The following is a 56,019-nucleotide window of genomic DNA, read 5'->3' on the forward strand; positions in this document are numbered from 1 at the left end:
CCGGTCACGTCGGTGTCGAGGTCCTTCAGGATCCGCACCACACCGGACGACTTCGTGCCGGAGCCGTAGGAGGACACCGCCATCCAGTCCATCTCGACGTGGCGGTTCAGGGCGCGCGCGAGGTCGGCCATGATCATCACCGCGCCACGCAGGACGCCGACGATCAGGAGCTCCTCGCCCTCGTAGTCCTTCTCGATCCGGCGGGCCAGCTCTTCGACCTTCGCCTGGATCTCGTCGTGGGTGAACAGGGTCTTCACGAGGTCGTCGCCGACGTACTCGGTGTCCATGAGCGCCACTCTAAATGCTCGTGGGGAAAGGGCCTGATTCGAAGACGATAGAAGAGTTCGTACGCCGCGCCCGAATGTGTCCCGGCAGGTCGATCCAGCGCTGGCCGCGCCAGCCGGTGACCAGCTCGTCGACGGCCTTCACGTGCTCGCGGGTGAGCTCCGCGGGCGGGCTGCCGGCGTCGAGGGCGGCGATCCGGAGGACTCGGGTGCGGACGGCGTCCGGATACTGCGCCAGGGTGTCGACCGGGAGGGTTCCGCCGAGCTCGCGGTGCATCGCCTCGGCGATGTCGTCGATGAAGTCGGCGTCCTCGCGGAGCTGCTCGGCGGTGCGGGCCAGCGCGTCGGCGACCCCAGGGCCGAGGTCCTCCTCGAGCGTGGGCAGGACCCGGTGGCGGATGCGCGCACGGGTGTAGGCGAAGTCGCGGTTGTGCGGGTCCTGCCAGACGTCGAGCCCCTCGACCTGGCAGGCGGTCTCGGTGTCGATGCGGGTGGTCCCGAGGAGGGGACGGCGATAGCGGTCGAAGGCGGCGCGCATCCCGGAGAGGCTGCGCGCCCCCGAGCCTCTGGTCAGCCCCAGCAGCACCGTCTCGGCCTGGTCGTCGCGGGTGTGGCCGAGCAGGATCACGCTCGCGCCGAGGCGCTCGGCGAGCTGGTCCAGAACCGTATAACGGGCCTGTCGCGCCGCGGCCTCGGGCCCTTCCCCGTCAGCCTTGACCTCGACGGTCGCCGTCACGGTCTCGTCGACGCCCATCGTCGCCAACTGCCCGATGACCTTCGCGGCCTGTGCCTCGCTGCCGTCCTGCAGCCCGTGGTCGACGGTCGCGCCGATCACGTGCAGCCCCAGCTTGTGGCCCTCGAAGACCGCCGCAGAGGCGAGCGCCAGCGAGTCCGCCCCGCCGGAGCAGGCCACGATCACCTTCTCCCCCGGCTCGAGCCGCTCGAGCGCGGCGCGGACGGGGCGACGTACCGCGGCGACCGAGGGGTGCAGGCTCACTCAGCCAGCGTAGCGGCGCGGATGTTCATCTAGGTATGCAGGGCAACCGTCACATCCCAGGTGGAGTTCCGCATGGGAAGTGGCGGATCGGCTACATACCTAGCTGAACATCCAGCGGCCTCACAGGACCCGGGTGACCCAGGCGTCCGGGTCGACGATCTCGGCCTTCGACGGGAGGTTCTCCGCACCGGCGAAGACGGCGTTGAACTCCTCCATGCCGACGCGGTCGACCACGTGGCGTACGAACTTCGCGCCGTCGCGGTACTGCGCCATCTTGGCCTCCAGCCCGAGCAGGCGGCGCAGCAGGCGGTCGAGCACGCCGATGCCTTGGCGGCGCTTGTTGAACGCCTTGCGGATCGCGGTGACGCTGGGGATCACGCCCGGGCCGACGTCGTCCATGACCACATCGGCATGGCCCTCGAGCAGCGACATCATCCCGGTGACCCGGTCGATGATCTCCTTCTGCTCGGGCTTGGCGAACGCGTCCACGATGCTGCCGTTGCCCTTGAGCGCCTCGGTGATGCGCTGCAGACCACCGTCGAAGATCGAGGCCGGGTCCATCGCCTCGGAGAGGCCCTCGATCTGGGCGAAGAGGTGGTCGCGCATCCACGGGCTCGCGGTGAACTGGACCCGGTGGGTCTCCTCGTGGAGACAGACCCACAGCCGGAAGTCGGCCGGGTCCAGGCCGAGCTCGCGCTCGACGTGGACGGCGTTGGGCGCGACCAGCAGCAGCCGGCCCGACGGCCCGAAGAACGGGTCGAACTGGCCGAGGATCTTCGAGGACATGAAGCCGAGCAGACCGCCGACCTCGGCGGCGCTGATCTTGGAGCCGACCGCCAGGGAGAGGGCTCCCGGGGTGCGCTTCGCGGTGATCCGGTCGACCACCGGCGAGATCACGTTGGCAAAGGTGTCGGCGTTGGCCTGGATCCAGCCTCTGCGGTCGACGACCAGGACCGGAGCGGTGTCGCGGGGCGCGTCGAGGCCGGTGAACGCGCGGACGAACTCGGTCGCCTTCGCGGCGTCCGCGCGCAGCTCCTCGACGGCGTGCTGGGCCTCGTTGCGCGAGACGATCGGGCCGTCTCCGGCGACCTTCGCGCCGAGGCGTACGGCCAGGTCCCAGTCGACCATGGTCGCTCCGGACGGCCTGGGATCCTCAGCACGATGGGTCATGCCTACGACCGTAGCCGACTCGACCTACGCAGACAGTCCTATGTCGAGCATCGACACGTCGCGACCGACGTCATCGCGTCGTCGAGGGCGTCGCGTACGTCCAGGGTCTCCTCGGGCTTGAACCCGTCGGCCATGAGCACGACGACGAACGGCGTGCCGCGGGAGTCGACCGCGATGCCGGAGAGCCCGGAGACGCCGGTGAGGGTGCCGGTCTTCGCCCGGACCCGGCCGCGCCCGGGCTCGGCGTCGAAGTTGAACCGGCGCGAGAGCGAGCCGACCCAGCCGGCGACCGGAAGGCCGGTCAGCGCGGGCGCGAGCTCGGGCCGGTTGGCGCTCGCGGCGGTCTGGAGCGTGCTCACCAGCAGCGTCGGCGGGATCCGGTCCTGCCGGGAGAGACCGGAGCCGTCACGCAGGACCAGCCCGGTGGTGTCGATGCCGAGCTCCTTCAGCGTGGCCGTGATCGCCGCGGTGGAGCCGTCGAACGTCGGTGCTCCTGCGGCGACGCCGACGTGGCGGGCGAGGATCTCGGCGAGCTGGTTGTCGCTGTGCTGCAGCGTGTATTCGACGATCTCGCGCAGGGTGTCGCCGTGGCGTACGGCGAGCTGGGTGCCGGCCTTCGTGCCGCGCACCGGCTTACCGGCGACTTTGATCCCGTGCTTGACCAGGGCCTTCCGGAACTGCTCGGCGGCCTGCTTTGAGGGGTCCCGGCTGTAGCCCGCCGCCTGGGAGCCGCCGTGGTCCACGGAGAGCGCGGTGATCCCACCGACCTCGCCGCCCAGATAGGTCCGTCGCCAGGCGGGGCTGATCGTCGGGCCTCCGAAGAGGCTGTCGTCGTAGGTGAGGGTCACCGTCTTGGTGGTGCCGAGCTCCCGGGCGGTCTCCGCGGCGAGGGTGTCGAGGTCGCTGGTGGTGAGAGATGCGTCACCTCCGCCGACGAGGGTGACCGTGCTCCCCTGGAGCGTGGTGCTGGTCTCGAACCGTCGCTCCGGGCCGTACGCCTCCAGCACCGCCACGCTGGTCAGCAGCTTCGTGACGCTCGCCGGAGTCGCGGACCCGGTGCCGTGGGTGACCAGCGGCGCGCCCTTGAGCGGCGCGATCGCCGCCTTGAGGTGCCTGCCGAGCCGCTTGTCGCCGACCATCCCCCGCATCACCTGCTCCAGCGCGGCCTGATCGGGTTTTCCGGGGGTCCTCGTCTGCTCGCCCGCGACCGCCGCGGGGCTGACCGCCGCGATGCTCAGCGGGGCCGGCGGAGGGGTCGGCGCGACGTTGCCCTGGGCGTAGCGCACCCACCCCAGGGCGTACGCCGCTGCCGCCGTCCCCACCAGGAGGGCGAGCACCAGGGGCAGCACGATCGCCAGCTTTCCGCGGGCCTCGTCCGGCTCCTCGGAAGGCCACTTCGGCGCGCTGTGGGGCTCCACGGATATCCTCCTCGATGCCGGATCTGACGCCGATCGGTGTCAGACTGTCCGGCATTCCGTTTTTGGGTTTGTCTGGAGGCAGAGAAGTGACGCAGGAGTTCGACGTACTGATCGAGGTCCCCAAGGGATCCCGCAACAAGTACGAGGTGGACCACGAGTCGAACCGGCTTCGACTCGACCGCGTGCTGTTCACCTCCATGATGTACCCCGCAGACTACGGCTACATCGAAGACACCCTCGGTGGGGATGGTGACCCGCTCGACGCGCTGGTCCTGACTCCCTACCCGCTCTTCCCGGGTGTGCTCGTCCAGGCCCGCCCGGTCGCGATGTACGTCATGGAGGACGAGAAGGGCCAGGACGAGAAGGTCCTCTGCGTCCCCTGCGACCCCCGCTTCGACCACATCCAGGACCTCGCGGACGTCGACGAGTGGACGCTCAACGAGATCAAGCACTTCTTCGAGCACTACAAGGACCTCGAGCCCGGCAAGACCGTCAAGGGCTCCGACTGGGTCGGCAAGGCCGCTGCGGAGTCGGAGATCGCCGCCTCCATCGACCGCTTCAAGAACACGGCTCACTGAGTCCGTCTCGCTGGGTCCGCGCCTGTTGACCGAGGTGACTCGGTCGGGGCGCGGATGTTCACCGAGGTAACTCGGTTGGGTCGCACTGCCTTCGTGGAACTCCACGAAGGCAGTGTCTGTTTACCGAGGTAACTCGGTCAGCGTTCACCCAACGCGGCGCAGAAGGATTCGTACGTCGCGTCCACCTCCCCCGCGACGCTCGGGACGACCTTCGTTGCGGGGCGTTGTTCCACCAGGTCGGCGAGCTCGGCTGCGTACGCCCGGAGGTGCTCGTCGCCACCGGACTCCGCCACGATCTCTCTCACGATCGGGTGCCAGGGATCGCTGCCGTCGTCGCGCGCGTGGAAACGGCGTAGCGCGTCGTCCTCGACCGCCTCGAGCATGACCTCCACGAACTCGGCGCCGGCGTCGTGCGCCGCTCTCTCGAAGCGCTGGAGCTCGCTGACTCTGGCGAACAGCTGCGGAAGCACCACGTCGCCGGACTCGCTCAGGTAGCCCCGGATCAGCCCCAGCGCCGCCGGCCTGATCCGTGCACCGGCGCCGATGAAGTCGTCCCGCCACCCACTGATGTGGGTGCGCAGCAGATCGATGTCACAGACCAGCGTGCCGGGATGGTCGGCCGCGAAACGCCTGGCGAGCGTCGACTTTCCCACCCCGGGCATTCCGTTGATGAGGATCAGCCTGGCCACATGGTCAGTCAACCACCAGCTGGGGTTCAGCTGGCGATCCGCATCCGGGATTGGAACCGACCCAGCGTCCGGCGCGGGCTGTCCAGGTCGTCCCAGATGACGCGTACGAAGCCGTAGTCGGTGATCTCCCGGATCTCGTCCTCGCGCCGCTTCTCCTCGAACACCGCGTCGCTGGGCGACTGACCGGGCCTGAGCAGCTTTCCGTATTTCACCTTGCCGTCGAACTCGCCGAACAACCGGAATTGCGGCCACGCCCAGTCGACGATGCCGACCAGCGAACCGTCGGCGCGATAGACAGGCACCTGAAGCTCCGGGCGAGGCAGGCCTCCGACGCGGAACAGCCACAGACACCGCGACTCCGCGATCGATCCCGACAGCGGATTCGCATGAGCGACAGCAGCTCCGAGCGGATGGCTGAAGGGCCACTGGTTCATCCGCTGGTATTCGGCGATCAACTCCTCCTTCGTGAATGCCTTCGCTCGGAGGCCGGCATCGAGGAGGCACTGAGTGACCTCGTCGTTGGCCTGAAGGCTCGTCTCCAGCGCACATCGAACGGCAGGCAACGTACGCAGCCCGTCGCGTGTCTCGACCTCGTCCTCCCGGACGGCACCGAGGTGATGGACGACGTCCCCCTCGAGCGGTCTTCCGGCACCGTCGAGCCTGGTCACATGCACCTTGGCGAGGTCGACACCCCACAGGTCGATCCCGTGAGCGGCCATGCCGGACACGTGGCTCAGAGCGATCTTGCCGCCCAGCGAACGCTGGACGGCTCGGGCGCGCACTCGGTGACGTCCGACCGCGTCGAGCGCCGCCCATTCGTCGGCGAACACGTAGGCACCGCGTCTGATCCGATGCCATGCGCCCTGACGGACGACCGCGGTGATCTGGCGGTCTGCGTAGCCGGCGTTCTTTGCTTCGCGGCGGGTGAAGAAGCCTTCGGTGGCAGTGATGATTCGTAGTGGGTCCATGCGTCCAGGCTTCGTCCCCGCGCCGACATTTCCGACCGGAAAACGGCCCGCTGTGGATAACCCGGTCCCGAACCTCACCTGTGGAGAGTCAGCGGCCCATGTTCCGTGCGACGGGCGGGTGGATGCTCACCGAGGTAACTCGGCCAGCGACCGCTGCCATCGCGGAACTCCACGAAGTCAGTGACACCCAACCGAGTTACCTCGGTGAGCATCCCGCCCCGCCCCGCCCGACCCTCAGCCGATCAGATCCTCCGCCCGCAGCAGTTCCTCGGGCACCCCGAAGCCGTCGACGAGCAGCCGCGCGGAGGGACGCAGCTCGCGGCAGAGGCGGTTGACCTCGGCGGTGATGGCCTTGGAGCGCTCGGAGGAGAGGCGGCCGTGCTCCATGAACCACGCCCGGTCGGCCTCGATGACCGAGAGGGCGCTGAGGTCGCAGACCGTGTCCATCAGATCCCGCACCTCCCCCGAGGGCAGCCCGCGGACCTTCTCCCGGAACGCCTCGTGGATCAGCCGCTCGACGTGAGCATGAGCGACGCCGATGACGTGGTCCTGGACGGTCGAGAAGACCGCACCGGGCTCGCGCCCGGCCTTCACACCCGACTGCAGGCGCCGGGCGACGCCCGCGAGCATGTGCTCCTCGCGGAAGCGCAGCATGGCCAGGTGGTAGTCGGCGTCGAGGATGTCCGGCTCCCGCTCGCCCGCGATCGGGACGACGTCGCGGACACGTTCGAGCAGCTTGTGCACGGCGGTCCGCTCCAGGACGGTCTCGACGGCGAGACCGGCGACGAAACGTACGAGGTCGAGCTGGTCCATCTCCTCGAACTCGCTCGAGTAGCCGGTGAGCAGCCCCTTGGCGACCAGCTGCAGCAGCACGGTGTTGTCGCCCTCGAAGGTCGTGAAGACGTCGGTGTCGGCCTTCAGGGCCGCGAACCGGTTGGCGGCCAGATAGCCTGCTCCGCCGCACGCCTCGCGGCACTCCTGGATCACCCGGGTCGCGTGCCAGGTCGCCAGTGCCTTGGTGCCGGCCGCTCGCGTCTCGAGCTCGCGCCGGGCGTGCTCCGAGGTCGAGACGCCGGAGAAGACGTCGTGCAGGTCGTCGCGTACGACCTCCTGCGCGAAGCGCAGCGCATAGGTCCGCGCGACCAGCGGGAGCAGCCGCCGCTGGTGCTGGCCGTAGTCCAGGAGCAGCGACTCCTCGGCGTCCGACGACGCCTCGAACTGGCGCCGGCGCAGCGCGTAGCGGACCGCGATCGTCAGCGCGACCTCCGAGGCCCGGATCCCGGCACCACCGACCGATACCCGGCCCTGCACAAGCGTGCCGAGCATGGTGAAGAAGCGCCGCCCGGCCGACTCGATCTCCGACACGTACTCGCCAGCGGCGGTGACGTCCGCGAAGCGGTTCAACAAGGACGTACGCGGCACCCGCACGCCCGAGAACCACAGCCGTCCGTTGTCGACGCCGTTGAGCCCCATCTTGGGCCCGTCATCGGCGATCCTGACCCCGGGCGCCGGCTCACCGGAGACGCGGATCGGCACGACGAAGGCATGCACCCCACGCTCCTCGCCACCGACCACGAGCTGCGCGAAGACGACGGCCAGCTCCCCGTGACAGGCGGCGTTGCCGATGTAGTCCTTGTACGCATCCTCGCGGGTCGTCTCGATGACGAACTCGTCCGTGGCGGGGTCGTAGGTGGCCACGGTCGCCACCGCGGCCACGTTGGAGCCGTGGCCGTGCTCGGTCATCGCGAAGCAGCCGAGCAAGCGCGCGGAGACGATGTCGGCGAGGTAGCGGTCGTGGTGGCGGGCGGTCCCGAGCTGGAGGATGGCACCGCCGAAGAGCCCGAACTGCACGCCCGACTTCACCAGCAGCGACAGGTCACCACCGGCCATCTCCTCGAAGGCGGCGATGGAGGCGCCGACGTCACCGCCCCCGCCGTACTCCTTCGGGAACCCGAGCCCGGTCAGACCGGTCGCGGAGACGTCGAGGAGCATCTTCCGCACGCGCTCGCGATACTCCGGCCGGGGCAGCTCCTCGACCTCGTCGAGGAAGCCGGCGCGCTCGGCGAGCGCCGTGCGTACGTCGTGGCGGACCCCGGCGTACCGCCCGTCGAGAAGTGAAGTCAGTGCTGCGGCATCGATGGCGTTCACGCCGCCACCTTATGTCGCAGCCGAGTCGGATCAGGTCAGCTCGTGGGCGACCTTGGCCTCGCGTCCGGCGATCTCGTCGGACTCGGCGACGAGACGGCGGACACCCTTGCGCCGGAACTTCTGGTTGGCCGCCAGCCCACCGAAGTAGTAGGCGACGAGCGCGATCATGCAGCCGGCGACGTCGTCGGCCAGGTAGTGCCAGCCGAAGTAGATGGTCGCGACGACGGTGATCCCGAAGTTGATCCAGCCGGCCCAGCGGGCGATCTTGTTGTTGATCGTCGCCTGGATCATCAGCGCCACCAGCAGGGTGATGCCGCAGTGCAGCGAGGCGAAGCCACCGACCGACTGCACCACGTTGGAGTCGACGTCGAAGAGCACGTGTTGTCGGGTGAAGACCAGCGACTGCATCAGGCTGCTCGCGGGGGTGTCCGGCAGGTCGGCGTAGAGGTAGGGGTAGTTCAGACCGGGGCCGACGGTCGGCAGGCAGTAGTAGGAGACCGTGCCGAGGATCCAGGCGATGCACTGCGAGCTCACGAACCAGTAGCCGTAGGCGAGGTTGCGCGACCACACCAGCCAGCCGGCGACGGCGAACGGCACCAGCGGCAGGAACCACATGTAGATGTAGGAGAGGAACCAGGCCACCCAGCCGGTGCCGAGGAGGTCGTGGAGCAGGATCGCCGGGTCGGCGCCGAAGAGCACCGCCTTGTCGATCAGGTGCAGCTCGTGGTCGAACTCATAGGTCTCCGGCACCACGAACGGCAGGAACGACTTGAGGTTCCGGTAGCAGACGTAGACCAGGTAGAAGCAGACGATGCCCATCGCCACGAGCGTCAGCCGCTCGCGGGTCCAGTGGGTGCGGACCCGCTCCTTGAAGATCGGCCCCATCTCCGCCCACTTGAACTTGGACTTCCACAGCGTGCGTGGCACGAGGTCGACGAGGAGGGCTGCTCCGACGAGGAGGGGAAGACGGAGCCAGGACGGTCCGAGGAACCCCTCCGGGTCGAGCATGCGCTTGTCGACGATCTGCGCGGTCACGACTGCGATCAGGCCGAAGATCAGCGCGCTGCTGACGAGGAAGATCTGAGCGCGTCGATACATAGCCGCTGATTCTAAGTGGCCGGTGGTTACTCCACCGATTTCCGGACGTACGCCCCGGGGATGGCCAGCCGGTTCGGCTCGACCCTCAGCCTGACCGACTCCCCTGGGGCCGGCGCCGAGTCGGCGACGGCGTCGACCTCGCCGACGTCCTCGAGACGTACGACGAGCCGGTGCTGCTCCGGCGTGGCCCTGGCCGAGACGACGGTGCCGGTGAGCGGGCCTGCCGGATCGGCGACGAAGGCGGAGCGGCGGAGGGCCACAGCGTCGGCGGGGTCCATCCCGGCGGCCTTCAGCACCGGGTACGCCGCAGGCCCCTCGAGCACGCGGGCATAGCCCAGGAACAGGGCTGCCCAGGCGTCCGTCGGATGTGCCCACACCTCGCGAAGGGTCCCCTCCTGCACCAGGTGGCCGTCGCGCAGGAGCGCGATCCGGTCGGCCACCGCGAACGCCTCCTCCTGGTCGTGGGTGACCATCAGCGCGGTGGTGCCCGCCTCGTGCAGGATGCGTCGCAGGTCGCCGGCGAGCCGTTCTCGCAGCCCCGCGTCGAGCGCGGAGAGCGGCTCGTCGAGGAGCAGCAGCCGCGGCTCGACAGCGAGCGCCCGCGCGAGCGCGACCCGCTGGCGCTCACCCCCGCTCAGGGTGGTCGGAAGACGGTCCTGGTAGCCGCCCAGGCCGACGAGCTCCAGCAGCTCGGCGACCTTCGTCGTGCGGTCGGCGGCCGGGATTCGGCGCAACCGCATCGGGTAGGCGACGTTGTCCCCGGCCCTGAGATGCGGGAACAGCTGACCGTCCTGGAACATCAGCGCGAACCCACGCTTGTGCGTCGGCACCCCTCGCAGCGACCGCCCGTCCCAGCTGATCTCCCCCGTCGCCGGCTCCAGCCCCGCCACGGCCCGCAACAGGGTCGACTTCCCCGACCCCGACGGTCCGAGCAGCGCCAGCACCTCCCCGTCCGCCAGCTCCAGGCTGACGTCCTCGACCGCGGCCTTCCCGTCGTACGCCACCGACACCTCACGCAGCGACAGCATCGCAACCTCGATCCTGCCGAAGCGTCAGCCCGGTCGGCCGAGGCGTCAGCCCGGTCGGCCGAGCCGGCACAACCGTGACGTCTCGCCCGACGTACGCGACGCCTCGCCCGACGTAGGCGACGCCTCGCCCGACGGGGGTGACTTCTCGGCGGTTCACAGTGCTCCGATCGACGGGACGCGGAGACGCTCGACGAGGAGCATGACCGCAGCAGTGGCAAGGGCGAGGACACAGGCGGCGGCGAGAGCCATGCCGTAGTTGTCGGATCCCGGACGGGACAGCAGCCGGAGGATGACGACGGGCAGCGTGGGGCGCTCCTCGCGGACGAGGAAGGAGGTCGCGCCGAACTCCCCCAACGAGGCCGCGAAGGCGAAGCCGGAGGAGGCGAGGAGCGGCTTCCAGATGGCAGGCAGGTCGACGGTCATGACCGCGCGCAGCGGCCCGGCCCCGAGCCCGGCGGCGGCCTGCCGGAGACGATCGTCGACGGATGCCAGGACGGGCACCAGCGTCCTCACCACCAGGGGCAACGCGACCAGCGCCTGGGCCAGCGGTACCAGCCACGGCTCGTCCCGGAAGTCGAACGGACCCGACCCGAGCGTCAGGTAGAGCCCGAGTCCGAGGGTGACGGCACTGACCCCGAGCGGCACCATGAACAGCCCGTCGAGGACCGCACGCACGCGACGCTCGGCGAGCGTCCGCGATCTCCGGGTCACCGCGAAGGCCACCAGCAGCCCGAGCACGAGCGCAACGACCGACGCCTGCACCGCGACCGCCAGCGACGTCATCAGCGCCGTGGTGACCGGCACCGGCAGCGGCGGGTCGAACCCGGGGGTCTGCAGGGCGACATAGTTCCCGAGGCTCCACCGGTCCTCGACCCGCAGCGACCCGAGCAGCAGCGCCAGCAGCGGTCCGGCCACCAGCAGGACGAGCACCGACGTCGACAACAGAGCGGGTAGGTCCCGCAGCGACACCCGCCGGCGGCGTACGACGACCCTGGACTGCGCAGGGTCGGGCACCGAACGCAGCCGGCCGGCCACGACCAGCAGCCCGATGACGACGATCAGCTGGAGCACCGACAGCACCGCGGCACCGGGCAGGTCGAACAGGGTGAAGGTCAGCTTGTAGATCTCGGTCTCGATGCTGTTGTAACGCACCCCGCCGAGGGTGAGGACGATCCCGAACGCGGTGGCGCAGAAGAGGAAGACGACCGACGCGGCCGAGACGATCGCCGGCCGCAGCGCCGGCAGGGTGATCGTCACCAGCACCCGGAAGGGCGACGCCCCCAGTGCCGCGGCGGCCTCACCGGGACGCGGGTCGAGCGACTCCCAGGCCGCCCCGACCGCCCGGATCACGACCGAGGCGTTGAAGAAGACCAGCCCGAGGATGATCGCGGTCGGTGTCCCGTCCAACCCGAGCGACGCCAGCAGCCCCGCCTCGCCGATCAGCTCACGGAAGGCGACCCCGACGACGACGGTGGGGAGCACGAACGGCACCAGCAGTCCCGCCCGGATCACACGCTGCAGCGGAAACGCCAGTCGATGGAGCGCGAACGCGGCCGGCAACCCCAACGCGACGCTCAGCACCGTCGCGAGCCCCGAGGACCACAGCGTGAACCAGAGCGCCCGCTGGATCCCCGGGCGCCCCACGACCCGGGACACGACCGACGGGTCGAAGGAACCGCCGAAGAACAGCCCGCGCTGCACCATCCCCGTGACCGGCAGGACGAAGAAGACCGCCAGCACGGCCACCGGGACGGCGGCGAGCGCGACCAGGGTCCCTACGCGACGGGTGGAGCTCACTGCGCGATCGTGTCACTCCAGGTCGCCAGCCACGCTTCCCGGTTCTCCTCGATCTCCTGCGGCTCGACGGAGAGCGGCGAGGTGGGCTGCTGGGCGAACTTCGCCCAGTCGGCGGGCAGCTTCACGTCGGATGCGACGGGGAACACGTACATGCTCTCCGGCAGTGCCCCCTGCACGCTGTCGGAGAGCATGAAGTCGATCAGCGCCTGGGCGCCCTCGGGGTGGTCGGCACCCTTCAGCACGCCGGCGTACTCGACCTGGCGGAAACAGGTGTCGAGCAGGGCTTTCGTCGTCGTCGCACCGTCCTTGACGGTGAAGGCCGGCGAGGAGTCGTAGGAGACGACGATCGGCCGCGTCCCCTTCCCGCCGCCCTGGGTGAAGTCGGAGTAGTAGGCCTGGTCCCAGCCGTCGACGACCTTGGCGCCGTTGTCCATCAGCTTGGCCCAGTAGTCCGCCCAGCCGTCCTCGCCGTACTCGGCCACGGTCGACAGCAGGAATGCCATCCCCGGCGTCGACGTCGCCGCACCCGGAGTCACGAGAAGATCCTTGTACGCAGGCTCGGCCAGGTCGTCGAGCGACTTCGGCGGCGTCAGCTTCTTCGCCGCGAACCACTCGGTGTCGACGTTGACGCACACGCTGCCGTTGTCGATCGGGGTGAGGAAGTGCTTCTCGTCGCCCGGGAGGTCGTAGTCGGAGACGCCCTGGGGGATCTCGGAAGGCGTGTAGGCCTCCAGCGCGCCCTGGTCGATCGCCCGGCTGGCGAAGGTGTTGTCGACGCCGAAGACCGCGTCGCCGTCGGGGTTCCCGGTGTCCATGGCGATCTTGGTGGTCAGCTCGCCACCGTCGCCCGCGTGCCGGATCTCGGCGGTGTAGCCGGTCTTCTCGGTGAACTCGGCCAACACCTCCTTCGGCAGCGTGAAGCTGTCGTGGGTCAGCAGCACGACCGTCTTGTCGCCGGCAGCCTCCGACTTCTTGGCGTCCGGCTCGGCGGGGGTGCTCCCGCAGGCGGACAGCAGCAGCGCCGAGACCGCAGTGATCGCAGTGGCAGTGATGGCAGGCGTACGCATGCGCATTTCTGACTCCCTTCGCCGGTATCAACCGGAGCAGGTTCGGAGGGTCTGCGGCGCTGTTCGCCGCACTCTCAGGCCTCCCGGCCTCCCCTGTCTGTTCCCGCAAACACTACTGCTTGCGAGAATCCACCCATGACCGACGTCGCCATCTCGTCCTTCGACGACCTCCCCCCGAAGACCGCGTACGCCCTGTGGCGGCTGCGCCAGGAGGTCTTCGTCGTCGAGCAGGACTGCCCCTACCTCGACCTGGACGGCCGCGACCTCGAGCCCGGGACGCGTCACGTGGTGCTGACCGATGGCGACCAGCTCGCCGGCACCGCCCGCATCCTCGACGACGGCGACGTGTGGCGGATCGGCCGCGTCGCCCTCGCCCCCTCCCACCGCGGCAAGGGCCTGGCCGACGTGATCATGAAGGCCGCCGTCGAGGCCGTCACCGACCGTGACATCGTCCTCGACGCTCAGTCGCCGCTGGCCGGCTGGTACGCCAAGCTCGGGTTCGTGAAGGACGGCGAGGAGTTCCTCGAGGACGGCATCCCGCACACCCCGATGCGGCTCACTCGCTGACGGGGGCGAACAGGACGCTCGCCTCGGTCTCCTCACGCGTGGCGAGCCCCCGAGCCACCAGCAGCTCCAAGTGGGCCTTGGTCTCCATGACCGCGAGACCGGCGTTGAAGTAGTCGAGCTCGGCGAAGGCGCGCTCGTGGCGGGTCCAGCCGAGGTCGTTGGCCACCTCCAGCGCCGAGCGCCGACCGGCCTTCAGCGAGGCCAGCGACTGGGCGAGCCGGGACTCGTGGTGGGCCAGGAGCTCGTCGACGCGGGTGTGGGACGACGGCGCGACCGGGCCGTGAGCAGGGAGAAGTCGCAGGTCAGGCAGGGAGCGGACCTTGGTCAGCGAGGCCATGAAGTCGCCCAGCGGGTCGATGACCGGCACCGGCTCGAAGCCGATCGACGGCGTGATCGTGGGCAGCACGTGGTCGCCGGCGAACAGGACCGAGCCGGCCAGGTCCGCATAGACGTAGTGACCCTGGGTGTGGCCGGGGGTGTGCACGGCGTCGACGTCGCGGCCGGCCACGTCCAGGCGTACGTCACCCTCGAGCCAGCGGTCGGGCATCCGCCAGTGCGAGGGTTCGGGCAGCGGAGGTGGGTTCGCGGCCCACTTCTCCGCCAGCTCCGGTGCGCCGGCATGGGCGAGCAGCCGGTCGGTCGAGACCCAGCCGTCGAGGTCGCCGTTGGTGAGCTCCAGGGTGGGCCGGTCACCGGCGCCGAGCAGCACGTCCGCGCCGAACTCCTCACCCAGCACCGAGGCGAGCGTGTAGTGGTCGCGATGGACGTGGGTGACCAGGAAACGCCGGATGTCGCCGAACTCGAAACCGAGCTTCTTCAGCCCCGACTCCAGCGCAGAGCGCCCCTCGGTGATCGCCCAGCCACCGTCGACCAGGGACAGCCCGTCCGAGCCCTCGAGGACGTAGATGTTGACCGCCTTGAGCCCGTCCATCGGCAGCGGCAGCGGGATCCGGTGCACGCCGTCGGCGACCGTCCAGGCGCCCGGAGCGGACCAGTGCTCCCCCGAGTCAGGCGAGACGGCAGTGGCGGTCGACTGGCTCATCGGCTGGCTCATCGGTCTCCTTCGGGTCGACCTCTCCAGAGCCAGAGCAGACCCAGGATCGGCAGCAGAGCAGGAACGAATCCGTATCCGCTCCCGAACTTCGACCATACCGATGCATCCGGGAACCAGGACGGAACGACCAGGGACAGGACACCGACGACGAGCACGCCGGCCAGCTCGACCCACAGCATGATCTTCGCGAAGCCCGCTGATCCGGCAGCCGCCCGGCGGATCGCGAACCAGCCGGCGACGTAGGTGGCCGCGGCGACCATCGAGAGGGAGTAGGCGATCGGGGCCTCGTCGAAGCGGGTGAAGACCTGCACCAGCGACCGGGCGCCCGCCGCGAGCACGAAGATCGCGTAGACGGTCAGCAGCACCAGGTGCGGACCGGAACGGGTCTTGGCGGGCGAGGTTGCGGTCATCGGACCATCATGACGCGTACGGCCACGACCCCCGTCGCCAGGGCCGCCGCCGCGATCACGCCCGAGGACCAGGTCGAACGGTCCTCGCGCATCGTCTGCAGGGCCAGCGGCATGAGGCACACCAGCGCACCGAGATAACCGAGGAAGGTCGAGAGCGACTCCGGCTTGCGCCCGGCCGACCAGCCGGCCAGCGCCCCGATCGCGAGCACGACCGCCAGGATCTCGAGCATCCACGCCAGCTGGTCGAGCCACTTCGGCCGCGGCGCCTTCAGCACCACTCCGACGACGGCCGCGATCGTCACGAACGCGGCGTATGCGGCCACGATTATTCCGATCGGAGTCAGGGCGTCCACGTGCCAATATTCTCTGATGACCTCCGTCGTTCCCGATCCGGGGCTCGTCGCCCGCCTCCGCGCCGCTGGCTGCGTCTTCGCCGAGGAGGAGGCAGCCCTCCTCGAAGCGGCACCGGTCCCGCCGCAGGAGCGAGAAGCGATGGTCGTACGCCGCGTGGCCGGCGAGCCGCTGGAGCTCATCCTGGGATGGGCCGAGTTCTGCGGGCTCCGGATCCGGGTCGCGCCCGGGGTGTTCGTGCCCCGGCAGCGCTCGGCGCTGATGGTCGAGCTCGCCTGCCGGACGACCGAGCGGGGTGCGGCCCGGAGGGTGCTCGATCTCGGCTGCGGCACCGGCGCGCTGGGCGCCGCCGTCGCGGCCCGCGTCCCGAACGTGGAGATCTGGGCAACCGACATCGACCCGGCCGCCGCCGAGTGCGCCCGCCTGAATCTGCCGCCGGAGCGGGTGCTCCTCGGCGACCTCTACGGCCCGCTCCCCCGCGACCTCGCGTTCGACGTGATCGTGGCCAACGCGCCGTACGTCCCGAGCTCCGAGATCGGCAACATGCCGCCCGAGGCGCGCGACCACGAGCACCATGTGGCGCTCGACGGCGGCACCGACGGGCTCGACGTCCAGCGCCGCGTGATCGAGCAGGCGCCGAAGCATCTGGCGCCCGGCGGCGTACTCGTCATCGAGGCCGGCCAGGAGCAGGCGCCCGTCACCGCGGCGCTGATGCGGGAGCAGGGGCTCGTCGCGGAGATCCATCACGACGAGGAGCTCTACGCGACCGTGGTCACCGGAACGGCCCGCTGAAACGCGCCAAAAGCGAGGCATCCCTCTGATTGCACACCACCCCCGCAGTGTGCATTCAGAGGGACCGCCATCGGGAGGGTCGTCCACCCCCCACCGGTGGACGACCTTCTCGCCGATGAAACGGACCACCCGCGGATCCATGACGCGGGTTGAGAAGAATTTCTTCGAGATTCGCGTCAGACTTCCGACATGGAGGCGTTGGGGGTGACCCACCTGGTGCCGTTGTCCCTGCTCGCAGCGGGGATCGTGGGCGTGGTCTGGCTGGGCAGACAGCAGCGCGACGGCGAGCTCCCGTCGAGATTCTCCCGAGCATTCGCCCTCACGATCCCACTGACGACGATCCCGCTGCAGGCTCACGAGTGGGTCACCGACTTCGACCTCTTCATCGATCTGCCGATCCATCTGTGCGATCTGGCGTGGATGGCGGCCGCGGTCGCGCTGTGGACGCACCATCCCTACCCGACCGCACTGACCTGCTTCTGGGGCCTCACGCTGACCACCCAGGGCGTGTTCACCCCGGATGTGAGGGACTTCCCGGAAGTCAGCTACATCACCTTCTGGGGCATGCACCTGATGGTCGTGCTCGCCGCGGTCTACCTGGTCTTCGGGCTCAAGCTGGTCCCACGATGGCGTGACTACGGCTGGGTGGTGGCGACCACCGCGGTGTGGGCCGCGGCGGCGTACGTCCTCAACCTCGTCCTCGACGCCAACTACGGCTACCTGCGCTACAAGCCGGAGTCGGGCTCGATGCTCGACCTGCTGGGCCCGTGGCCCCTCTACATCCTCAACGAGATCGTGCTCATCGCGGGAGTGTGGGCACTGGTCACGTTGGGGCTGCGGATCTGGGCACGTCAGGACGGGTCGGCGAGGACCCCGGTGCGCTCGTAGTCGGCGAGAGCCGCGGCGTACGGTGCCAGGTCGATGCCCTTCTCGCTGACCCAGGCGTCGTCGTAATAGGACGAGCGGTAGCGCTCCCCGGAGTCGCACAGCAGCGAGACGACGCTGCCCTCTGTGCCGGCCGCCACCATGTCGCGTACGACGCCCAGCGATGCCCACACGTTGGTGCCCGTCGAGGGGCCGACCGAGCGGCCCATCCGGTTCGAGAGCCATCGCATCGTCGCGATCGACGCCGCGTCGGGCACCTGGACCATGTCGTCGACGACCCCGCCGACGAAGGACGGCTCGACCCGCGGCCGCCCGATCCCCTCGATGCGCGACGGCATCCCGGTGGCGTAGTCGGAGGTGTCCATCTCCCAGCCGCCGTAGAAGGCGGAGTTCTCCGGGTCAGCGACCATCAGCTTGGTGGGGTGGCGGCGGTAGTGGAGGTAGCGGCCGATGGTGGCCGAGGTGCCGCCGGTGCCGGCGGAGACGACGATCCAGGCCGGGACCGGGTGACGCTCCTGCGACATCTGGTCGAAGATCGACTCGGCGATGTTGTTGTTGCCGCGCCAGTCGGTGGCCCGCTCGGCGTAGGTGAACTGGTCCATGTAGTGGCCGCCGCACTCGCGGGCGAGGCGCTCGGCCTCGGCGTACATGTCCGGAGCCTTGTCGACGAAGTGACAGCGGCCGCCGTACCACTCGATCAGGCGGACCTTCTCCGCCGAGGTCGAGCGTGGCATCACCGCGACGAACGGCAGCCCGAGGAGGCCGGCGAAATAGGCCTCGGAGACCGCAGTGGATCCCGAGGAGGCCTCGACGACCGTCGAGCCCTCGTGGAGCCAGCCGTTGCAGACCGCGTAGAGGAACAGCGACCGGGCCAGGCGGTGCTTCAACGAGCCGGTGGGGTGGCTCGACTCGTCCTTGAGGTAGAGATCGATCCCGGGGCAACCAGGCAGGGGCACCGCATGGAGATGGGTGTCGGCCGAGCGCTGCGCGTCGGCCTCGACGCGGCGTACGGCATCAATGATCCAGGCACGATGGGAGTCGGAGAGGCGTGGCACCGCCCGAGCGTAACTCCACCCTGAACTACCACCGACACGTGCGGTGGGCCACAATGACGGACGGAATCATGTCGGGTCCGGGCAGTGAAGTTGCCCACAACTTAGACCGATCTAAGGACCCCGATTAACCATTGCGGCCTCAAAAGCGAGACAAAAGACCTGTGGACGAACCTCTTGACGTAGTGCTGATCGGCGGCGGCATCATGAGCGCCACCCTGGGTGTGCTCCTCCAGGAGCTGGAGCCCAGCTGGTCCATCAAGATGATCGAGCGGCTCGACTCGCTCGCGGTCGAGTCCTCCGGACCATGGAACAACGCCGGCACCGGTCACTCCGCGCTGTGCGAGCTCAACTACAGCCCGCAGAACCCTGATGGTTCGGTCGACATCTCCAAGGCCGTCAACGTCAACGAGCAGTTCCAGCTCTCCCGCCAGCTGTGGTCCTTCCTGGTCGAGAACGGCCGCATCCCGGACCCGGACAAGTTCATCCACACCGTCCCGCACATGTCCTTCGTGTGGGGCGCCGAGAACGTCGACTACCTCCGCAAGCGCTACGAGGCCCTCTCGGCCCACCCGCTCTTCCCCGGGATGGAGTTCTCCACCGACCCCGAGGTCATCAGGGGCTGGGCGCCGCTGCTGCTCGAGGGCCGCTCGGCCAAGTCGCTCGCCGACGAGCCGATCGCGGCCACCTGGACCAACGCCGGCACCGACGTCGACTTCGGCTCGCTCACCTCGATCCTGACCCGCACCCTGGTGGACAAGGGCGCCGACCTGGAGACGTCCTCCGAGGTCACCGACCTGCACCAGACCATGGACGGCTTCTGGCACGTCTACGGCCGCAACGAGTCCGGGAAGTACCACCTGCGTTCGCGCTTCGTCTTCGTCGGCGCCGGCGGCTACGCGCTGCCGCTGCTGCAGAAGGCCGGGATCCAGGAGATCCGCGGTTTCGGCGGCTTCCCCGTCTCCGGTGAGTTCCTGCGTACGTCGAAGCCGGAGCTCGTCGCCCAGCACCGCGCCAAGGCCTACGGCAAGGCCGCCGTCGGCGCACCGCCCATGTCGGTGCCCCACCTCGACACCCGCTACGTCGAGGGCAAGACCCACCTGATGTTCGGTCCGTACGCCGGCTGGAGCCCGCGCTTCCTCAAGACCGGATCGCTCACCGACCTGTTCCTCTCGGTGCGGCCCCACAACCTGCTGCCGATGCTGCGGGCCGGGCTCACCAACATGGATCTCACCGTCTACCTGGTCAAGGAGCTGCTGCGCTCGCCGCGCAAGAAGTTCGACGACCTCCTCGACTTCTTCCCTGCCGCCGACCGCAAAGACTGGGAGCGGATCATCGCCGGCCAGCGGGTGCAGGTCATCCGCCCCGACGGCGTGCTCCAGTTCGGCACCGAGGTCATCACCGCCGAGGACGGCACCATCGCCGGTCTGCTGGGTGCCTCCCCCGGCGCCTCGACCGCCCCGGCGATCATGGTCAACGTCCTGCGTCGCTGCTTCCCTGACCGTTGGGACGGCTGGCAGCCGCAGCTCAAGACGATGATCCCGGCCACCGGTGCCGAGCTCAGCGACGACCCCGAGCTCGCTGCCGAGACCTTCGCGCGTACGGACCGCCAGCTCCACCTGGGCTGAGCGCGGGGCGGGACCCGTCCCTGACGTACGGGCGCGCAACGCGCCGATACGGCCTTCCAGATGTCAGGGGCGCCCCGCGACGGTCAGCACATGAGGTGGGCGGCCACTGCTGCCGCCTGGACCCGGATCTCGGGGATGGCGGTGGCCTCGTAGAGCGCGCCTTTGCAGGGCGGGCCGACGGTCAGAAGATTCGGTACGACGCGGCCGTCTGCTCCGATGACCCGGCCGTCCTCGGTGACGTCGAGGCCGAGGCGGAGGGGGTCGGGGGCGATCAGGCCGCGCTTCTGGAGCGCGAGCAGGAGCGGGTTGTCGGTGCGGGTGATGTCGGGTGAGGGGCCGGTGCAGTTGACCACCGCGGTGACCTCGCGGTCGCCGTCGGCCAGCGTGACGATCGGACCGGCGTCCTCCACCCGGCAACCGAGCACCCCTCCGCCGAGTATCTCCAGGCGTCCCTCGGCCTGGTAAGTGTCGAGGAGGGCGGCGATGCGCGGGGCCATGCGGTGGCGGCGTACCTCCCACTCGCGGGCGTAGACCTCGCGGAAGCGACGGCGCTCGGGCTCGGGCAGGCGGCGCCAGATCGACTGTGTCGGGCCGCGGAGGCCGTCGATGACGGCCCGCCAGTCGACGCCGAGGTCGGCCGCGTGCTCGATCTGGTCGCGTACGAGGCGGACGATGCCGTCGGCGGTCAGCGGTCCCTCGGGGATCGGGGTCACCCAGGAGGTGAACTGGTCGTCGACGTGGGGGTTGGGCACCAGGCCGTGGCGACTCACCATGATCACCCGGCGGGCCGGGGAGTCGTCGAGCAGCGTGACCGTCGTGTCGACGGCGGTCAGCCCGGTCCCGACGACGAGCACGGTCGCATCCTCCGGCAGCGTGCTGATCCGGGCCAGGTCCCAGGGGTCCGACAGATTCCACGGCGCCTCGGGCAGACCGTCCAGCGGCTGGGGCGGCGGGTTGCCGTAGGCGAGGACGACGGCGTCGGCGGCACGGCCGACATCGTCGCTGGTCAGCACATGGAAACCGGCACCGACCGGTTCGACGTCGATGACCGTCTCACCCACCGTCCCCAGCGTCCCGGGACCACTCTCGGCCGCACCGGCGAGCCGGTCACGCAGGTAGCGCGCGTAGTCGCGTCGGGGCAGGAAGTCGATCGGGCCCAGCTCGATGCCGGCCTCGGCCGCCCAGTCGAGCAGATCGTCACGATCGTCGGGGAAACCCGACATGTTGTTGGCCCGGACGTTGAGGAGATGACGGCCGTCGGTGGTCGAGTAGGCCACCCCGTAGCCGGCCTCTCCCCGTGCCTCGAGGAGCGTGACCGACGCACCTCGGCGGAGCAGGTTGATCGCGGTCAGCGTGCCGCTGGCTCCTCCTCCGATGATCGCCACCGTCGGGGTGGAGGTCGGCGTCGGCGGCGCGGCATCTGTCGTCACTCCGACAGGGTAACGACACTATCCAGGCTTTGTTCACCGGGTTACTCGCATATCAGAGAAACCGCACAAATCTATTTGCAAAGATCTCTTTGCATTCTACGGTTGACGCATGGCAGCACGCGAGATCGTCCCCGGAGTCGACCAGCTCAAGGCCCTCACCCACCCCGTGCGCGTACGCATGCTCGGGATCCTCCGCATCGACGGGCCGGCGACGGCGACCACTCTGGCCGCTCGCCTCGGCATCAACAGCGGCGCGACCTCCTACCACCTCCGACAGCTCGCGCAGCACGGGTTCATCGAAGATGACGAGAGCCGCGGCAACGCCCGGGAGCGCTGGTGGAAGGCCGTCCACCAGATGACGGTGACCGGCGACAGCGACGTGCCCGAAACCGCCGAAGGGCAAGAGGCTCTCGGCGCCTATCTGCAGACCGTCGTCACCATCTACACCCAGCAGCTCCAGAAGGCACTCGAGGAGCGCGAGCTCATCGCCAAGGAGTGGCGCGAGGTCTTCAACCTCAACGACCGGGTCGTACGCCTCACCCCGAGCCAGGCCCGGCGGCTGCAGGAGCAGGTCAACGAGGTCGTCTTCGGCTTCGAGGACGACCCCGACGGCGAGCCCGTGACGGTCCAGTTCCACACCTTCGCCCTGCCGGGGCACCTCGGCCCCGACCCAGAGAAGGACTGACCCATGAGACTCCCCCTCTACGGCTGGCTGGCCGCCGAGACCATCTCGCTGGTCGGCACCCGCATCTCGATGCTGGCGTTGCCCTGGTTCGTGCTCGAGACGACCGGCAGCCCCGCCAAGGCCGGCCTGATCGCACTCTTCGAGATGACGCCGCTGCTGCTCAGCAAGATCTTCGGCGGCCCGGTCATCGACCGCATCGGCCCACGCCGCGTCGCGATCGCGTGCGACCTGGGCTCGGCCGTCGTGGTCGGCCTCATCCCCCTTCTGTACGCAGCAGGCCAGCTGCACTTCCCGATCCTGCTCGCTCTCGTCGCCCTCGCCGGCGCGCTGCGCGGCCCCGGTGACGCCGCGAAGTCGTCGATGATCCCGCAGCTGGTCGAGGCGGCCGGCGTCCCGACGGAGCGGGCCACGGGGCTCCACTCGTTCGTCGAGCGCACCGCCTCGATGCTCGGCGCCGCCGCGGCGGGGCTGCTGATCGGGCTGGTCGGCGCGACCAACGCGATCGTGATCGACGCCGCCTCGTTCGCGGTCGGTGCGCTGGTGCTCGCGGTGACGACCGCCGGGCTGACACGGCTCCGCGCCCCCGAGCCCGCCGAGGCGTCCGCGGACCCCGCCTCCTACCGTGCCCAGCTCGCCGAGGGATGGCACTTCCTCCGCCGCGACCGGGTGCTCCTGGGGATCGCGTTCATGGTCGCGCTGACCAACCTGATCGACCTGGCCTGGAGCAGCGTACTGATGCCCGTATGGGGTCAGGAGCACGCCGGCCCGGAGACGATCGGGCTGCTGTTCGCCACCTTCTCCGGCTTCTCCGCGCTGGGATCGGCCGTGGCCGCGGCGCTCGGCGACCGGATGCGCCGCTACCCGACGTACCTGGTCTGCTTCCTCGTCACCGGGATCCCGCGCTTCCTGGTGATCGCGTTCGGGGCGCCGCTGTGGGTGGTGTTCGTGGTCTTCGCGATCGGCGGGACCAGCAGCGGGTTCATCAACCCGATCCTGGGCGCGATCCAGTTCGAGCGGATCCCCGCGCACGTGCTCGGCCGGGTGATGTCACTGATCTCGGCGTTCGCCTGGGGGCTGATGCCGCTCGGTGGGCTGCTCGGCGGCAGCCTCGTCTCTGCCTTCGGCCTGACCACGGCTCTGGTGGGCTGCGGAATCGCGTACTTCGTGGTCACGATGTTCCCGGCCGTCGACCCGACCTGGAAGCAGATCGAGCGACGTCGCCCCGCGGTGCCAGTCCGCGAAGAAGCTCTGCGGTAACTCCTGGGGCGGACGCGATGGTTGCCGTCGAGGCCAAGCCGTGGTCGCTGGCCCGAGTATTCGGGCGGACGTCAGCCGATCAAGTCGGACGTCGGGCGCCTCGACAAGCTCGGGGGTTTTGACCAACTCGGTCCCCGGACTAGCTCTCTTGCGAACGAATGAATTTTCGTTCACCCGCGCAGTGGGTTTTGCCGCCCGCGAACCTGTCATGCTGGCGGGGTGGAGGATCAGCTGCTTGCGGAGCTTCGGTTGCCGTCGCCGGTTGTCGAGATAGACGATGACCGGTTCGCGGCGGCGGGAGTGCGGGTGCTGCTGAAGCGGGATGATCTGATCCATCCCGAGGTTCCGGGGAACAAGTGGCGGAAGCTGAAGTACAACGTCGCGTCGGCTCGGGAGCACGGGTTCGAGACGCTGCTGACCTTCGGTGGGGCGTACTCGAACCACATCAGGGCGACGGCCGCGGTGGCGGCCCGGTTCGGGTTCGGGTCGATCGGGGTGATCCGGGGCGAGGAGCATCTGCCGTTGAAGCCATCGCTTCAGTACGCCCGCGTGCAGCGACGCTACTTAGATCATCGCCCGCTGTACTCCTGCTGGGCTTCCAATCCAGTCGACCTCTCGCAAAGAGCAAGAGTCCACTCGCCGGTTTTCACGTCCAGTTGACGCCCGAATCCGACCCACAGCCCGCCCATGCTGCGCCCATCTGAGGCGATGACCAACTGAAGCGCGCCATGGTACGTGGCACCCTCGTAGGGGCCATCCAGGGCCGTCGCCTCACGCCAGGTGCCGGTCGCCACTGGCGGCTCAATCGCGAGATCGAGACTGAGCGTCGAACCGGACGAGTGCGGCAAGTTGGTGGCGAGCAGACGATCACCCTGCTCGTGCATCACGACGTAGTGTTCGTAGACGTGGTCCGTCGACTGGCCAGAACCGCGGAGCACGTACCGCGAGAGCCATATCCCTTCAAAGCTAGGTACATCCGGGCCCATTGCCATCACCGACTTCTTCACCGCGGGGCATCTGCTTAGCCCATCGCACGCTACCCGAAGCCGCTGCTCACGATGACCGATTCGACACCGACACGACACCCGCCGTATCGGTTCAGTCGACCTCTGCGGTAAGCGGGCTCAGGTCGTACTGCTGGCGCGTCGCCGCATCAGTGGCGGTGTCGACCAGGTCGAGGTTCCACGGCCCGGAGTCCACACGGAACTCCTTGTCGAACCCGACCCACTTGCCTGCCATACTGCGGCCGGTGGGGTCGACGATCACCTGGAGGGCCCCGTGGTACACGGCTCCTTGGTAGTAGCCGGCGACGGCTGTGTGTTCTATCCACGTGCCTGTTCCGATAGGGCCACGCATCGTGAGCGTCAGTGACACCGGCGAATCGTTGGAGTTCGGAAGGCTTTCAGCCGACAACTGGCTGCCGTTCTGGAGAATGACCACGTGGTGGTGGCGGGAAATTGCACCCCGCGCAGTGCTCTCATATGTGTAGTGGCTGTGCCATATGCCGCTGAGGGAAAGCCCGTAGGCCGTGGTCGGATCTGGTGACGTCAGTTCGTCCTGCGTTGTGCCGAGGGCCTTGGCAATGAACGAGAGCCACTCACGCGGCGTGCGCTTTCCTTTCTCCCACCGGTAGATCTCCTGACGACCCAATGTGCCCGCCGTGACTCCGGCCGCTCGACATACCTCGGCGGCCAACCTGTCCTGGCTCCAGCCGAGTTTTTGCCTGCGCTGGCGGATCCTTTCCCCGATCTCCACTTCCTCATTCTGGCCTACACCTGGCCTACATGCAGGGCGACACGAGGCATCTACTGCCTCCTTTACCCGGGCGGCAGATTGAGGGCACGGCCGGGGCGGTGGACGCAGCGAGCATGCCCCGGGTGAGGGCGCGACTCTTCTGCCCCGCCGCCTTGGCCGATCCAGGTGATGGTTGTGATCGGAGGACCGGGACATGGACGTGGCCAAAACAGGCCCAGCAGGCGACCTTGGCGGCCGCCGGATGACGCCGCGGCGATCGCTGCCCGGACGCCCACGCCACATCCCCGCCACCAGCGCGAAAGCACCACGCGACCAGGTGCTCGATGCCGCTGCCGAACTCTTCGTGACCAGGGGGTTCGCGGCCACCTCGACCCGGGAGATCGCGGAGCGGGTCGGCATTCGGCAGGCGTCGCTCTACTACCATTTCGCGGGGAAGGACGAGATCCTCGCTGAGCTGCTGCAGCGCTCCGTACGTCCCACCGTCGACAAGATCGCCAAGATCGAGGCCCTGGTCCCACCTCAGACCCACGCGACCGCGCTCTACCTCCTCGCCCTCATCGACATCCGCACCCTGACCGAGGCACCCCACAACGTCGGCATCCTCTATGGACAGTCCGACGTGACCAACAGCGAGGTCTACGCCGAGTTCCACCGCGCCCGCCAGGAGCTCGTCGACGCCTACGGCCGCCTCGGCCTCAAGTCCGCCTCACCCGACATCGCTGCCGATACCGACGCCCGAGAGCTCGGCGAGATGCTGATGCACTCGATCGAGGTGGTCACCGAGATCCGAAACGGCGGGAAGACGGTGACACCTCAGCGGGCGAACCGCATCGCGGCGACGGCGCTGAGGATGTGTGACGTCCCCCAAGAGACCATCGCGACCGCGGCCTCGACGGCAGCCGGGCTGCTCGCCGAGTTCCACCACGTAGGCTCAACGTGGTGAGGAGCGCCAACCTGTGAGCCCCGACCTAAGCCCCGCCGACGTCGCCCACCGGCAGCGGGTCACCGACGTTCATCTGGCCGCCGCCGACCGGTTCGGCTGCACACTGGACCAGGAACGGCGGTGGGGTTGGTACGACCGTTCCGTGTCCGGCAGCGCCACGCGCGATGGCCAGAAGGTCTGGGTTCGCACCGTCACGGAGCAGTCCCAGTGGGTCGCCACGCTGTACTGCCACAGCCTCCTCGTGCCCGATACCGCAGCCACGATCAGGCATCGCTTCGCCTACATGCTCGACACACCCGACGGGCAACGCTCACAGCTCCTCGCGATCGCCCGCATGCTCGGCCGGACCCGCATGGGCGACTACACCGACCTCGTCGTACCGCTGCACCGACGTGCCGACGAGATTCTCGGCCGCTGAAACCGCTAGCAGGCTTCCCGCAGCCGCGGGATCCTAGGGATCCCACCGAGCCGCTTGTGGTAGCGGACCTGCTCGGAGTAGTCCTCCAAGAGCGTCCACAGCGCCTTGTGAGCAGGCCACGGGATGGACTCGCCGGGAGCGGCCCAGGTCGAGCCGAAGCCGATCCAGACCGGGACCCAGTCCTTGGCGCAGTCCCACTCGCCGCGCTTGGACATCAGCAGCTTGTGGCGGATCTGGAACGCGAGCCGCTGGCCGTCCTTCACGATCGGCGCCGCGCACACCCGCCACAGCGGCATGTCGAGCGACATCAGCTCGATCTCGATGTCGCCGAGAATGCGCGGGTCCACCAGGACCGTAGCGACGTTCTCGTGCGGGCGCCTCATGAAGATCACGCTAGCGGCGAGCGCCGACATTCGCGGCCGATCCGCCAGGAGCGAACATCGCGGCCTGATTCACCACCCAGCGGGACAGGGCGTACGCAGCGGGCCTATCATCCTCCCCAACTCGATCGGGCAGGGAGGCCCGAGGGAGGGACCGCGCGAAGCGCGGATCGAGGAAGGACCCTAGGTTGGCATCCCCGAGGCAGCCCAGAACGGGCGAAGAAGCCGAGAAACGCGCCGCGGAGCATCTGCATTCCCTCGGCTGGCCCGACGCCGCCCCCTCGGGCAGCACCGCGGCCGCCGACGTCGACATCATCGGCGGCCGGCCCGACAACGTCGTCGTCGCGCAGGTCGTGCTCACCCGCGCACCGACCGAGGCTCGCAGCGTCTGTGCCGTACGCGGCGCGGGCTACGCCTACGATGCCCGGACCGTCGCGCTGTTCAGCCGCGCGGGCTACACCTCGGACGCGGTCGAGTGGGCCGACAAGGTCCGGGTCGCGCTGTTCGAGTTCGCCTCCGACGGCTCGATCCGCCCGCACGGGAAGCACGCCGCCGAGCTGGTCACCACGGCCACCGCTCCGGCGCCGCCGGTCCTCGGCCGGGCGCCCGAGCCGACACCCGGTCGCCACGTCGACTCCACCCGCACCGGGAGCTTCAGCTTCACCGCGAAGATCCCCGCGGTCCGCCCGCGCCGGCGGGCCGGCGACAAGGTCGCCGAGAAGGTCGCCGAGAAGGTCACTCCGGATGTCGCGCCGGACCCGACCCCGACGTCCGTCGAGAACGGCACCGGCCCGCTCACCGGCCCGCTCCCGGCGTACACCACCATGAGCATCCCCAAGGCACCTACGCCGCCGACGGACGCGCGGTGGGTTCCCGACGGGCTCGGCCCGATCCTGGACTCGATCGCCCGCGCCCCACAGCTGCCGGTCGTGCTCGTCCTGGGCTCGGACCAGCGGGCCGAGTGGGTGCGGCAGACCTTCCGGGTGGCCACGATCACGGTCACCGACGAGAGCGTGCTGCCGATGCTGCTGTCGCTGGTGACGGGCCGGGAGTCGCAGTACGCCAGCGGCGACTCCTATCACAAGGTCGACGGCCTCAAGCCCCAGGGCGAGCGAGCGCTGGAGTCCTGGCGGGCGTGGGAGGCCTACGACCGCGCGATGGCCATCTACCGTCGCGCCGTCTGAGCCCGGCCCTCAGCAGTAGCCGAGCATCTCGCCGAGCGCCTGTCGCTCGCTGTCATCGGCCGCGAGCGACCAGCGCGCCTTGGTCTCGACCCAGCGGGCGGCGTACGCACACTGGAACCCCTTCCGCGGACGCCAGCCCGCCGGGTCGTCGTCGCTCTTGCTCATGTTGGTGGGGCCGTCGACGGCGAGCAGGTTGCCGAGATCGTTGGCGAACGCACGGCGGCGGTCCTCGGACCACCTGCTCGCTCCGGAGCGCCAGGCCTCGGAGAGCGGCACGATGTGGTCGATCTGGATCGCCTGGGCCTGCCGGGGCTCCTTCAGGTCGGTGAAGGTCAGGCGGCGGCCGGTGTAGGGGTCGACCCACGTCCCGGCGAGCACGTCGTGATCGCACCTGCCCTGTTGCCCGGTCCGCACCTCGACGGCGTCACGCCGGAGCACGTCGTCACGCTGGTTGCACCCGTTGCCATCCCCGTCCGCCCAGCCGCCGCCGAACGACGAGCGCTCGTACGCAGCCAGCCCCTCCGGCCGCCGCGCGACCGTCGCCAACCCGGTGAGGTCGCGGCGCACCTTCCGCACGTCCACCGGCCCACTCGACGGCTCCGCCGTCGCAACCGGTGGGGGCGTACGCCGGTCCGTCGGTGCGTCCTCCGGGAGCCACGACGAGACCGCCCAGCCGGCGATCGCCAGCAGGACGACCAGCAGCCCCAGCGCCGTACGTCTTCCCACGCCGACGCATTGTGCCCGCGACCACCGACAGCGCGAGGTCAGTCGACCGGCGCGCCCTCCAGCTCGTCGACGAGGACGAGGCCGCGCTCGGCCCAGGCGATCGCGCTGCGCGCCTGGTCGATCAGGCCGTCGTAGGCGAAGATCTTGTAGCGGACGATCCGGTCCCACTCCCGCTCGTCGTAGCGCTCGAGCCGGCTCGCCAGCGTGGGATGGCTGCGGTCGACGAGCGTGGCCCGGGTGGCCACGAGCATCGCCAGGTGTTCGGTCCAGTAGTCACGGAACTGCTCCAGCTCGGCGCGCGCGGCGCCGGGCTCGGCCCACTCCAGGTAGGCCGCCTTGAGGTAGGCGGGCTCGCGCTGCCGGCGGATCTCGATGGGAGCGTCCATCCACTCCCGGAAGGCTGCGATCCCGGCCTCGGTGACGGCGTACTCCTTCTTGGTGCCCTTCTTGCCCCACGGCACGACCGCCGACTCGAGCAGGCCGTCGCGCTCCATCCGGTTGAGCTCCGGGTAGATCTGCGAGTCGGGCGCGTGCCACACGTGGGCCACCGACTGGCTGAACTGCTTGGAGACGTCGTAGCCGGTCATCGGGCGCGACGTGAGCAGCGCGAGCAGCGCGAACCTCAGCGACATCGTGACCCCTCCCCCATCGCAGTGACCGTGGCGCGAGCGTATCCAACTCTTGCCACTAACTATAGACATAGGTAGTTTGTGACGAGCACAACACCTATCCCCATAGGGAGTTCCCCATGACCATCCTGGATTCCCCGCCGATCACCGCGGCCAGCAAGATCTTCAACTTCCCCCGCAACGCCTGGTACGTCGCGGCCTGGGACCACGAGGTGACCGCGAAGCAGCCGCTCGCCCGCACCATCGCCGGCGTCCCGCTGGCGCTGTGGCGCAACAGCGACGGCCGTGCGGTCGCGCTGGCCGACGCCTGCTGGCACCGGCTCGCGCCGCTCTCGAAGGGCAAGGTGCTCGGCGACGAGATCCAGTGCCCCTACCACGGGCTGCGCTACAACTCCGCCGGCCGCTGCACGAGCATGCCCGCGCAGGAGACGATCAACCCGAGCGCGACCGTCCCGTCCTACCCGGTCGTCGAGCGCTACCGCTACGTGTGGGTCTGGGTGGGCGACCCCGACCTCGCCGACCCCTCCGACGTTCCGGACATGCACCAGATGGACTCCCCCGAGTGGGCCGGCGACGGCGAGACGATCTACGCGCCGTGCAACTACCAGCTCGTGCTCGACAACCTGATGGACCTCACCCACGAGGAGTTCGTGCACAGCTCGAGCATCGGGCAGGACGAGCTCTCCGAGGCCGAGTTCGAGGTGAGCCACGACGACACGCATGTCACCGTGACCCGCTGGATGCGCGACATCGACGCGCCCCCGTTCTGGCTGAAGAACATGCGCGACAGGTTCCCCGGCTTCTCCGGGAAGGTCGACCGCTGGCAGATCATCCACTTCGAGGCCCCCTCGACGATCTGCATCGACGTCGGCGTAGCCAAGGCCGGCACCGGCGCCCCCGAGGGCGACCGCAGCCAGGGCGTGAACGGCTTCGTGATGAACACGATCACCCCCGAGACCGCGCGCACCTCGCACTACTTCTGGGCGTTCATGCGCAACTACCGCCTGGATAGCCAGACGATCACGACCCAGCTGCGCCAGGGCGTGCACGGCGTCTTCGGCGAGGACGAGGAGATGCTGGCCGCCCAGCAGCGCGCGATCGACGCCAACCCGGACCACGAGTTCTACAGCCTCAACATCGACGCCGGCGGGATGTGGGTACGCCGGATCCTGGACCGCATGCTGCAGGCCGAGGGTCTCCCCGCCGCCGCGGCTGCGAAGTGAGGCGGCCGCCATGGCAGTGAACACCCAGACCTGGTGGCAGCAGGGCCGCGTGGCCGAGACCGACGAGCTCGCCGAAGGCGTACGCCGCATCGTGCTCGCTCCCGACCGCCCCGTCCACGCCGCGCCCGGCACCCACATCGACCTCCGGCTGGACCTCGGCGGGCACGTCCGCAAGCGGTCCTACTCGGTCGTACGATCCGAGGACGGTGGCCGTCGCCTCACCCTCGGCGTGCAGCTGGCCCGCGAGTCCCGCGGCGGATCGCGCCACATGCACGGGCTCGTGGCCGGTGACACGGTCGAGATGACCGGCCCGGTCCAGAGCTTCCCGCTCGGGGTCGGCGCCGACCGCTACGTGCTGGTCGCCGGCGGCATCGGCGTCACCGCGCTGGTGGCCATGGCCGACACCCTCCGCCGCCGCGGCGCCGACTACACCCTCGTCCTGGCGGGCCGGAGCCGACGCGTGATGGCCTACCTCGACGAGCTCGTCGAGGTGCACGGCGACCGCGTCCGGGTGTTCGTCGACGACGAGGACGTACGCCTCGACGTGGAGGGGCTGGTCGGCGAGATCGCCGGCTCCCCGGCGGCGGCGCGGACCGAGATGTACATGTGCGGGCCGATCCGGCTGATGGACGCGATCCGCCGGGCCTGGGTCGCCCACGAGCTGCCGGAGCCCAACCTGCGGTTCGAGACGTTCGGCAGCAGCGGTGCCTGGGCCGCCGAGGACTTCGTCGTGCACCTCCCCCAGCTCGACCGCTCCGTCCGCGTCGGCAAGGACACCTCGATGCTCGACGCCCTCGAGGACGCCGGTGTCGACGTGATGTGGGACTGCCGCAAGGGCGAGTGCGGTATCTGCCAGGTCAAGGTCCTCGACGTCAGCGGCCGGATCGACCACCGCGACGTGTTCCTGAGCCAACGGCAGAAGGAGACGTACGCGTCCTTGTGCCTCTGCGTCGCCCGCGCCACCCGCGGCGAGCCCGGCGAGCCGGCCGCCGTCACCCTGCATCTTCCGTGACCCCCCACCCCGAAAGAGACCCGAGATGAACCTTCGTGCGCGCATCGACGCCGCCGCGATGACTCCGTATCAGTGGATGGTCGTCGCGCTCTGCGTACTGCTGAACTGTCTGGACGGATTCGACGTGATGGCGATGGCCTTCACCGCCTCCTCGCTGACCGAGGAGTTCGCACTGAGCGGCTCGGAGCTCGGCGTGCTGCTGAGCGCCGGCCTCGTCGGCATGGCGGTCGGCTCCCTGGCGCTGGCCCCGGTCGCCGACGTCATCGGCCGCCGGCCGCTCATCCTGGTCAGCGTCGGCCTGGCGACCATCGGCATGCTGCTCTCCGCGGCCGCCCCGTCGGCCCTCCTGCTCGGCCTCGCCCGCGTCGTCACCGGCCTCGGGGTCGGCGGCATCCTGGCCAGCACCAACGTGATCGCCAGCGAGTACGCCTCGGCGCGCTGGCGCGGCCTGGCGATCGGCCTCTACACGGCCGGCTACGGCATCGGCGCCACTCTCGGCGGTGTGGCCGCACGCGGCATGCTCGCCGATCTCGGCTGGCGCAGCGTCTTCGTCGCCGGCGGCGTCGCCACCGCGATCGCGCTCGTGCTCCTGATCGTGCTGCTGCCCGAGTCGGTCGACTTCCTGGTCCAGCGCCGGCCGCGGCAGGCCGTCGAGCGGATCAACCGGATCCTCGGGCGGCTCGGTCAGGACGCCGTCACCGCGGACTCGCTCGGGTCGGCGCCCGTGCCGACTGGGCGTCGCAGCGGCAACCCCGGCGTACTGCTGGGTGCCGACCTGCGCCGCTCGACCCTGCTGATCTGGGTGGCGTTCCTGGCGACGATGTTCGGCTTCTACTTCGTCAACAGCTGGACCCCGCAGCTGCTGGTGACCTCGGGGATGGCCGAGGCGGACGCGGTCACCGCCGGGATGATGCTGGCGCTGGGCGGCACGGCGGGCTCCGTGCTCTACGGTCTCGTCGCCTCCCGGCTGGACAGCCGCCTGGTCCTGATCGGCTTCACAGTGCTCTCGGCACTGACGATGGTCGTCTTCATCACCAGCACCGCGCTGCTCACGGTCGCGCTGATCATCGGCGTGGGCGTCGGCGCGCTCATCAACGGCTGCATCGCCGGCCTCTACACGATCACCCCGGCCGTCTACGGCACCGAGATCCGCAGCACCGGCATGGGCTGGGCGATCGGCATCGGCCGGATCGGCGCCATCCTGTCGCCGATGCTCGCCGGGCGCCTGCTCGACGCCTCGTGGACCCCGGTGAATCTGTACGTCGGTGCTGCCGTCGTCGTCGCGATCTCCGCCGTCGCGCTGCTCTTCCTGCGGACCGGGCGGGCCGCCCGGACCGTTCCCGACATGGCCTCGGCCTAGGCGCACGGAAACGGCCCGTCCCGGGTGCAACCGGGACGGGCCGTGGACCGTCTAGATCGGCAGGACGCCCGCTCGGGGCGTACGACCGACGAGGAGTCAGCCATGACCACATCCCGCCTCCAGCTCCGTGCCGCGCTCGCAACGATTGCCGTGGCCGGACTGCTCGGCCTGGCCGGGTGCGGGAGCGACCCGGCAACGTCTTCCGGATCGCCCTCGCCCGTGCCGTCCTCGGCTCCGTCTTCGGAGCCCTCCGCGACCCCCACCCCGGTGCCGTCGGAGGTCCCGGTCTCCACGACCCCGTCGGCCGAGCCGACACCGAAGCTCGACTGGGGCGGCCCGCTGGCGCCCGGCGCGTTCGGGAAGATCAAGGCCGAGGGCAACGTACGCACCCTGGTCGATCAGGGCTGGATGACCCGCGACACCGCGCGCGAGGATGCCTGTGAAGGCAAGCATTGGAGGTGGGCCGACCAGCTCGGCGACGGCGTCGATCTCACCTACGACCAGCAGGGCAACATCGGCTCCTTCGGGATGAGCAAGCCCGTCCTCGAGACCGCCCAGGGCGTCACGATCGGCGACACCCTCATGGTGCTGAAGGACGTCTACGGGATGGGCTCGGAGAAGACCAACGACTACGGCCAGACCACCTGGATCGTCCAGGACGGCGACCGCTGGATCGGCTTCCTCCTCTCCGGCAACACCCGAGACTCGAAGATCGAGTTCATCGAGGTCTCCGTCGGGCACCAGCCCGGCCTGCTCCGCGACGGCTGCTGAGGAGGCGACGTCGGCCTTCGATGGTCAGTGGTGCGGTGACGTCATCGGGTGATCGGGGCGGTGCCGGTCGCGGCGATGGACAGGTCCCACAGCCGTGCGGCTGCACTGGGGTCGATGGCGTAGGCGCGGACGCCGCCGTCGTCCATGGACGCCTCGGGGGCGGAGATGCCGGCGACGTCGCAGTCCTCCAGGTAGAGGCCCCCGCAGTCGGCGAGGAGAGGGGAGGTGGCGGCCCACAGGCCGGTGGCGGCGCCCTGGGAAGGGGTCTTGAAGTCGGTGGCGATCACGGTGCCGTGCTCGTCCACCCACCCGCGGTCGATCTGTTCTTGGAGTGCCATCTCCCGCTGCAGCCCGGTGATGATCTTGCCGGGATGAAGTGAGAAGGCTCGGACGCCGTCGCTGCGCCCGAGCGTGTCGAGGTGTACGGCGAAGAGAGCGTTGGCGGTCTTGGCCTGGCCGTAGGCCAGCCACTTGTCGTAGCCGGTGCGGAAGTGCGGGTCGTGCCAGCGGATGTCGGTCAGGGTGTGGCCGGCGGAGCTGTTGACGACGACGCGTGCACCGTCGGCGGCGGCCAGGAGCGGATAGAGCTCGCAGGCGAGGGCGAAGTGCCCGAAGTGGTTGGCGGTGAGCTGGCCCTCCCATCCGGGTCCCACGCGCCGTTCGGGAGTGGCCATCACCCCGGCGACGGCCATGAGCAGGTCGAGCCTGGCCAGGGAGTCGCGGATGTGCGCGGCGGCGGCCCGCACGCTGGCGAGGTCGGTCAGGTCCATGTGGATGACCTCGCAGCCCTTCACATTCGCGAGTGCGGCCCGCGCGATGTCAGGCCGGCGCGCCGGAACGATGACGCGGGCTCCGGCGGCCGCGAGGGTACAGGTGGTTTCCAGGCCGAGCCCGGAGTAGCCCCCGGTCACCACGGCATTCATGCTGGACAGGTCGAGGCCCGCAGTGACGTCCTGGGCAGTGCTGGTGGCGGAGAAGGGCGAGCCGAGCGGCTGCTGAATGCTGGTCATGCCGTCGAAGCTACGATCTAGAGCGAGGTCTAGATCAAGTCCTAGACTGCGACGCATGGCCAGCACCGAGACTCCGGCAACGCCACTGAGCATCGGCGACGTGGCGGAGCGGACCGGACTCAGCGTCCACGCGCTGCGCTTCTACGAGCGCGAGGGACTGCTCGTCGGACCGGTCCGGCGAACCTCCGGAGGCCGACGACGTTACAGCGCGCTCGACGTCGACTGGCTGCTGATCTGCGTCAAGCTACGGGAATCCGGGATGCCACTGGCCGACCTCAAGCAGTTCGCCGAGCTGGTGCGGCACGGTCCGGGAAACGAGGCGGAACGCCTGCAGCTTCTCGAGGCCCACCGGCGGCGCGTCGACGCACAGATCCAGGCACTGGAGGAGTGCCGGTCCGTCATCACCTGGAAGGTCGGCGTCTACGCCGACCACCTCGCCCGCGGCAAGGCCGAAGGACTCTGGGACCCCACGACCTGAAACGTCACCGGCAGCGTCAGCAAATCTGCTGCCCCGCAACAGTTAGCCACGCGGGTCGCCCTAGCCGGTCGCGCGAGTACGGTGGAGGTGACCGGATCCCGTTCTCGTGGAGGTATCCCATGTCCCGTCTCGCACCTGCTGCTGTCCTCGCGGTCGCCGGCCTGCTGACCCTGGCCGCCTGCGGGGAGGAAGCAGAGTCCGACGACCGTCGCGAGGTGAGCGCGAAGCTCGCTGACCCCTACGGGAAGAAGGTCGGGACCGTCGAGATCGAGGAGGACGACGGGGCCACCCAGATCAGCGTCCGAGTGAACGGGCTGTCGGCGGGCTACCACGCCTTCCATGTGCACACGACCGGCAAGTGCGAGGCCGACAGCGCGGCTCCGGACGACCCGTCGAAGACCGGCGACTTCCTCTCCGCGGGCGGCCACCTCAACCCCGACGACAGCGCCCACGGCGAGCACCTCGGCGACCTGCCGGCGCTCCTCGTGAACGAGGACGGCACCGCCAGCCTGGAGTTCGCCGGCCCCTTCACGCTCGACGACCTCCGTGACGCCGACGGCAGCGCGGTCATGATCCACGCCGGCCGGGACAACTACGCCAACGTCCCGGAGCGGTACGCCCCCGACGGCCCGGACGAGGACACCACCAAGACCGGCGACGCCGGTGACCGCATCGCCTGCGCGGTGATCGAGGCCGGCTGACCCGTCGCGAAATGAGGCGACGTACGTCATTCGGGACAGCAGACTGGAACGGTGACCACCGACCTCACCCAGACTGACATGGCCCACCTGCGACGCTGCCTGGAGCTGGCGGCAGAGGCCTTGGCGGACGGCGACGGACCGTTCGGGTCCGTCCTTGCCGACAGCACCGGAACGCCGCTCCAGGAGGGCCGCAACCGCGAGCACACGACCGGCGACCCGACCGCCCATCCGGAGATCGAGCTCGCCCGCTGGGCCGCGCTCCACCTCGACGAGGAGGCACGCGCCGGAGCGACGGTCTACACCTCCGGCGAGCACTGCCCGATGTGCTCGGCGGCGCACGGCTGGTCCGGCGTCGGCCGGGTCGTCTACATCGCCTCCTCCGAGCAGCTGACGCAGTGGCGGGCAGGTTGGGGCGCCGGCGAGTCGCCGGTGCGAGCGCTGCCGATCGAGGAGGTCGCCCCCGCCGTCGAGGTCGTCGGCCCCGTCCCCGAGCTGGTCGACGAGATCCGCGCGCTCCACCAGGCGGCGGCAGGGGTCTGACCGGCCTGGCGTAACCGCGAACACACGATTCTTGCATTGACTGCAACTTGCACTCAATGCAAGAATAGTGCCGTGCCCACCTCCACCCCGCCGACGAACGCCCGCGAGCGTCAGAAGCGGGAGCGTCGGCTGGCGCTGATCGAGGCCGCTCAGCGGCTGGTCGGCGAGCGTGGGCTCGATGACGTCACCGTGGAGGAGATCAGCGCCGCGGCGGGGTTGTCGACGCGTACGTTCTTCAACTACTTCGACTCCAAGGACGACGCGGTTCTCGGCATCCAGGAGATCGACCTCGATGCCGACGTGCGGGCTCAGTTCGTCGCCGGCGGGCCGTCGGGGCGGCTGATGACCGACCTGGAGGCGCTGGTGGCGGGCTTCCTCAAGGACGCCGCCCCCAACATCGAGCAGGTCGAGCGAGCCATGCGGCTGTTGACCTCGGAACCCCGGCTCATGCAGCGGCACGTCGCCTGGCACCAGCGCATCGTCGGCGAGTTCGAGGCGCTGCTCTCCGAACGACGCAAGGCACGGCCCTCCCCCGTCGACGACGACACGATCGGGATGGTCGCCGGCCTGCTGATGCGATCGAGCGCGCTCGCCTGGGCGCGGTCGGGTTACGAGGGCGATGCGGCGGCGCATCTGCCCGAGGCCGTCGCCCAGCTCCGCCTGCTCCTCGACGACTAGACGACCAGCCGCAACCTCTCGGGATTCTCACGTCACACGGCACCCGTGTGTCCTCACCTCTTCAACTCCTGCCTGGAAGGTCCAACCCATGAGCCACACGGTCGCGCCCGACGCGCCCGACAAGCCGTTGGTCGTGCTGACGCCGCGTACGATCTGGCTGATCTTCGGGGCCCTGATGGCCTCGATGTTCCTCTCCTCCCTCGACCAGACGATCGTGAGCACGGCGATGCCGACGATCGTCGGGGAGCTCGACGGGGTCGAGCACCAGGGGTGGGTGATCACCTCCTACATCATGGCGATCGCGATCGTGATGCCGCTGTACGGGAAGTTCGGTGACCTGTGGGGTCGCCGCTGGCCGTTCCTGGTCGCCGTCGCGCTGTTCACGCTCGGCTCGCTCTTCGGCGGCATGGCGCAGACGTTCCCCGAGCTGGTCGCCGCCCGCGGTCTCCAGGGGCTCGGCGGTGGCGGGCTGATGATCCTGTCCCAGGCGATCATCGCCGACGTCGTGCCGGCCTCCGAGCGTGGCAAGTACATGGGTCCGATGGGCGCGCTCTTCGGTATCTCCGCGGTGATCGGGCCGCTCCTCGGTGGCTGGCTCACCGACGGCCCGGGCTGGCGCTGGACCTTCTGGATCAACGTACCCGTCGGGATCATCGCGCTGGTCGTGGCCTGGTACGCCCTGAGGCTGCCCTCGCACCGCTCCGGACGTCCGGTCGACTGGCTGGGGATCATGTTCATGGTGCTCTCCACCTGCGGCATCGTGCTGCTGACCTCGTGGGAGTCGCTCGGCCACGACGGCTACGACTGGTCCTCGCCCCAGCTGCTCGGACTCTTGGTCGGCACCCTGGCGTCGGTCGCGGCGTTCATCGTCGCCGAGACCCTTGCTCCTGAGCCGCTGATCCCGCTGCGGCTCTTCAAGAACCCGACCTTCACCGTCACCACGCTGATCGGCCTGGTGCTCGGGATGGGCATGTTCTCGGCGATGGCGATGCTGCCGACCTTCCTGCAGATGTCGACCGGCGCCTCGATCACCGGCTCCGGGCTGCTGATGCTGCCGATGATGGCCGGCCTGATGCTCACCGCGATCGTCTCGGGGATCATGATCTCGAAGACGGGTCGCTACAAGATCTTCCCCGTCGTCGGGCTGCTCATCACCGCGGCCGCGATCGCCTGGATGACCACGATCACCGGCGACATGTCGATGGTCGTCTTCGGGCTGATGATCTTCGTGCTCGGCGCCGGGATGGGCCTGGTCATGCAGACCATCGTCCTCGCCGTGCAGAACGCGGTCGACCCGCACGAGCTCGGCACCGCGACGTCGGCGAACAACTTCTTCCGGGAGATCGGTGCGACCGTCGGCACGGCCCTGTTCACGACCGTGTTCACCACGCGGCTGACCGACAACTTCGAGGGCCTCGCGGAGAAGATGGCGGCTTCGGGGATGATGCCCGCGGACGGTGCCGGGTTCTCCGGCGGGAGCCTCACGCCGGCCGCTGTCGACAAGCTGCCCGAGCCGCTCCACGGCTGGGTCGTCGACGCCTTCGCCGAGGCGCTCGCACCCGCGTTCTGGTACCTAGTGCCGCTGGTCCTCCTCGGCTTCGCGCTCGCGCTGTTCCTCAAGGAGGTCAAGCTCTCCAACGAGGCCGGCATGGTCGCCCGCGGGGAGGCTGTCGCCGGCTGACCGCTTCCTGTTCCCTGCACCGAGGTGCCTGACCAGCATGTTTCTGCTGGTCAGGCACCTCGTTCGTACGTCACCAGGTGCTGTTGCCGAGTGGGCGCTAGTGTCTCGGCATGCCTTCGCCCGAGCCGACCTTCGTCCTCGTCCACGGCGCCTTCGCCAACTCGTTCTCGTTCGCACCCCTCCAGGGCGAGCTGGCCCTGCGCGGGCTCCGCTCGCTGGCGGTCGACCTCCCTGGCCACGGCTTCGGCGCGACGTTCCCGCCGGCCTACCAGGCGCCTCAGGACCTCGCCGCGCTCGCTTCGGCTCCCGGCGGGATCAAGGGCGTGACCCTCGCCGACAACGTGGCTCACCTGGTCTCGGTGCTCGAGCGGGCGAAGGCGCACGGCCCGGTGATCGTGGTCGCGCACAGCCGTGGCGGGATCACCCTGACCGCGACCGCCAACGCCCGCCCGGACCTGATCGACACGATGGTCTACGTGTCGGCCTGGGCGCCGGTGGAGCTGGATGCGGTCGCGTACAACGCCGAGCCGGAGATGGCCTCCTTCGACGCCTCCGCGCTGATCGGCGCGGCCGCCGCCAACCCCGCCGACGTCGGCCTGCTGCGCTGCAACTTCCGCACCGCCTCCCCCGAGGTGCTCGCCGGCCTCAAGCACGCCTTCATGGCCGACGGCACCGACGACGAGTTCCGTACGTTCCTCAACACCTTCCAACCCGACGAGAACCTCGACGCCGGCGGCCCCGAGGACCGCGCCCAGGCGGCCACCTGGGGCACGGTCCCCCGCGTGTTCGTACGCCTCAGCGAGGACGTCAGCATGCCGCCCGCCATGCAGGACCGGCTGATCCGCGAGGGCGACGCCCTCACCCCCGACAACCCGTACGCCGTCCACACCCTCGAGTCGAGCCACCTCCGCTGGCTCGTCCACCCGGCCCCGGCCGCCGACCTCCTCGCGGAGATCGCGGCCGGCTGACCGGGGTCCCTCCAGCGGCTCAGGTCAGGACGAAGGTGCTGGAGCGTCGTCCCACGGAGCCACCGACGGTGAGCGCACCGCGGTCGTGCCGGAGGTAGTCACCACGGTCGCTGGCCACCTGCAGCGAGATCCCATCCCTGACCGGGATCCGGCGGAAGCTGGCCTCAGCGGCGTACGCCGGTCCGGACTCGACCGGGTCGATCCGCACCGTGCCGCCGGTGACCCGGACGTACCTGTCGGGGAAGTTGACCGACTGCAGCGACTCCGTGTCGTCGCCCGCGAGCCCTGGGACGAACCGGAACTGGCTGTCGGCGAGCTCCCTCGGGGCACGGTCCACCCGCATGACGTACTCGTAGTGGCGTACGAACGAGCCCGGCGCGTCCAGCGGGGTGAGCCGCACGATCGGGCCGCCCTTGCCGACCGGGACGCCGAACATCGGCGTGCCGTCCTCGTGCCACACCACCTTCTGCACGCGCGCGTGCCGGTTCGGGTCGTAGAGCGGGTCGCCGGTGATGTCGCGGTAGTCGCGGGCGTGGTAGACGAGGACGTCGGTCACGCCGTCGGCGGCGACCGTGAACGAGTTGTGCCCGGGGCCGTACTGCCCGGTCTGCTCGTTCGTGGTGAACACCGGGTCGGGGCTCTTGGTCCACGATCCCGGGTCGAGCAGGTCGGCGTCCGCCGAGGCGGTGAGCAGGCCCATGCAGTAGCGCGCGTCGGTGGCACTGGCCGAGAACGTCATGAAGACGCGGCCGTTGCGGACCAGCACGGCTGGCCCCTCGTTGACCTTGAAGCCCTGCACCTCCCAGCTGCGGGTCGGGGTGGCGATCCGCGCCGGGAACGTGCTGATCGCGAAGGGCGAGCTCATCTCGGCGATGTAGAGGCTGGTGTTCACCGCGATCTCGGGTTCGCTCTGCGCCCAGACCAGGTAGCGGCGGCCGGCGTGCTCGAAGGTGGTGGAGTCGAGGGCGAAGCTCTGCCACGGCGTGATGATCTGCTGAGGAGCACCCCAGCCCGCCGGGTCGCGCGGGTCGGCGAGCGTGGACTCCATGACGTACATCCGGATCCGGAAGACGTCGTCGGAGTCGCCGGCCGCGAAGTAGATGTACCAGCGGCCGTCGATGCGGTGCAGCTCCGGCGCCCAGATGTGGCCGCCCATCTTCCCGCTGGCCGGTCGGCGCCAGACCACCGACTCCGCCGCGGCGGCGAGGCCGGCGAGCGAGGCCGACCCTCGGACCACGAGACGGTCGTACTCCGGCACCGAGCCGGTCAGGTAGTACATCCCGTCGACGGGCCGGGTGACGAACGGGTCGGCGCGACGCTCGACGAGCGGGTTGAGGGTCGGGACGCCCCAGATCTCGGCATCGCTGGGGATCGCCCCTGACGGTGCGGCGGCGGCAGGCGCGGCGTACCCGGCGACGGCGGCAGCCGCCCCGAGGCCGACCCCGGCCTGCAGGAGGTGACGCCTGCTGAGACCGGTCCGGAGACCGAGGTGAGTCAAGTGGTTCAGGCGGTCGGACATGGGTGCTCCCCTACCGGGTCTGGATGCGGATGAAGGTGACGGAGTACGGATCGAAGGTGCGCGTGAAGGTGCTGTCCACGCCGCGGATGGTGCTGGTCACCGGCTTGATGGGCTGCGCCGTGCGGGTGTTCTGCTCCTCCGGGTCGCCGCTGATGACGGTCATCTCCGCCCTCGAGGCGACCTTGACGCCGAGGTCGATGCGCGTGACCGCCGGCTCGGCCTGGGCGTTGACGACCTTGACGAGCAGGTCGCCGGTCGCCGCGTCACGGGTGACCACCTGGGCGAACGGCTCGGTGACCTGACCGTCGTCGAACTCCTGGAAGAGCTGGCCGTCGAGGAAGAGCCGCACGTGGGTGCCCCGGACCTCGATCCGTACGTCGTAGGTGCGTCCGGTCTCGACCGAGTGACCCTCACGGGCGACCAGGGTCTCCTTGCCGCCGTTGGTGGCCTTCTCGACGACGGTGCGGGTGTTGTTCCAGCCGCCGATGTTCCACCAGTAGAAGTTGCCGGAGTCCTTCACCCCGAAGGCGATCAGGAAGCCTTCCGAGCCGGACAGCTTCTTGGCCTTGAGCTCGAGGTCGTAGTCGCTCGCGGTGATGTCCGCGGCCTTGACCAGGGTGTCCTGGGCGCCTGCGTCCGTCTGGGTGTAAGCGCCATCGACGACCGACCAGCTCCCTCGGTTGGCCAGGGAGCTCCAGCCCTCGGCGTTTCCGTCTTCGAAGTCGTCGGCGAACAGGGAGGTCCCGTCGGGCGCGGTGACCGACACGTCGTCGTACGCGGCGGAGGTGGCCCAGGTGGAGAGGCCGATCCCACCGGTGATCGGCTTCGGCTCGACCACCTTGCCGCTCGCCTCGCTGGGCACGACCCGGTCGCCGACGTTGTTCATGAACAGCTTCTGGATCTCGTAGTTCGCGGAGCTCCAGGACTGGTCGTTGTCGAACCAGATCATGTCCGGGCGCCACTGCACGTGGTCGACGTTGGCGAGCAGCGGGGCGTAGGAGGCCAGCTTCACCACATCGGCGTTGCGCTCGAGGCCTGTCATGTACGCCGCCTCGGACAGCGCGTTGAAGAGCTTGTTGCCCTGGGAGGCGTACTCGCCGAGGAACACCTTCGGCCCGCTTCGGTCATAGCTGTCGTAGCGGTCGTTGTTCTGCAGGAACCAGGTCGGGGAGTTGTAGTAGTGCTCGTCGACCATGTCGACGCCGGCCGCCTTGTTCTGCGCCCAGTGCTGGTCGAAGAGCGCGCCCTGGTCGTCGGGGCCGGAGTTGCTGATGATCGTGATCTCCGGGTAGCGCTCCGCGATGGCCGCGCGGAACTTCTCGAACCGCTCGAAGAATTCCTTCGGCAGGTTCTCCTCGTTGCCGACGCCGAGGTGGGTGAGCCCGAACGGCTCCGGATGCCCCATCTCGGCGCGCAGCGCGCCCCACTCGGAGTCGACCGGGCCGTTGGCGAACTCGATGAGGTCGAGGGTGTCCTGGATGTGGCGCTGCAGCAGCGCGTCGTCGTCGGTGGCCTTGTTCTGGCCACAGCCGGTGACCAGCGCGGGGACGACCGGCAGCGGCATCGCCCCGATGTCCTCGGCGAACTGGAAGTACTCGAAGTAGCCCAGGCCGTAGGACTGGTTGTAGCCCCAGAAGTTGGCGTTGGTGGCCCGCTCCTCGACCGGGCCGACGGTGTCCTTCCACTGGTAGGCGCGGGCCCGCTGCCAGCCGGTCGCCTCGTCGTAGCCGGCCATGCTGCCGGTGTTGACGAGGCAACCACCGGGGAAGCGGACGAACTCCGGCTCGAGCGCCGCGATCTTCTCGGCGAGGTCCTTGCGCAGCCCGTTCTCGCGGCCCATGAAGGTGTCCTCGGGCATCAGCGAGACCATGTCGAGGCGGAGCGTGCCGGTGCCCCCGCCCTGAAGCCACAGCCTTGCGGAGTCGGTCGTGGAGCTCGCCGTGAAGGTCCCGGCGTACTTCTTCCAGGTGTCACCGTTCACCTGGAGCCGGACCGGATCGGCGTACGAGGTGGCGCCGGACTCGTCGCGCAGCGACACGGTCAGCGGCGTACCGCCGGCGGTGTCCGAGCGCGCCCAGACCGAGAAGTCGTAGCTCTTGCCGGCCTCGAGAGCGACCCCGTTGTTCCAGCCGCCGTTGGAGACGCCGTACGTCCCGCCGCCGGTGTTGGCCAGCGTGAGCTGCAGGTAGGTGCGGTTGCGCTCGTTGAGCCGGGAGCCGTCGTTGACGGCGGTGGCGGTGCCGCTGCCTCCGCCCTCTGCTCGCGGGGTCCAGCCGGTCATGCCGGTGAACGAGCGGTTGTCGACGGGCAGGAACTCGAAGGACCGGTTCCGGACCAGCTCGGCGTAGAGACCGCCGTCGGCGGCGTAGTTGATGTCCTCGAAGAAGACGCCGTACATGCTGTCGCTGATCTCGGGACCGGACTCGGCGGGACGGGCGGTGATCGTGTAGTCGGGATCGACAGCGGCGGGACGGCGATCCGCCGCCAGGGTGGGGGCTGCGTACGCAAGGGGTAGGGCCAGGACGGCGGAGGCGGACAGGACGGTCAACACACGGGGGTAGCGCATTTCTGGTCTCCTCAGGACACGCGGTAGACGGTGCGGATGCGGTCCAGCTCGGCCTTGGTCACCGGCAGGACCGTGCCGTGGCGGGGGCGGCTGGGAAGCTGGTAGTCGCTGGAGATCTGGAAGAAGCCCGAGTCGAGGTCGGTGGTCTCGAACGGCACGTACCCGCGGCCGCCGAACTCGTCGATGAAGAGGTACCACTTGTCCTCGGTGTTGGACTTGAAGATCGTCGGCCCCTCGCCTCGGTCGATGCCCGGGTTCTCGGCGGTGGCCTTGCCGATGCACTCCGCGACGAAGTCCCAGTCGAGGTCGAGCAGCGAGGTGGCCTTCTCCTCGACGATGAACTTGCTGCAGGGCGTGGTGGAGGTGTTGTTCCGCTCGTCCTTGGTGAACCGGTAGAAGGTCCCCTCGTGCTCGACGACGGTCGAGTCGATCACCGAGTAGCCCGGGTCGATCCACACCTGGGGCTCGCTGAAGGTCCGGAAGTCCCGGGTGGTGACGTAGACCATCCGGTTGTGCGTGTTGCCGGCGTGCTCGGGGTCCGACTCGTCGTAGAGCTTGGAGGCCCAGAAGACGACGTACGCTCCGATCCCCTCGTCGTAGTAGGCCTCGGGCGCCCACGTGTTTCCGGCCTGGGGCGACGACACCCGGACGTGTCGCTGCTCGGACCAGTTCACCAGGTCCGTGGACTCCCAGACCTCGATGTAGCGGCTCCCGTGCCGCTGGGCCGCGTCCCAGTCCCCGTTGCCGTAGATCTTGAGGTCGGTGGCGATCAGGTAGAACTTGTCGCCCTCGGGCGAGCGGATGATGAACGGGTCGCGTACGCCCTTGTCGCCGTACTGCGACCGGAGCACCGGCTGGCCGCCGTTGAGCTCGTCCCAGTGGAGCGGGTCGTTGCCCTTGCTGGCCGCGAGGTAGACCTGCTCGCCGTCCGCGGTTCCCTCGCCCGTGAAGTAGGCGAAGGTGTAGCCCTCGAGCGGCTCCTTCTTCGGCAGCGGCAGAACGGTCAGCCGGAACTGCCGCTTCTCCTTGACCTTGCCGAGGCTCACGGTGGCGTTGAGTGCCAGGCGGACGGCCTTCTTGCCGTACGCCGGCCGGTTCACCTCGCCGGTCGGGGTCACGACGGCGGGCTCACTGGACGTCCAGCTCACCGTCGTGCCGTGCAGGCCTTCGGTCGGCAGGGTGATGTTGCCGCGGATCTCGTCGGCGTCCCAGACCCGGAGCGCTGCTGCGGCTCGGGTGACCTTCTCCTCGTCGCTGATGTCGGCCGGCACGTTGATGGTGAACTCCTCGGGCTGGCCGGCGGAGCCGTGGGTTGCGGTGGCGGTGAGGGTCACGGTGGCGTCAGGACTGCCGTAGGGCGGGCGGGTGACGTCGCCGGTCGCCGAGACGACGGCAGGGTCGGAGGAGGTCCAGGTGAAGGTGGACCCGTTCGGGCCGCTGGTCGGGAGCGAGAGGTCACTGACGACGCGGGACGTGTCACCGAGGTCCAGCCAGGCGAGGTCGCGCGCGACGCGCTCCTCGTCGGTGACGTAGCCCAGCTCGTGGACCTCCGCCGCCGTCAGCGCGTGGTCGTAGATCCGGAAGTCGCGCAGCTGTCCCTTCAGGTAGCGGTCGCCGCTGTAGACCGATCGGCCGAGGTAGTTCGCGGTCGTGACACCGTTGCCGATCTGACCGGGCGTGATGGTCACGCCGGTGCGGCGGGCGACCTCGACACCGTCCTCGTAGAGCACCGCGGTGCCGTCGGCGAGCGTGTAGCTGATGGTCTTCCAGGTGTCGCGGGCGAGGTTGCGGCCGGCTGTGACGGTCTGCTCGGTGCTCCAGTTGCCGGTGGCGATCGACGTCCGGTAGGCGTTGCCGGTCGTGAACAGGTAGCCGTTGCCCCAGCCGTTGGAGCCGGTGTTGCCGAGGCCCCAGATGAAGTAGGGAGTGGCCTGGTCCGCTGCGATCTTCACCTCGAGCGAGACGGTGATCGACGTCAGGCCGGCCATCACGTCGTTCGGCAGCCTGACGTGCCCGTTGGTGCCGCCGAGGGAGAGTCCCTCGCCGCCGAGCCAGGTCGCGTCGCCGGCGATCGTGCCGTTGCGGCCGGCCCCCGACTCGTCGACGACCGTGGTGCCGCTGGTCTGGTCGAGCGGATAGTGGACGACCAGCCCCGCGTCGCTCGCGCCCTGCGCGGGCGCGGTCGCCACCAGGCCGGCCAGGATCAAGGGGAGCGACGCAAGCGCCGCCAACGTCCGCGCCACATGCCTCCGGCGCCGGTTCTGCTCGGTCAGGTTCGACTGGTCCATTCGCGCGCTCCAGGGTCAGCTTTGACAACGCCGGGTCATTCTGTGATGTGACTGCCATCACAGAATGTGAGCGTTAACATAAGCAGGGGATCGGCGTGCTCGTCAAGGGCCGTCCGGCACGTGATGCGAGGGCTTGTGCGTCGCAAGCCCGTCTCGGATCCTGCCTGCGCCGACGACGCCGGCAACCCGTAGGCCGTCCACACCTCGAGGTCGAAATCGTTGTCGGGACCGGCCTCACACCTGGTTCACTTGCCCGGTGGCATCCCCCGGCTCCCTCTGGCACACCCTCATCCATCTCCGCGGCAACCCGCGCGCATGCGTGTGGACCGAGCCGATGTGGGGCCTGTCGATGGCGCTGGTGCTGCCGTACCTCTCCGTCTTCATGCTCACCCTCGGGCTGCACGACGCGCAGATCGGTCTGCTGGCGACCGCCGGCATGGTCTCGCAGGTGTTCTTCGGGCTCGCCGGCGGCATCATCACCGACCGGATGGGGCGCAGGCTGACGAACGCGGTCTTCGATGTGATCGCCTTCGTGATCCCCTGTCTGATCTGGGCATTCGCTCAGGACTTCTGGGCATTCCTGGCCGCCTCGCTGCTCAACGGCGCGCTCCAGGTCACCGCGAACGCCTGGGACTGCCTGATGGTCGAGGACGCCGAGCGCGACCAGCTCACCGGCATCTACTCGCTCGTGCGGGTCGCGGCCGACTGCTCGGCGCTCTTCGCCCCGATCGCCGCCTTCATGGTCGCGCGGTTCGGCCTGGAGCCCGCGGTGCGGGTGCTCTTCATCAACGCCGCGGTGGTGATGCTGGCCAAGATCATCCTGCTGTACGCCGCCTCCACCGAGACCCGGCAGGGCCGGATCCGGATGGAGGAGACCCGCCACGAGAGCCTGTGGCGGCTCTTCGTCGGCTACCGCGAGGCCGCGCGCCTGCTGGGCCGCTCGCACGGCTCGCTTCTGGCGCTGGCCATCGCCGCCCTGGTCGCGGCGGTCACCCTCGTCAACGGCACCTTCTGGCAGGTCCTGGTCAGCCACCACCTGCACGTGCCCGACCCGGTGCTGCCGTTCTTCCCGATGGTGCGCTCGCTGCTGTCGGTGCTCTTCCTCTTCACGCTGATCCGCCGGCTGACGTCGGGGCACGATCTCAAGCAGGCGACCTTGTGGGGCTTCGGCATCTATCTGGCCGGCCAGCTGATGCTCGTCGCGATCCCCGCCGCCCGAGGTGACGCCGACCTCGTGACGTACGCGCTTCTCGGGGTGTGCCTCCTTCTCGACAGCTTCGGCGCCGGAATGCTCTTCATGCTCTCGGAGTCGCTCGTCGCGTTCCACGTCGACGAGGCCGAGCGGTCCCGCGTGATGGCGCTGCAGCGCACCGCGGTGATGCTCGCTGCCGCCCCGTTCGGCTGGATCTCCGGTTGGCTCTCCGGGATCGACCGGACGTATCCGTTCTGGCTGACCAGCGCGCTGCTGGTGATCGGCGTGATCACCACCGTCGTCTGGTGGGCCGGGCCCCACACCGAGCCGTCGGTCGAGGTCGTGTCAGCCGATCGAGCCTGACTGGCGTGCGGCCCAGGACGCCCTCGATGCCGAGTGGGGGGTACTCCAGCAGCGTGGGCGCCGGGGCCGCACACGGAAGAGATAGCAGCCTTCCCGCATCGACGACCCCCAAACCTCGATATCTGGTAACAAATGTTCTCACCCGAGTCGTCCGAGGGCGGTCATGAGAGAGCTCGTTGTTGATCGTCGAGGTCGGTCAACGGGCTCAAGGACCGGCTTCGCCGAGGACCTTCGACCCTACGGGTGAGTTCCGTCCGCAGGCAGCGTGGCAGGTGCTGTGAGTCGTCGGATCACCTGAGGAGTCAAGGCTGATGCAGAGCATGCTGCACCGGTTCGATCGGTGGATGTATCAGGGTGGGCGGCCGAACCGGGTCGCACGAGTGTTGAACCGGATCGGCGCCGTCCAGTACCGGTACCGGATCGCAGCGCCCAAGCGGGCGGTCACGCTCGAGGTCATCGGTCGGCGTAGCGGCAAGGTCATCGCGTTCCCGTTGGTGCTCACCGAGTACGACGGCCAGCGGTACCTGGTCGCGATGCTCGGCCAGCAGGCCAACTGGGTACGCAACGTCCGCGCGGCAGACGGACGAGCCGTGCTCCACCACGGTCGTCGTGAACAGGTGCACCTCGAGGAGGTCGAACCGAGCGCCCGCGCGCCGATCCTGCGGCGCTTCCTGGAACTCGCGCCGGGCGCCAGGAGCCACGCGCCGGTCGACCGTGATGCGCCGTTGACAGAGTTCGAGCGGATCGCCCCGGACTACCCCGTGTTCCGCATCAACCCGAGCACGCGAACGTGACGACAACGAGACCGGCGAATGACAAACACAAAACCCGGCTCTTGCAGCCGTCGTGGCTGGTCAGAACCGGGTTCTTGGCGGAGCCGCCTGTCGGAATCGAACCGACGACCTTCTCATTACGAGTGAGACGCTCTACCGACTGAGCTAAGGCGGCGTACCGTCATCCGTTACCGCATGTAGCGGCTCTGGTTGAGCGGACCGGATGAGTGTACCGAGACTGCGCGCTCGACACTAAAACGGTGCGCCTCGACGTGCTCGTCGATGGTCGTGCGGGTGGGCTTGCCCTTGCCGATCAGGCGGCCCAGGCGGCGAACGCCGTGCTTCATTACTGCTCTACTCCCCTAGGAACATGGATCAACCACCGACTGCGGACGCAGTGGTGGTGATTCAATGATGACCGTCGGCGACTCATAGAGGTAGACGATCTTTCCTTGAAACGACATAGGATGTCTCTATGTTGTCGCTGCACCAGCTCCGCGTGTTCCTCGCGGTCTACGAGCATGGCTCGCTGACCGCGGCGGCCGATGAGCTCGGCTATGCGCAGCCGTCGATCTCGGAGCAGGTCAGGAGCCTGGAGCGTACGCTCGGCGTCCAGCTCTTCCGCCGGGTCGGGCGCGGGGTGGTGCCGACCGCAGTGGCCGACGAGCTGAGGCCGCACGCGGAGCGTACGGTCGCGGCCGCCGAGGACGCGCGCAAGGCCGTGCAGGCGGTGAAGCAGTTCGAGACCGGGACGATCCGGTTCGGGATGTTCGGGATCGCCCGGCTCTACGGCGGCGCCGGGCTGGTGGCCGACGTGCTCGACCGGTATCCAGGCGTACGCGTCGAGCTGATCGGGCAGAACTCGACCGAGGTCCAGGAGGACCTGCGGCGCGGACGGCTCGAGGCGGCGATGTTGCTGGTCGGCAGCGTCTCCGGCCCGGGGCTGAAGGTCACGCCCGTGGCCCGCGACGAGCTCGTCTACATCTCGGCCGACCCCGCGCACCTGGCGACGCCGGTCACCCCTCACCGGCTCTCGCTGGCCACGCTGGTGATGGCCGACACGACCTGGAGCTCCGAGGACCCCACCCGGGTCACCATCCGGAACCTGCTCCACGAGACCGGACGCAACCCACCCAGCCGGGTCGAGGTCGAGGACATCGAGACGGCGGTCGAGCTGGTGGGGATGGGGTACGCCGACAGTGTCATCGCCAAGGGAGCAGCCGAGCAGCTGCTCCCCCGGCTGGCGCCGAAGGCAGGGTGGGTGTCACTGCGGCCCCGGACGTACGACACCTTCGCCATCGTCCACCGCACCGACGCCACCCTCTCCCCCGCCGCCACCCTGATGATCGAGCTGGCCACGAAGCGGATCCAGGCGATCGCGGACCCGGTCCACCGGCGCTAGCGGCCGTTCCTTCGTCAAGGTATGCAGCCGAACGCTCACATCCCGTGCGGAGTTCCGCTGGGGATGTGTTCCTTGACCTGCATACCTTGACGAAGGAACCGCCTCAGTCTCGGCGAGGCGTCAGCACTCCAGGCCGTCGTCGGGGACCTTGCCGCCGACCAGGTAGTCGTCGACGGCGTCGTCGACGCAGCCGTTGCCCTGCATGTAGCCGGTGTGGCCGTCGCCGTCGCGGGAGACGAGTACGCCGGAGTCGAGTGCCTCCGCGAGCTTCTCGGCCCACGCGTAGGGGGTGGCCGGGTCGCGGGTGGTGCCGATGACGACGATCGGGTTGGAGCCCGCGGCGTCGATCTCCGGCTCGGGCTCGGTGGCCTTGAACTTCTCCGCGGCGCAGCCGTTGAGCATCCAGGCCAGCGCGGCACCGAAGGTGGGTGCGGCCTTCTCGAAGGCGGGCAGCTGCTTGCGTACCTCTTCCGGGCTGAGGCCGGAGGAGTCGTCGAGGCAGTTGATCGCCCAGTTGGCCTCCATCGTGTTGTCGAGGTAGCCACCTTCGGGGTCGCGGCCGGCGTAGTTGTCCGAGAGGCTCATCAGCTGGGAGCCGTCGCCCTTCAGCGCCGCCTGCAGGGCGTCGGTGAGGTAGGGCCAGTAGGACTCGACATAGAGCGGAGTGATCAGGCCGTAGAGCGCGTTGCCCGCGGTCAGCTCGCGGTCGCCGGCGGGCAGAGGCTTCGCGTCAATGTCGGCCATCAGCTTCTGGACGCGCTCGACACCCTCGTCGACGGTGTCGCCGAGGAAGCAGCTGCCTTCGTCGACGCAGTGCTCGACGTAGGAGCGGAGCGCGACCTCGAACCCCTTCGCCTGGGCCAGGTTGGCGTCGAGGACGCTCAGACCGGGCGCGATCGCACCGTCGAGCACGAACCGGCCGACCCGGTCGGGGTAGAGCTCGGCGTAGGTCGAACCGAGCTGGGTGCCGTAGGAGGCGCCGAAGTAGTCGAGCTGGTCCTCACCCAGCGCGGCCCGGAGTACGTCCATGTCCCGCGCCGCCTCGACGGTGCTGACGTGGGCAGAGATGCCGTCCTTCTGGGCTGCGCAGCCCCTGGCCATCTGGACGCCGGTGTCGGCGTAGGCCTTCTCTTCCGCGGGGGTGTCGGGGTCGGGGTCGACCGCGACGTAGGCGTCCAGCGCCTTGTCGTCGAGGCAGTCGACCGGGGTGCTCTGCCCGACACCGCGCGGGTCGAAACCGACGATGTCGTAGGAGTCGCGGACGGTCCTGCTGAACGACTGGTTGTTGTAGAGCGCGTAGTCGATGCCCGAGCCGCCCGGTCCGCCCGGGTTGATCGCCAGCGAGCCGATCTTCTTCTTGTTGGCCGGGTCCTTGATGACCGAGACCTCGATGGTGCGGCCGGTGGGGTCGGAGTAGTCGAGCGGGACCTCGAGGGTCGCGCACTCGAAGGCGCCGTTGCACTCCTTCCAGTCCAGCTTCTGGCTGTAGAAGGTCTGCAGCTCCGCCTTCGGAGCCGCGGTCGCCGCCGCGCTCGGACTCACCTGGTCGGCGTCGGGGGTGCCACCACCTCCGCAGCCCGCGAGGGCGAGCGCTGACATCACGACGAGAACGGCTTTGCGTTTCACTGGTCTCCTCCGGGCGGCAACAGCGCCACCATCATGGCTTCCAGCACCAACTGGGGCTGGACGTTGAACTCCAGCAGCTGCTCACGGGCCTCGAAGATCGCACCGATGCGCTGCAGATTGAGCTCGGGGGTCGAGTACGCGACGATCTGCTCGATCTCGCGCCGGTGCTCCTCGTTGACGAGCGTCACCGGGGCACGGGCGGCCAGGGTGATCGCGTCGCGGTAGACCGAGACCAGGTCCATCAGCCCACGGTCGATCACGTCGCGGTGACGGCGGGTGGCGCGGCGCTTCTGGTCCTTCTCGAGCGCAGACAGCGCGGGGCCGTACTCACGCGGCCGGCGTCCTCGCTCGACCACGCCGTAGCCCGCGTCGAGGTCGGCCTTCTCACGAGCGTCGAGGTCGGCGGTGACCGCGTCGGCCTCCTCCTTCGAGACCGCGGCGAGCTCGCCGGCGGCCCTGAGCGCGTCGGCCAGGGTGCGCAGCTTGGCCGGATAGGCCACCACCTGCTCACGGCGGCGCCGGGTGTCGTCGTCGCGGGCCAGCGCCTTGGCCCGACCGATGTGGCCCTGGCTGGCGCGGGCCGCATAGGCCGCGCGCGCCTCGTCGACACCGAGCGTGCGCTGGAGGAACGCGGTCACGTCAGGGGCCGTCGGGGTGCTCAGCGTGACCAGCCGGCACCGGGACCGGATCGTCGGGAGGACGTCCTCGACCGTCGGCGCGCAGAGCATCCAGACGGTGCGGGCGCCGGGCTCCTCGACCGCCTTGAGCAGCGCGTTGTTGGCCTGCTCGGTGAGCCGGTCGGCGTCCTCGATGATCAGGATCTGCCAGCGGTTGCCGGCCGGCGTGAGCGCGGACTGACGCACCAGGTCGCGGATCTCGTCGACCCCGAGGGTCAGCTTCTCGGTGCGGACCAGGTTGACGTCGGCGTGGCTGCCGGCGAGCACGGTGTGACACGCGTGGCACTGGCCGCAGCCGCCGTTCGGGCACTGGAGCGCGGCGGCGAAGGCGATCGCGGCGTTGGACCGTCCTGATCCGGGCGGCCCGGTGAAGAGCCACGATTGGGTCATGCCGTGCCCCGAGGCCGCGGTCTGCAGAGTGGAGATGATGTGGCGCTGGCCGACGAGGTTGTCCCAGACCGATGTGGTGGCGACGTTCATGCGGTCACCGCCTGGGTGAGCAGCGGCTCCAGCCGTGCCAGCACCGCCGCGTGGATCTCCTCGACAGGGGCGCGGGCGTCCAGGACCAGATAGTGCTCGGGGTTGCGCTCGGCGAGCGCGACGAACGCCGACCGCACCCGCTGGTGGAACTCGACCGACTCCTGCTCCATCCGGTCGCGCTCCTCGAACCGCGTGAAACCGGCCGTCGGGTCCAGGTCGAGCAGCACGGTCACGTGGGGACGCAGATCGGCGGTCGCCCAGCGCGCCACCTCCTCGAGCTGCGCGGCGTCCAGCACCCGGCCGGCACCCTGGTAGGCCAGCATCGAGTCGACATAGCGGTCGGTGATCACCACCTCGCCCCGCTCCAGCGCCGGGCGGACCATCGACTCGATGTGCTCGGCTTTGTCGGCGGCGAACAGGAGCGCCTCGGTCCGGTCGTCGAGGTCGCCGGTCTCCGGGGACAGCACGATGCGGCGTACGTCCTTTCCTACGGCCGTGTCGCCCGGCTCGAAGGTCAGCAGGACGCGGTGGCCGCGGGCGGTCAGCGCCTCGTGGAGCAGCCGCGACTGGGTCGACTTGCCCGACCCCTCGCCGCCCTCGAAACACACGAAGACACCGTGCTCTGCATAGACACCCGGAAACCTCACGCAGCCACCTCCGTAGCGCAAGCGCCAGAATACGGACGCGGCTGCGTGATGACCTCATGGTTCACTCGCTGACGCTCGTTCACGCAGCCACCTCCGTAGCGCAAGCGCCAGAATACGGACGCGGCTGCGTGATGACCTCATGGTTCACTCGCTGACGCTCGTTCACGAGCCCAACCTACGGGGTGGGACCGACAACCCAGACGTACGCCGCCCGGACCACCGCGTTTGAGACTGCCGAACGCGGCAGCGCCAGGTTAAGGTTCGGGTCGTCCTCACGCTGCCCCAAGGAGTCTCCGGTGATCTACGTCCTGATCGTCCTGCTGCTGGCCGCGGTCGCGGTCGCGGCCTACCTGCTCTGGAAGAGCAGGCAGCAGCCGACGGCGCAGAAGGAGCCCGACGACTTCATCGGCGACCAGCACAAGCACGCCTCCGACCAGCTGCGCCAGGTGCGCAACGGCGACGTGATCGAATACCTCGGCCACAACTGGTTCGTCCGTGGCCGCCTCGACTTCGACGAGGACGGCTACCGCTGGACCGAGCACATGCTCGACGACGCCGAGGGCAAGAAGTGGCTCTCGATCGAGGACGACGAGAGCTTCGAGGTCTCGCTGTGGCACGCGATCCCGCTCGGCGACATCGAGCAGGGCGCCGTCGGTGACCGCGATGTCATCGTCGGCGGGGTCGCCTACCGGCTCCAGGAGCAGGGCTCGGCCGCCTTCACCGCGACCGGCGCGACCGGCACGGCACCGTCCGGCAGGGCCGAGTACGCCGACTACAAGTCGGTCGACGGCAAGCTCCTCGGCTTCGAGAAGTGGGGCAGCAACTGGGAGCCCTCCCTCGGCGAGGTGCTGCAGCCGTTCGAGCTGACCGTCTACCCCTCCACCGACCGGCCCGCGACCCTGGACGACGAGTGACGCTCCTCGACGTCCCGTTCGCGGACGTACGCGGCAACACCCTGCGCTGGAGCCTCGCTCCCATCGACTGCACTCCGCTGGCCTCCCTGACGGTGGACCTCGGGGCCGGACTGACGGTCACGTTGAGCGTCCTGGGTGCCAGCCACCAGGTCGTCGTACGCCGCCACGACCGCCCGCTCCTGCACGAGACCGTCGCGTGCGGGATCGCCGAGGCCGCGCCCCTTCCCGCGGCGCACGCGGAGGGCTCCTACAGCCTCGGCTCGCACGTCGCCACGCTGGAACCCGAGGAGCTCGCCGAGCGGGCATCGGAGCTCGTGGAGCGGTTGGAGGGGCGTACGGATGCCGTCGTCGCGCACTTCCCGGGCGACCCGCACGCCGTGACCGCGCTGGCTCTCGAGGAGCTCGGCGAGCTGCAGATCACCTGGAGCACCTGGCACACCTACCCACAGACCGGCGAGATCGTCGCCACCGTCACAAGCTACCGGCCCGAGGAGGGCGCAAGTGTCTGAACCGAACGGCCCCAACCGCAAGCTGATCGGCTGGGCGATCGTCGCAGTGTGCGTCGTGCTCGCCATCATCATCGCCATCGCGGTTTCGGGCGACGGGAACAGCCCCGAGAAGTACCTGCGCAAGAACTTCGACCACGTGAGCGGCTCCGACCCCGACAACGACGCCGGGATCGTCTTCGAGGACGACGGCACGGTGACCTCGGTCGCCAACAAGATCGCCGCCGGCTCCGACGCCGACGAGAACCGGGCCGAGGGCTCCAACAGCTACCTGCGCTACGACGACGACTGGCTGGTCGTCGTGGAGCCGCGCACGCCCTCGGGATCCACGATCACGCTCTACGAGTACGACCGCGGCTACCGCCACCACAGCACCGTGATCGGTCTCTGGGGCTGGAACAGCTACTACGGCCGCAACAGCGGTGGCGGCAGCAGCGGCGGATCCTCCTTCCGCGGCGGCGGCAGCGGATCCGGCAAGTGACCACCCTCAGACTGGAGATGAACCGATGACCGACCTCATGAGCGGACTGCTGTCCACCGTCGCCTTCGCCGCCCTCGGGCTGCTCCTGCTGGTGATCGGCTTCTACGTGATCGACCTGCTCACCCCGGGCAAGCTCGGGCAGCTGATCTTCGTGGAGCACCGCCGCGACCCCGCACTGCTGCTCGGTGCCTCTGTCGTCGCGATCGCCACGATCGTGGCCACCTCGATCTACACCGCGGAGGCGGACACGCTCGAGGGGCTGCTCACGACCGCGGCGTACGGCCTGATCGGGATCGCCCTTCTGGCGGTCGCATTCGTGATCCTCGACCTGCTCACCCCGGGGCGGCTCGGTGAGCTGATGACCGACGACAAGGATGACCCGGCGATCTGGGTCGCGGTCGCGGTGCAGCTGGCCGTCGGCGTGATCGTGGCGGCCTCGATCACGTGAGCCTGAGCCTCCCATCGTTGCCTGCGCTGCCCGCGGGACGAGCAGCCCGGCTGCTCGTCCTCGCGGCGGTGTTCGTCTGCGCGGCGTGCGGCCTGGTCTACGAGCTCGCGCTGGTGACGCTGGGGAGCTACCTGCTCGGCAACTCGATCGCGCAGACCTCGCTGGTGATCGCGGTGTCGATGTTCGCGATGGGCGTCGGCGCCGTGCTCGCCAAGCCGCTCACCGCGCGGCCGCTGCGCGCGTTCGTGGGGGTGGAGATCGCGCTCGCCGCGGTCGGTGGCGCCTCGGTGCCGGCGCTCTACGCCGCGTTCGCGTGGCTGCATCTCT

General features: G+C 69.3%; 57 protein-coding genes, 1 tRNA gene and 1 riboswitch (2 of these 59 only partly in view). Of the genes, 29 read left to right on the top strand and 29 right to left on the bottom strand.

The window, feature by feature from the left end; all coding sequences use genetic code 11:
* From hpt to dacB, 4 genes are all read right to left on the bottom strand, one after another.
* Positions 1-287, bottom strand: partial view of a hypoxanthine phosphoribosyltransferase gene (gene hpt, locus ACIA03_RS04140; protein ID WP_328528386.1) — the 5' portion only. It extends 265 nt beyond the left edge of the window; only the first 287 of its 552 coding nucleotides appear in the window; its start codon is at positions 285-287; its stop codon lies beyond the left edge, outside the window.
* A gap of 10 nt (positions 288-297) precedes the next feature.
* A complete protein-coding gene (tilS, locus tag ACIA03_RS04145) occupies positions 298-1,281 on the bottom strand; it encodes a tRNA lysidine(34) synthetase TilS (RefSeq protein WP_396979518.1) in 984 nt (327 codons plus the stop codon).
* A 120-nt stretch (positions 1,282-1,401) separates the two neighbouring features.
* Positions 1,402-2,451, bottom strand: coding sequence for a zinc-dependent metalloprotease (locus tag ACIA03_RS04150; RefSeq protein ID WP_396979520.1), 1,050 nt, complete (start codon positions 2,449-2,451; stop codon positions 1,402-1,404).
* 38 nt (positions 2,452-2,489) lie between these two features.
* Complete coding sequence (dacB, locus tag ACIA03_RS04155; RefSeq protein ID WP_396979522.1) at positions 2,490-3,869, bottom strand: D-alanyl-D-alanine carboxypeptidase/D-alanyl-D-alanine-endopeptidase; 1,380 nt, start codon at positions 3,867-3,869, stop codon at positions 2,490-2,492.
* Positions 3,870-3,955: 86 nt separating this feature from the next.
* Between dacB and ACIA03_RS04160 the strand changes: the two genes are divergently transcribed.
* Entirely contained in the window at positions 3,956-4,447 is a 492-nt protein-coding gene (locus ACIA03_RS04160; protein WP_141796010.1) for an inorganic diphosphatase, read from the top strand.
* A gap of 137 nt (positions 4,448-4,584) precedes the next feature.
* On the opposite strand, the gene ACIA03_RS04165 is transcribed toward ACIA03_RS04160, so the two are convergent.
* The 7 genes from ACIA03_RS04165 to ACIA03_RS04195 form a co-directional block, all read right to left on the bottom strand.
* Complete coding sequence (locus ACIA03_RS04165; RefSeq protein WP_396979523.1) at positions 4,585-5,136, bottom strand: AAA family ATPase; 552 nt, start codon at positions 5,134-5,136, stop codon at positions 4,585-4,587.
* 26 nt (positions 5,137-5,162) lie between these two features.
* On the bottom strand, positions 5,163-6,104 hold the full coding sequence (locus ACIA03_RS04170) for a type IV toxin-antitoxin system AbiEi family antitoxin domain-containing protein (protein WP_396979525.1): 942 nt from the start codon (positions 6,102-6,104) through the stop codon (positions 5,163-5,165).
* Between the two features lie 234 nt (positions 6,105-6,338).
* Complete coding sequence (locus ACIA03_RS04175) at positions 6,339-8,252, bottom strand: acyl-CoA dehydrogenase (RefSeq protein WP_396979527.1); 1,914 nt, start codon at positions 8,250-8,252, stop codon at positions 6,339-6,341.
* Between the two features lie 30 nt (positions 8,253-8,282).
* Entirely contained in the window at positions 8,283-9,350 is a 1,068-nt protein-coding gene (locus ACIA03_RS04180; protein ID WP_396979529.1) for a phosphatase PAP2 family protein, read from the bottom strand.
* 26 nt (positions 9,351-9,376) lie between these two features.
* Positions 9,377-10,378, bottom strand: a complete 1,002-nt coding sequence (locus tag ACIA03_RS04185; protein WP_396979531.1) for an ABC transporter ATP-binding protein — start codon at positions 10,376-10,378, stop codon at positions 9,377-9,379.
* 153 nt (positions 10,379-10,531) lie between these two features.
* Positions 10,532-12,175, bottom strand: coding sequence for an ABC transporter permease (locus ACIA03_RS04190; RefSeq protein ID WP_396979533.1), 1,644 nt, complete (start codon positions 12,173-12,175; stop codon positions 10,532-10,534).
* A complete protein-coding gene (locus ACIA03_RS04195) occupies positions 12,172-13,248 on the bottom strand; it encodes a thiamine ABC transporter substrate binding subunit (protein WP_396979535.1) in 1,077 nt (358 codons plus the stop codon). Before ACIA03_RS04195 ends, ACIA03_RS04190 begins: the two co-directional genes overlap by 4 nt.
* Positions 13,239-13,347, bottom strand: a riboswitch (TPP riboswitch). (Overlaps the previous gene by 10 nt.)
* Before the next feature lie 30 nt (positions 13,348-13,377).
* Here ACIA03_RS04195 and ACIA03_RS04200 point away from each other — a divergent pair.
* Entirely contained in the window at positions 13,378-13,809 is a 432-nt protein-coding gene (locus tag ACIA03_RS04200; protein WP_396979537.1) for a GNAT family N-acetyltransferase, read from the top strand.
* On the opposite strand, the gene ACIA03_RS04205 is transcribed toward ACIA03_RS04200, so the two are convergent.
* The 3 genes from ACIA03_RS04205 to ACIA03_RS04215 are packed head-to-tail and all read right to left on the bottom strand — an operon-like array spanning position 13,799 to position 15,596.
* On the bottom strand, positions 13,799-14,863 hold the full coding sequence (locus ACIA03_RS04205) for an MBL fold metallo-hydrolase (protein WP_396979539.1): 1,065 nt from the start codon (positions 14,861-14,863) through the stop codon (positions 13,799-13,801). The two genes, ACIA03_RS04200 and ACIA03_RS04205, sit on opposite strands and share 11 nt — an antisense overlap.
* Complete coding sequence (locus tag ACIA03_RS04210; RefSeq protein WP_396979541.1) at positions 14,860-15,273, bottom strand: hypothetical protein; 414 nt, start codon at positions 15,271-15,273, stop codon at positions 14,860-14,862. The genes ACIA03_RS04205 and ACIA03_RS04210 overlap by 4 nt, the downstream gene beginning before the upstream one ends.
* Complete coding sequence (locus tag ACIA03_RS04215) at positions 15,270-15,596, bottom strand: hypothetical protein (RefSeq protein WP_396979543.1); 327 nt, start codon at positions 15,594-15,596, stop codon at positions 15,270-15,272. Before ACIA03_RS04215 ends, ACIA03_RS04210 begins: the two co-directional genes overlap by 4 nt.
* Positions 15,597-15,642: 46 nt before the next feature.
* Between ACIA03_RS04215 and ACIA03_RS04220 the strand changes: the two genes are divergently transcribed.
* Together ACIA03_RS04220 and ACIA03_RS04225 are read left to right on the top strand one after the other, a co-directional pair.
* The gene (locus ACIA03_RS04220) at positions 15,643-16,416 is read left to right on the top strand and encodes a putative protein N(5)-glutamine methyltransferase (RefSeq protein ID WP_396979545.1); all 774 of its coding nucleotides are present in this window, start codon (positions 15,643-15,645) and stop codon (positions 16,414-16,416) included.
* Positions 16,417-16,605: 189 nt separating this feature from the next.
* On the top strand, positions 16,606-17,304 hold the full coding sequence (locus ACIA03_RS04225) for a TIGR02206 family membrane protein (protein ID WP_396979547.1): 699 nt from the start codon (positions 16,606-16,608) through the stop codon (positions 17,302-17,304).
* Here ACIA03_RS04225 and ACIA03_RS04230 read toward each other — a convergent pair.
* Entirely contained in the window at positions 17,268-18,356 is a 1,089-nt protein-coding gene (locus tag ACIA03_RS04230; protein ID WP_396979549.1) for a PLP-dependent cysteine synthase family protein, read from the bottom strand. The genes ACIA03_RS04225 and ACIA03_RS04230 overlap by 37 nt on opposite strands.
* Positions 18,357-18,517: 161 nt before the next feature.
* Here ACIA03_RS04230 and ACIA03_RS04235 point away from each other — a divergent pair, with 161 nt between their 5' ends.
* Positions 18,518-19,981: a malate:quinone oxidoreductase gene (locus tag ACIA03_RS04235; protein WP_396979551.1), complete on the top strand. Its 1,464-nt coding sequence runs from the start codon at positions 18,518-18,520 to the stop codon at positions 19,979-19,981.
* An 83-nt stretch (positions 19,982-20,064) separates the two neighbouring features.
* Here the strand turns inward: ACIA03_RS04235 and ACIA03_RS04240 are convergent, their stop codons facing one another.
* On the bottom strand, positions 20,065-21,411 hold the full coding sequence (locus ACIA03_RS04240) for an FAD/NAD(P)-binding protein (RefSeq protein ID WP_396979553.1): 1,347 nt from the start codon (positions 21,409-21,411) through the stop codon (positions 20,065-20,067).
* 109 nt (positions 21,412-21,520) lie between these two features.
* Here ACIA03_RS04240 and ACIA03_RS04245 point away from each other — a divergent pair, with 109 nt between their 5' ends.
* The 3 genes from ACIA03_RS04245 to ACIA03_RS04255 all read left to right on the top strand — a co-directional run bounded on the left by ACIA03_RS04245 (position 21,521) and on the right by ACIA03_RS04255 (position 24,013).
* On the top strand, positions 21,521-22,096 hold the full coding sequence (locus tag ACIA03_RS04245) for an ArsR/SmtB family transcription factor (protein WP_396979554.1): 576 nt from the start codon (positions 21,521-21,523) through the stop codon (positions 22,094-22,096).
* 3 nt (positions 22,097-22,099) lie between these two features.
* Complete coding sequence (locus tag ACIA03_RS04250) at positions 22,100-23,353, top strand: MFS transporter (protein ID WP_396979556.1); 1,254 nt, start codon at positions 22,100-22,102, stop codon at positions 23,351-23,353.
* A gap of 219 nt (positions 23,354-23,572) precedes the next feature.
* A complete protein-coding gene (locus tag ACIA03_RS04255) occupies positions 23,573-24,013 on the top strand; it encodes a hypothetical protein (RefSeq protein WP_396979558.1) in 441 nt (146 codons plus the stop codon).
* A gap of 438 nt (positions 24,014-24,451) precedes the next feature.
* Here ACIA03_RS04255 and ACIA03_RS04260 read toward each other — a convergent pair whose 3' ends face one another.
* A complete protein-coding gene (locus tag ACIA03_RS04260; protein WP_396979559.1) occupies positions 24,452-25,108 on the bottom strand; it encodes a helix-turn-helix domain-containing protein in 657 nt (218 codons plus the stop codon).
* 241 nt (positions 25,109-25,349) lie between these two features.
* Here ACIA03_RS04260 and ACIA03_RS04265 point away from each other — a divergent pair, with 241 nt between their 5' ends.
* Entirely contained in the window at positions 25,350-26,051 is a 702-nt protein-coding gene (locus ACIA03_RS04265) for a TetR/AcrR family transcriptional regulator (RefSeq protein ID WP_396979561.1), read from the top strand.
* A gap of 13 nt (positions 26,052-26,064) precedes the next feature.
* On the top strand, positions 26,065-26,469 hold the full coding sequence (locus ACIA03_RS04270) for a hypothetical protein (protein WP_396979563.1): 405 nt from the start codon (positions 26,065-26,067) through the stop codon (positions 26,467-26,469).
* Positions 26,470-26,474: 5 nt separating this feature from the next.
* Here the strand turns inward: ACIA03_RS04270 and ACIA03_RS04275 are convergent, their stop codons facing one another.
* Positions 26,475-26,852 carry a hypothetical protein gene (locus tag ACIA03_RS04275; RefSeq protein WP_396979565.1) on the bottom strand — a complete coding sequence of 126 codons (378 nt, stop codon included), beginning with the start codon at positions 26,850-26,852 and terminating at the stop codon, positions 26,475-26,477.
* 185 nt (positions 26,853-27,037) lie between these two features.
* Here ACIA03_RS04275 and ACIA03_RS04280 point away from each other — a divergent pair, with 185 nt between their 5' ends.
* Complete coding sequence (locus tag ACIA03_RS04280) at positions 27,038-28,033, top strand: hypothetical protein (RefSeq protein ID WP_396979567.1); 996 nt, start codon at positions 27,038-27,040, stop codon at positions 28,031-28,033.
* Positions 28,034-28,042: 9 nt separating this feature from the next.
* Here the strand turns inward: ACIA03_RS04280 and ACIA03_RS04285 are convergent, their stop codons facing one another.
* Positions 28,043-28,759, bottom strand: a complete 717-nt coding sequence (locus tag ACIA03_RS04285; protein WP_396979569.1) for an HNH endonuclease family protein — start codon at positions 28,757-28,759, stop codon at positions 28,043-28,045.
* Positions 28,760-28,797: 38 nt separating this feature from the next.
* Complete coding sequence (locus tag ACIA03_RS04290; RefSeq protein ID WP_396979571.1) at positions 28,798-29,391, bottom strand: PadR family transcriptional regulator; 594 nt, start codon at positions 29,389-29,391, stop codon at positions 28,798-28,800.
* A 116-nt stretch (positions 29,392-29,507) separates the two neighbouring features.
* On the opposite strand from ACIA03_RS04290, the gene ACIA03_RS04295 reads away from it, so the two are divergent.
* The 4 genes from ACIA03_RS04295 (at position 29,508) to ACIA03_RS04310 (ending at position 33,754) form a co-directional block, all read left to right on the top strand.
* Positions 29,508-30,611 (top strand): Rieske 2Fe-2S domain-containing protein, encoded by a 1,104-nt coding sequence (locus tag ACIA03_RS04295; protein ID WP_396979573.1) that lies wholly within the window; start codon positions 29,508-29,510, stop codon positions 30,609-30,611.
* 10 nt (positions 30,612-30,621) lie between these two features.
* Positions 30,622-31,623, top strand: a complete 1,002-nt coding sequence (locus ACIA03_RS04300; protein WP_396979575.1) for a PDR/VanB family oxidoreductase — start codon at positions 30,622-30,624, stop codon at positions 31,621-31,623.
* Between the two features lie 25 nt (positions 31,624-31,648).
* Positions 31,649-32,983 (top strand): MFS transporter, encoded by a 1,335-nt coding sequence (locus ACIA03_RS04305; protein ID WP_396979577.1) that lies wholly within the window; start codon positions 31,649-31,651, stop codon positions 32,981-32,983.
* Positions 32,984-33,085: 102 nt separating this feature from the next.
* Positions 33,086-33,754, top strand: coding sequence for a hypothetical protein (locus ACIA03_RS04310; RefSeq protein ID WP_396979579.1), 669 nt, complete (start codon positions 33,086-33,088; stop codon positions 33,752-33,754).
* Between the two features lie 41 nt (positions 33,755-33,795).
* Here the strand turns inward: ACIA03_RS04310 and ACIA03_RS04315 are convergent, their stop codons facing one another.
* Entirely contained in the window at positions 33,796-34,764 is a 969-nt protein-coding gene (locus ACIA03_RS04315) for an SDR family NAD(P)-dependent oxidoreductase (RefSeq protein ID WP_396979581.1), read from the bottom strand.
* A gap of 55 nt (positions 34,765-34,819) precedes the next feature.
* On the opposite strand from ACIA03_RS04315, the gene ACIA03_RS04320 reads away from it, so the two are divergent.
* From ACIA03_RS04320 to ACIA03_RS04345, 6 genes are all read left to right on the top strand, one after another.
* Positions 34,820-35,242: a MerR family transcriptional regulator gene (locus tag ACIA03_RS04320; RefSeq protein WP_396979583.1), complete on the top strand. Its 423-nt coding sequence runs from the start codon at positions 34,820-34,822 to the stop codon at positions 35,240-35,242.
* 119 nt (positions 35,243-35,361) lie between these two features.
* Entirely contained in the window at positions 35,362-35,943 is a 582-nt protein-coding gene (locus ACIA03_RS04325; RefSeq protein WP_396979585.1) for a superoxide dismutase family protein, read from the top strand.
* Between the two features lie 51 nt (positions 35,944-35,994).
* Positions 35,995-36,483, top strand: a complete 489-nt coding sequence (locus tag ACIA03_RS04330; RefSeq protein ID WP_396979587.1) for a nucleoside deaminase — start codon at positions 35,995-35,997, stop codon at positions 36,481-36,483.
* A 72-nt stretch (positions 36,484-36,555) separates the two neighbouring features.
* Positions 36,556-37,161, top strand: coding sequence for a TetR/AcrR family transcriptional regulator (locus ACIA03_RS04335; RefSeq protein ID WP_396979589.1), 606 nt, complete (start codon positions 36,556-36,558; stop codon positions 37,159-37,161).
* An 88-nt stretch (positions 37,162-37,249) separates the two neighbouring features.
* Positions 37,250-38,842, top strand: a complete 1,593-nt coding sequence (locus ACIA03_RS04340; RefSeq protein WP_396979591.1) for an MDR family MFS transporter — start codon at positions 37,250-37,252, stop codon at positions 38,840-38,842.
* Positions 38,843-38,952: 110 nt separating this feature from the next.
* A complete protein-coding gene (locus tag ACIA03_RS04345; protein ID WP_396979593.1) occupies positions 38,953-39,810 on the top strand; it encodes an alpha/beta hydrolase in 858 nt (285 codons plus the stop codon).
* A gap of 19 nt (positions 39,811-39,829) precedes the next feature.
* Here ACIA03_RS04345 and ACIA03_RS04350 read toward each other — a convergent pair whose 3' ends face one another.
* The 3 genes from ACIA03_RS04350 to ACIA03_RS04360 are packed head-to-tail and all read right to left on the bottom strand — an operon-like array spanning position 39,830 to position 46,183.
* Positions 39,830-41,329: a family 43 glycosylhydrolase gene (locus ACIA03_RS04350; protein ID WP_396979595.1), complete on the bottom strand. Its 1,500-nt coding sequence runs from the start codon at positions 41,327-41,329 to the stop codon at positions 39,830-39,832.
* Positions 41,330-41,339: 10 nt separating this feature from the next.
* Positions 41,340-43,895, bottom strand: coding sequence for an alpha-L-arabinofuranosidase C-terminal domain-containing protein (locus tag ACIA03_RS04355; RefSeq protein ID WP_396979597.1), 2,556 nt, complete (start codon positions 43,893-43,895; stop codon positions 41,340-41,342).
* A gap of 11 nt (positions 43,896-43,906) precedes the next feature.
* A complete protein-coding gene (locus ACIA03_RS04360; protein ID WP_396979599.1) occupies positions 43,907-46,183 on the bottom strand; it encodes an immunoglobulin-like domain-containing protein in 2,277 nt (758 codons plus the stop codon).
* Between the two features lie 256 nt (positions 46,184-46,439).
* Between ACIA03_RS04360 and ACIA03_RS04365 the strand changes: the two genes are divergently transcribed.
* Positions 46,440-47,738: an MFS transporter gene (locus ACIA03_RS04365; protein ID WP_396979601.1), complete on the top strand. Its 1,299-nt coding sequence runs from the start codon at positions 46,440-46,442 to the stop codon at positions 47,736-47,738.
* A 311-nt stretch (positions 47,739-48,049) separates the two neighbouring features.
* Complete coding sequence (locus ACIA03_RS04370; protein WP_396979603.1) at positions 48,050-48,532, top strand: nitroreductase/quinone reductase family protein; 483 nt, start codon at positions 48,050-48,052, stop codon at positions 48,530-48,532.
* Positions 48,533-48,613: 81 nt separating this feature from the next.
* Here ACIA03_RS04370 and ACIA03_RS04375 read toward each other — a convergent pair.
* A tRNA-Thr gene (locus tag ACIA03_RS04375) sits at positions 48,614-48,686 on the bottom strand.
* 13 nt (positions 48,687-48,699) lie between these two features.
* Entirely contained in the window at positions 48,700-48,858 is a 159-nt protein-coding gene (locus tag ACIA03_RS04380; protein ID WP_396979605.1) for a hypothetical protein, read from the bottom strand.
* A gap of 128 nt (positions 48,859-48,986) precedes the next feature.
* Between ACIA03_RS04380 and ACIA03_RS04385 the strand changes: the two genes are divergently transcribed.
* Positions 48,987-49,913 carry a LysR family transcriptional regulator gene (locus ACIA03_RS04385; RefSeq protein WP_396979607.1) on the top strand — a complete coding sequence of 309 codons (927 nt, stop codon included), beginning with the start codon at positions 48,987-48,989 and terminating at the stop codon, positions 49,911-49,913.
* Between the two features lie 120 nt (positions 49,914-50,033).
* Here the strand turns inward: ACIA03_RS04385 and ACIA03_RS04390 are convergent, their stop codons facing one another.
* The 3 genes from ACIA03_RS04390 to tmk are packed head-to-tail and all read right to left on the bottom strand — an operon-like array spanning position 50,034 to position 53,343.
* The gene (locus ACIA03_RS04390) at positions 50,034-51,539 is read right to left on the bottom strand and encodes an alpha/beta hydrolase (RefSeq protein WP_396979609.1); all 1,506 of its coding nucleotides are present in this window, start codon (positions 51,537-51,539) and stop codon (positions 50,034-50,036) included.
* On the bottom strand, positions 51,536-52,696 hold the full coding sequence (locus ACIA03_RS04395; RefSeq protein ID WP_396979611.1) for a DNA polymerase III subunit delta': 1,161 nt from the start codon (positions 52,694-52,696) through the stop codon (positions 51,536-51,538). The genes ACIA03_RS04390 and ACIA03_RS04395 overlap by 4 nt, the downstream gene beginning before the upstream one ends.
* Complete coding sequence (gene tmk, locus ACIA03_RS04400; protein WP_396979613.1) at positions 52,693-53,343, bottom strand: dTMP kinase; 651 nt, start codon at positions 53,341-53,343, stop codon at positions 52,693-52,695. The genes ACIA03_RS04395 and tmk overlap by 4 nt, the downstream gene beginning before the upstream one ends.
* Before the next feature lie 296 nt (positions 53,344-53,639).
* On the opposite strand from tmk, the gene ACIA03_RS04405 reads away from it, so the two are divergent.
* The 5 genes in view from ACIA03_RS04405 to ACIA03_RS04425 are tightly spaced (at most 25 nt apart) and all read left to right on the top strand, a layout consistent with a single transcriptional unit that may run on beyond the window.
* A complete protein-coding gene (locus ACIA03_RS04405; protein ID WP_396979615.1) occupies positions 53,640-54,257 on the top strand; it encodes a DUF4178 domain-containing protein in 618 nt (205 codons plus the stop codon).
* A complete protein-coding gene (locus tag ACIA03_RS04410; protein ID WP_396979617.1) occupies positions 54,254-54,766 on the top strand; it encodes a DUF2617 family protein in 513 nt (170 codons plus the stop codon). The genes ACIA03_RS04405 and ACIA03_RS04410 overlap by 4 nt, the downstream gene beginning before the upstream one ends.
* A complete protein-coding gene (locus ACIA03_RS04415) occupies positions 54,759-55,244 on the top strand; it encodes a DUF4247 domain-containing protein (RefSeq protein WP_396979619.1) in 486 nt (161 codons plus the stop codon). Before ACIA03_RS04410 ends, ACIA03_RS04415 begins: the two co-directional genes overlap by 8 nt.
* A 25-nt stretch (positions 55,245-55,269) precedes the next feature.
* Positions 55,270-55,692, top strand: a complete 423-nt coding sequence (locus ACIA03_RS04420) for a DUF350 domain-containing protein (RefSeq protein ID WP_396979621.1) — start codon at positions 55,270-55,272, stop codon at positions 55,690-55,692.
* A 17-nt stretch (positions 55,693-55,709) separates the two neighbouring features.
* A protein-coding gene (locus ACIA03_RS04425) for a polyamine aminopropyltransferase (protein WP_396979623.1) crosses the window boundary here: on the top strand, positions 55,710-56,019 show its start. 1,241 nt of this gene lie beyond the right edge of the window; only the first 310 of its 1,551 coding nucleotides appear in the window; it begins with the start codon at positions 55,710-55,712; the stop codon falls past the right edge of the window.

The sequence above is a fragment of the Nocardioides sp. NPDC051685 genome (genome assembly GCF_044453405.1).
Taxonomy (GTDB): Bacteria; Actinomycetota; Actinomycetes; order Propionibacteriales; family Nocardioidaceae; genus Nocardioides.

What these genes read in the sequence shown, in the direction of transcription:
- ACIA03_RS04315 (WP_396979581.1), bottom strand. Translation starts at nt 34,764, where the DNA reads ATGACCAGCATTCAGCAGCCGCTCGGCTCGCCCTTCTCCGCCACCAGC.
- ACIA03_RS04420 (WP_396979621.1), top strand. Translation starts at nt 55,270, where the DNA reads ATGACCGACCTCATGAGCGGACTGCTGTCCACCGTCGCCTTCGCCGCC.
- ACIA03_RS04150 (WP_396979520.1), bottom strand. Translation starts at nt 2,451, where the DNA reads ATGACCCATCGTGCTGAGGATCCCAGGCCGTCCGGAGCGACCATGGTC.
- ACIA03_RS04185 (WP_396979531.1), bottom strand. Translation starts at nt 10,378, where the DNA reads ATGCTGTCGCTGCGTGAGGTGTCGGTGGCGTACGACGGGAAGGCCGCG.
- ACIA03_RS04395 (WP_396979611.1), bottom strand. Translation starts at nt 52,696, where the DNA reads ATGAACGTCGCCACCACATCGGTCTGGGACAACCTCGTCGGCCAGCGC.
- ACIA03_RS04385 (WP_396979607.1), top strand. Translation starts at nt 48,987, where the DNA reads ATGTTGTCGCTGCACCAGCTCCGCGTGTTCCTCGCGGTCTACGAGCAT.
- ACIA03_RS04225 (WP_396979547.1), top strand. Translation starts at nt 16,606, where the DNA reads ATGGAGGCGTTGGGGGTGACCCACCTGGTGCCGTTGTCCCTGCTCGCA.
- ACIA03_RS04355 (WP_396979597.1), bottom strand. Translation starts at nt 43,895, where the DNA reads ATGCGCTACCCCCGTGTGTTGACCGTCCTGTCCGCCTCCGCCGTCCTG.
- ACIA03_RS04310 (WP_396979579.1), top strand. Translation starts at nt 33,086, where the DNA reads ATGACCACATCCCGCCTCCAGCTCCGTGCCGCGCTCGCAACGATTGCC.
- ACIA03_RS04205 (WP_396979539.1), bottom strand. Translation starts at nt 14,863, where the DNA reads ATGAGCCAGCCGATGAGCCAGTCGACCGCCACTGCCGTCTCGCCTGAC.
- ACIA03_RS04220 (WP_396979545.1), top strand. Translation starts at nt 15,643, where the DNA reads ATGACCTCCGTCGTTCCCGATCCGGGGCTCGTCGCCCGCCTCCGCGCC.
- ACIA03_RS04360 (WP_396979599.1), bottom strand. Translation starts at nt 46,183, where the DNA reads ATGGACCAGTCGAACCTGACCGAGCAGAACCGGCGCCGGAGGCATGTG.
- ACIA03_RS04195 (WP_396979535.1), bottom strand. Translation starts at nt 13,248, where the DNA reads ATGCGCATGCGTACGCCTGCCATCACTGCCACTGCGATCACTGCGGTC.
- ACIA03_RS04170 (WP_396979525.1), bottom strand. Translation starts at nt 6,104, where the DNA reads ATGGACCCACTACGAATCATCACTGCCACCGAAGGCTTCTTCACCCGC.
- ACIA03_RS04245 (WP_396979554.1), top strand. Translation starts at nt 21,521, where the DNA reads ATGGCAGCACGCGAGATCGTCCCCGGAGTCGACCAGCTCAAGGCCCTC.
- ACIA03_RS04305 (WP_396979577.1), top strand. Translation starts at nt 31,649, where the DNA reads ATGAACCTTCGTGCGCGCATCGACGCCGCCGCGATGACTCCGTATCAG.
- ACIA03_RS04265 (WP_396979561.1), top strand. Translation starts at nt 25,350, where the DNA reads ATGACGCCGCGGCGATCGCTGCCCGGACGCCCACGCCACATCCCCGCC.
- ACIA03_RS04345 (WP_396979593.1), top strand. Translation starts at nt 38,953, where the DNA reads ATGCCTTCGCCCGAGCCGACCTTCGTCCTCGTCCACGGCGCCTTCGCC.
- ACIA03_RS04180 (WP_396979529.1), bottom strand. Translation starts at nt 9,350, where the DNA reads ATGTATCGACGCGCTCAGATCTTCCTCGTCAGCAGCGCGCTGATCTTC.
- ACIA03_RS04290 (WP_396979571.1), bottom strand. Translation starts at nt 29,391, where the DNA reads ATGTCGCTGAGGTTCGCGCTGCTCGCGCTGCTCACGTCGCGCCCGATG.
- ACIA03_RS04295 (WP_396979573.1), top strand. Translation starts at nt 29,508, where the DNA reads ATGACCATCCTGGATTCCCCGCCGATCACCGCGGCCAGCAAGATCTTC.
- ACIA03_RS04300 (WP_396979575.1), top strand. Translation starts at nt 30,622, where the DNA reads ATGGCAGTGAACACCCAGACCTGGTGGCAGCAGGGCCGCGTGGCCGAG.
- ACIA03_RS04275 (WP_396979565.1), bottom strand. Translation starts at nt 26,852, where the DNA reads ATGAGGCGCCCGCACGAGAACGTCGCTACGGTCCTGGTGGACCCGCGC.
- ACIA03_RS04325 (WP_396979585.1), top strand. Translation starts at nt 35,362, where the DNA reads ATGTCCCGTCTCGCACCTGCTGCTGTCCTCGCGGTCGCCGGCCTGCTG.
- ACIA03_RS04250 (WP_396979556.1), top strand. Translation starts at nt 22,100, where the DNA reads ATGAGACTCCCCCTCTACGGCTGGCTGGCCGCCGAGACCATCTCGCTG.
- ACIA03_RS04370 (WP_396979603.1), top strand. Translation starts at nt 48,050, where the DNA reads ATGCAGAGCATGCTGCACCGGTTCGATCGGTGGATGTATCAGGGTGGG.
- ACIA03_RS04210 (WP_396979541.1), bottom strand. Translation starts at nt 15,273, where the DNA reads ATGACCGCAACCTCGCCCGCCAAGACCCGTTCCGGTCCGCACCTGGTG.
- ACIA03_RS04340 (WP_396979591.1), top strand. Translation starts at nt 37,250, where the DNA reads ATGAGCCACACGGTCGCGCCCGACGCGCCCGACAAGCCGTTGGTCGTG.
- ACIA03_RS04200 (WP_396979537.1), top strand. Translation starts at nt 13,378, where the DNA reads ATGACCGACGTCGCCATCTCGTCCTTCGACGACCTCCCCCCGAAGACC.
- ACIA03_RS04380 (WP_396979605.1), bottom strand. Translation starts at nt 48,858, where the DNA reads ATGAAGCACGGCGTTCGCCGCCTGGGCCGCCTGATCGGCAAGGGCAAG.
- ACIA03_RS04350 (WP_396979595.1), bottom strand. Translation starts at nt 41,329, where the DNA reads ATGTCCGACCGCCTGAACCACTTGACTCACCTCGGTCTCCGGACCGGT.
- ACIA03_RS04320 (WP_396979583.1), top strand. Translation starts at nt 34,820, where the DNA reads ATGGCCAGCACCGAGACTCCGGCAACGCCACTGAGCATCGGCGACGTG.